The sequence below is a fragment of the Corynebacterium nasorum genome (assembly GCF_022347325.1).
Taxonomy (GTDB): domain Bacteria; phylum Actinomycetota; class Actinomycetes; order Mycobacteriales; family Mycobacteriaceae; genus Corynebacterium; species Corynebacterium kefirresidentii.
The window spans coordinates 1-57332 of the sequence record NZ_JAKRDU010000008.1; the positions used below are offsets into that span (position 1 = coordinate 1).

The 57332-nt window shown below is 58.8% G+C and carries 55 protein-coding genes, 1 tRNA gene and 1 other RNA gene (1 of these 57 running past the window's edge); 17 read left to right on the plus strand and 40 right to left on the minus strand.

Annotation, left to right across the window (positions count from 1 at the left end; all coding sequences use genetic code 11):
* Positions 1–408: 408 nt before the first annotated feature.
* The 5 genes from ssrA to ftsE all read right to left on the minus strand — a co-directional run bounded on the left by ssrA (position 409) and on the right by ftsE (position 3337).
* Positions 409–789: a transfer-messenger RNA gene (gene ssrA / locus MHK05_RS07610) on the minus strand.
* A gap of 62 nt (positions 790–851) precedes the next feature.
* Positions 852–1208, minus strand: a complete 357-nt coding sequence (locus tag MHK05_RS07615) for a DUF488 domain-containing protein (protein WP_023020832.1) — start codon at positions 1206–1208, stop codon at positions 852–854.
* Positions 1201–1704, minus strand: a complete 504-nt coding sequence (gene smpB / locus MHK05_RS07620) for an SsrA-binding protein SmpB (RefSeq protein WP_005322310.1) — start codon at positions 1702–1704, stop codon at positions 1201–1203. The genes MHK05_RS07615 and smpB overlap by 8 nt, the downstream gene beginning before the upstream one ends.
* 44 nt (positions 1705–1748) lie before the next feature.
* Positions 1749–2651, minus strand: a complete 903-nt coding sequence (gene ftsX / locus MHK05_RS07625) for a permease-like cell division protein FtsX (RefSeq protein WP_239205872.1) — start codon at positions 2649–2651, stop codon at positions 1749–1751.
* Entirely contained in the window at positions 2648–3337 is a 690-nt protein-coding gene (gene ftsE, locus MHK05_RS07630; RefSeq protein ID WP_239205874.1) for a cell division ATP-binding protein FtsE, read from the minus strand. Before ftsE ends, ftsX begins: the two co-directional genes overlap by 4 nt.
* A 109-nt stretch (positions 3338–3446) precedes the next feature.
* On the opposite strand from ftsE, the gene MHK05_RS07635 reads away from it, so the two are divergent.
* Entirely contained in the window at positions 3447–5066 is a 1620-nt protein-coding gene (locus MHK05_RS07635; protein WP_239205876.1) for an AbgT family transporter, read from the plus strand.
* Between the two features lie 76 nt (positions 5067–5142).
* Here MHK05_RS07635 and prfB read toward each other — a convergent pair whose 3' ends face one another.
* Positions 5143–6240, minus strand: a complete 1098-nt coding sequence (gene prfB / locus MHK05_RS07640; RefSeq protein ID WP_239205878.1) for a peptide chain release factor 2 — start codon at positions 6238–6240, stop codon at positions 5143–5145.
* Between the two features lie 60 nt (positions 6241–6300).
* On the opposite strand from prfB, the gene MHK05_RS07645 reads away from it, so the two are divergent.
* Positions 6301–7137: an inositol monophosphatase family protein gene (locus tag MHK05_RS07645; protein WP_239205880.1), complete on the plus strand. Its 837-nt coding sequence runs from the start codon at positions 6301–6303 to the stop codon at positions 7135–7137.
* The gene (gene hisN, locus MHK05_RS07650; RefSeq protein ID WP_239205882.1) at positions 7130–7912 is read left to right on the plus strand and encodes a histidinol-phosphatase; all 783 of its coding nucleotides are present in this window, start codon (positions 7130–7132) and stop codon (positions 7910–7912) included. The genes MHK05_RS07645 and hisN overlap by 8 nt, the downstream gene beginning before the upstream one ends.
* Here the strand turns inward: hisN and MHK05_RS07655 are convergent.
* The 4 genes from MHK05_RS07655 to MHK05_RS07670 all read right to left on the minus strand — a co-directional run bounded on the left by MHK05_RS07655 (position 7909) and on the right by MHK05_RS07670 (position 11672).
* Positions 7909–8169, minus strand: a complete 261-nt coding sequence (locus MHK05_RS07655; RefSeq protein ID WP_086588881.1) for a MarR family transcriptional regulator — start codon at positions 8167–8169, stop codon at positions 7909–7911. The genes hisN and MHK05_RS07655 overlap by 4 nt on opposite strands.
* Positions 8166–10088: a ferrous iron transport protein B gene (gene feoB / locus MHK05_RS07660; protein ID WP_239205884.1), complete on the minus strand. Its 1923-nt coding sequence runs from the start codon at positions 10086–10088 to the stop codon at positions 8166–8168. Before feoB ends, MHK05_RS07655 begins: the two co-directional genes overlap by 4 nt.
* The gene (locus tag MHK05_RS07665) at positions 10088–10333 is read right to left on the minus strand and encodes a FeoA domain-containing protein (protein WP_239205886.1); all 246 of its coding nucleotides are present in this window, start codon (positions 10331–10333) and stop codon (positions 10088–10090) included. The genes feoB and MHK05_RS07665 overlap by 1 nt, the downstream gene beginning before the upstream one ends.
* Positions 10334–10592: 259 nt before the next feature.
* Complete coding sequence (locus tag MHK05_RS07670) at positions 10593–11672, minus strand: S1 family peptidase (protein WP_239205888.1); 1080 nt, start codon at positions 11670–11672, stop codon at positions 10593–10595.
* Between the two features lie 149 nt (positions 11673–11821).
* Here MHK05_RS07670 and MHK05_RS07675 point away from each other — a divergent pair, with 149 nt between their 5' ends.
* Complete coding sequence (locus tag MHK05_RS07675; protein WP_239205890.1) at positions 11822–12265, plus strand: DUF1990 domain-containing protein; 444 nt, start codon at positions 11822–11824, stop codon at positions 12263–12265.
* A 66-nt stretch (positions 12266–12331) separates the two neighbouring features.
* Here the strand turns inward: MHK05_RS07675 and MHK05_RS07680 are convergent, their stop codons facing one another.
* From MHK05_RS07680 to MHK05_RS07690, 3 genes are all read right to left on the minus strand, one after another.
* A complete protein-coding gene (locus MHK05_RS07680; protein WP_239205892.1) occupies positions 12332–13171 on the minus strand; it encodes a kinesin in 840 nt (279 codons plus the stop codon).
* Positions 13172–13422: 251 nt separating this feature from the next.
* Positions 13423–13499 (minus strand) — tRNA-Met (locus MHK05_RS07685).
* 154 nt (positions 13500–13653) lie between these two features.
* On the minus strand, positions 13654–16611 hold the full coding sequence (locus tag MHK05_RS07690) for a UPF0182 family protein (RefSeq protein WP_239205968.1): 2958 nt from the start codon (positions 16609–16611) through the stop codon (positions 13654–13656).
* A gap of 123 nt (positions 16612–16734) precedes the next feature.
* Between MHK05_RS07690 and MHK05_RS07695 the strand changes: the two genes are divergently transcribed.
* Both MHK05_RS07695 and MHK05_RS07700 read left to right on the plus strand, forming a co-directional pair.
* Positions 16735–17271, plus strand: a complete 537-nt coding sequence (locus MHK05_RS07695; protein WP_023020808.1) for a PPA1309 family protein — start codon at positions 16735–16737, stop codon at positions 17269–17271.
* A 46-nt stretch (positions 17272–17317) separates the two neighbouring features.
* Positions 17318–17980, plus strand: coding sequence for a beta-N-acetylglucosaminidase (locus MHK05_RS07700; RefSeq protein ID WP_239205894.1), 663 nt, complete (start codon positions 17318–17320; stop codon positions 17978–17980).
* 5 nt (positions 17981–17985) lie between these two features.
* On the opposite strand, the gene MHK05_RS07705 is transcribed toward MHK05_RS07700, so the two are convergent.
* Positions 17986–19050, minus strand: coding sequence for a YlbL family protein (locus MHK05_RS07705; RefSeq protein WP_023020806.1), 1065 nt, complete (start codon positions 19048–19050; stop codon positions 17986–17988).
* 93 nt (positions 19051–19143) lie between these two features.
* On the opposite strand from MHK05_RS07705, the gene MHK05_RS07710 reads away from it, so the two are divergent.
* A complete protein-coding gene (locus MHK05_RS07710) occupies positions 19144–20556 on the plus strand; it encodes a zinc-dependent metalloprotease (protein WP_239205896.1) in 1413 nt (470 codons plus the stop codon).
* Here MHK05_RS07710 and MHK05_RS07715 read toward each other — a convergent pair.
* Positions 20553–21074 (minus strand): M48 metallopeptidase family protein, encoded by a 522-nt coding sequence (locus MHK05_RS07715; RefSeq protein ID WP_239205898.1) that lies wholly within the window; start codon positions 21072–21074, stop codon positions 20553–20555. The two genes, MHK05_RS07710 and MHK05_RS07715, sit on opposite strands and share 4 nt — an antisense overlap.
* 127 nt (positions 21075–21201) lie before the next feature.
* Here MHK05_RS07715 and MHK05_RS07720 point away from each other — a divergent pair, with 127 nt between their 5' ends.
* The gene (locus MHK05_RS07720; RefSeq protein WP_239205900.1) at positions 21202–22023 is read left to right on the plus strand and encodes a bacteriocin biosynthesis cyclodehydratase domain-containing protein; all 822 of its coding nucleotides are present in this window, start codon (positions 21202–21204) and stop codon (positions 22021–22023) included.
* On the opposite strand, the gene MHK05_RS07725 is transcribed toward MHK05_RS07720, so the two are convergent.
* The 8 genes from MHK05_RS07725 to MHK05_RS07760 all read right to left on the minus strand — a co-directional run bounded on the left by MHK05_RS07725 (position 22001) and on the right by MHK05_RS07760 (position 34302).
* A complete protein-coding gene (locus MHK05_RS07725; RefSeq protein WP_239205902.1) occupies positions 22001–24058 on the minus strand; it encodes an ATP-dependent DNA helicase UvrD2 in 2058 nt (685 codons plus the stop codon). The genes MHK05_RS07720 and MHK05_RS07725 overlap by 23 nt on opposite strands.
* Complete coding sequence (locus tag MHK05_RS07730) at positions 24051–24782, minus strand: NAD(+) diphosphatase (RefSeq protein WP_239205904.1); 732 nt, start codon at positions 24780–24782, stop codon at positions 24051–24053. Before MHK05_RS07730 ends, MHK05_RS07725 begins: the two co-directional genes overlap by 8 nt.
* Positions 24783–25877 (minus strand): potassium channel family protein, encoded by a 1095-nt coding sequence (locus MHK05_RS07735; protein ID WP_034655803.1) that lies wholly within the window; start codon positions 25875–25877, stop codon positions 24783–24785.
* 93 nt (positions 25878–25970) lie between these two features.
* Complete coding sequence (locus tag MHK05_RS07740; RefSeq protein ID WP_239205906.1) at positions 25971–29150, minus strand: ATP-dependent helicase; 3180 nt, start codon at positions 29148–29150, stop codon at positions 25971–25973.
* The gene (locus tag MHK05_RS07745; RefSeq protein WP_239205970.1) at positions 29143–32250 is read right to left on the minus strand and encodes an ATP-dependent helicase; all 3108 of its coding nucleotides are present in this window, start codon (positions 32248–32250) and stop codon (positions 29143–29145) included. Before MHK05_RS07745 ends, MHK05_RS07740 begins: the two co-directional genes overlap by 8 nt.
* Positions 32251–32282: 32 nt before the next feature.
* A complete protein-coding gene (locus MHK05_RS07750) occupies positions 32283–33068 on the minus strand; it encodes a hypothetical protein (protein WP_239205908.1) in 786 nt (261 codons plus the stop codon).
* 9 nt (positions 33069–33077) lie between these two features.
* Positions 33078–34016: a DUF3152 domain-containing protein gene (locus MHK05_RS07755; protein WP_023020796.1), complete on the minus strand. Its 939-nt coding sequence runs from the start codon at positions 34014–34016 to the stop codon at positions 33078–33080.
* A gap of 61 nt (positions 34017–34077) precedes the next feature.
* The gene (locus MHK05_RS07760; RefSeq protein ID WP_005322370.1) at positions 34078–34302 is read right to left on the minus strand and encodes a DUF3107 domain-containing protein; all 225 of its coding nucleotides are present in this window, start codon (positions 34300–34302) and stop codon (positions 34078–34080) included.
* Positions 34303–34373: 71 nt separating this feature from the next.
* On the opposite strand from MHK05_RS07760, the gene MHK05_RS07765 reads away from it, so the two are divergent.
* Together MHK05_RS07765 and MHK05_RS07770 are read left to right on the plus strand one after the other, a co-directional pair.
* The gene (locus MHK05_RS07765; RefSeq protein ID WP_023020794.1) at positions 34374–35699 is read left to right on the plus strand and encodes a DEAD/DEAH box helicase; all 1326 of its coding nucleotides are present in this window, start codon (positions 34374–34376) and stop codon (positions 35697–35699) included.
* Positions 35696–36934 carry an Rv3212 family protein gene (locus MHK05_RS07770; RefSeq protein WP_239205910.1) on the plus strand — a complete coding sequence of 413 codons (1239 nt, stop codon included), beginning with the start codon at positions 35696–35698 and terminating at the stop codon, positions 36932–36934. The genes MHK05_RS07765 and MHK05_RS07770 overlap by 4 nt, the downstream gene beginning before the upstream one ends.
* Before the next feature lie 74 nt (positions 36935–37008).
* On the opposite strand, the gene MHK05_RS07775 is transcribed toward MHK05_RS07770, so the two are convergent.
* Positions 37009–37497 carry a hypothetical protein gene (locus MHK05_RS07775; protein ID WP_239205912.1) on the minus strand — a complete coding sequence of 163 codons (489 nt, stop codon included), beginning with the start codon at positions 37495–37497 and terminating at the stop codon, positions 37009–37011.
* Between the two features lie 496 nt (positions 37498–37993).
* Between MHK05_RS07775 and MHK05_RS07780 the strand changes: the two genes are divergently transcribed.
* Both MHK05_RS07780 and MHK05_RS11965 read left to right on the plus strand, forming a co-directional pair.
* A complete protein-coding gene (locus tag MHK05_RS07780; protein WP_239205914.1) occupies positions 37994–38254 on the plus strand; it encodes a WhiB family transcriptional regulator in 261 nt (86 codons plus the stop codon).
* Between the two features lie 83 nt (positions 38255–38337).
* Entirely contained in the window at positions 38338–38412 is a 75-nt protein-coding gene (locus MHK05_RS11965) for a 50S ribosomal protein bL37 (protein WP_100067784.1), read from the plus strand.
* Between the two features lie 107 nt (positions 38413–38519).
* On the opposite strand, the gene MHK05_RS07785 is transcribed toward MHK05_RS11965, so the two are convergent.
* Together MHK05_RS07785 and MHK05_RS07790 are read right to left on the minus strand one after the other, a co-directional pair.
* Positions 38520–38792 (minus strand): mycothiol system anti-sigma-R factor, encoded by a 273-nt coding sequence (locus MHK05_RS07785; protein ID WP_023020791.1) that lies wholly within the window; start codon positions 38790–38792, stop codon positions 38520–38522.
* Positions 38792–39403 carry a sigma-70 family RNA polymerase sigma factor gene (locus tag MHK05_RS07790; protein ID WP_023020790.1) on the minus strand — a complete coding sequence of 204 codons (612 nt, stop codon included), beginning with the start codon at positions 39401–39403 and terminating at the stop codon, positions 38792–38794. Before MHK05_RS07790 ends, MHK05_RS07785 begins: the two co-directional genes overlap by 1 nt.
* 28 nt (positions 39404–39431) lie before the next feature.
* Between MHK05_RS07790 and ybaK the strand changes: the two genes are divergently transcribed.
* The gene (ybaK, locus tag MHK05_RS07795) at positions 39432–39935 is read left to right on the plus strand and encodes a Cys-tRNA(Pro) deacylase (protein WP_239205916.1); all 504 of its coding nucleotides are present in this window, start codon (positions 39432–39434) and stop codon (positions 39933–39935) included.
* On the opposite strand, the gene MHK05_RS07800 is transcribed toward ybaK, so the two are convergent.
* On the minus strand, positions 39921–40568 hold the full coding sequence (locus MHK05_RS07800) for an SOS response-associated peptidase (protein WP_239205918.1): 648 nt from the start codon (positions 40566–40568) through the stop codon (positions 39921–39923). The two genes, ybaK and MHK05_RS07800, sit on opposite strands and share 15 nt — an antisense overlap.
* On the opposite strand from MHK05_RS07800, the gene aroA reads away from it, so the two are divergent.
* Together aroA and rsgA are read left to right on the plus strand one after the other, a co-directional pair.
* The gene (gene aroA / locus MHK05_RS07805) at positions 40567–41868 is read left to right on the plus strand and encodes a 3-phosphoshikimate 1-carboxyvinyltransferase (protein ID WP_239205920.1); all 1302 of its coding nucleotides are present in this window, start codon (positions 40567–40569) and stop codon (positions 41866–41868) included. The genes MHK05_RS07800 and aroA overlap by 2 nt on opposite strands.
* Complete coding sequence (gene rsgA / locus MHK05_RS07810; protein ID WP_239205922.1) at positions 41861–42886, plus strand: ribosome small subunit-dependent GTPase A; 1026 nt, start codon at positions 41861–41863, stop codon at positions 42884–42886. Before aroA ends, rsgA begins: the two co-directional genes overlap by 8 nt.
* Here rsgA and MHK05_RS07815 read toward each other — a convergent pair.
* From MHK05_RS07815 to MHK05_RS07825, 3 genes are read right to left on the minus strand one after another with little or no spacing between them, the layout of a single operon-like run.
* Complete coding sequence (locus MHK05_RS07815; protein WP_049359376.1) at positions 42883–43134, minus strand: hypothetical protein; 252 nt, start codon at positions 43132–43134, stop codon at positions 42883–42885. The genes rsgA and MHK05_RS07815 overlap by 4 nt on opposite strands.
* Before the next feature lie 16 nt (positions 43135–43150).
* Positions 43151–43666 (minus strand): DUF6912 family protein, encoded by a 516-nt coding sequence (locus MHK05_RS07820; protein ID WP_023020784.1) that lies wholly within the window; start codon positions 43664–43666, stop codon positions 43151–43153.
* Positions 43666–44076 (minus strand): HAD-IA family hydrolase, encoded by a 411-nt coding sequence (locus MHK05_RS07825; protein ID WP_023020783.1) that lies wholly within the window; start codon positions 44074–44076, stop codon positions 43666–43668. The genes MHK05_RS07820 and MHK05_RS07825 overlap by 1 nt, the downstream gene beginning before the upstream one ends.
* Positions 44077–44254: 178 nt before the next feature.
* On the opposite strand from MHK05_RS07825, the gene MHK05_RS07830 reads away from it, so the two are divergent.
* Positions 44255–44638: a hypothetical protein gene (locus MHK05_RS07830; RefSeq protein ID WP_023020782.1), complete on the plus strand. Its 384-nt coding sequence runs from the start codon at positions 44255–44257 to the stop codon at positions 44636–44638.
* Between the two features lie 23 nt (positions 44639–44661).
* Here the strand turns inward: MHK05_RS07830 and MHK05_RS07835 are convergent, their stop codons facing one another.
* From MHK05_RS07835 to MHK05_RS07875, 9 genes are all read right to left on the minus strand, one after another.
* Positions 44662–45480: a hypothetical protein gene (locus MHK05_RS07835; RefSeq protein ID WP_239205924.1), complete on the minus strand. Its 819-nt coding sequence runs from the start codon at positions 45478–45480 to the stop codon at positions 44662–44664.
* Between the two features lie 140 nt (positions 45481–45620).
* Positions 45621–48206 (minus strand): preprotein translocase subunit SecA, encoded by a 2586-nt coding sequence (gene secA, locus MHK05_RS07840; protein WP_239205926.1) that lies wholly within the window; start codon positions 48204–48206, stop codon positions 45621–45623.
* Positions 48207–48451: 245 nt separating this feature from the next.
* Positions 48452–49096 (minus strand): ribosome hibernation-promoting factor, HPF/YfiA family, encoded by a 645-nt coding sequence (gene hpf, locus MHK05_RS07845; RefSeq protein ID WP_239205928.1) that lies wholly within the window; start codon positions 49094–49096, stop codon positions 48452–48454.
* Between the two features lie 145 nt (positions 49097–49241).
* Positions 49242–49730 carry a ComF family protein gene (locus MHK05_RS07850; RefSeq protein WP_232212580.1) on the minus strand — a complete coding sequence of 163 codons (489 nt, stop codon included), beginning with the start codon at positions 49728–49730 and terminating at the stop codon, positions 49242–49244.
* A 177-nt stretch (positions 49731–49907) separates the two neighbouring features.
* Positions 49908–51641: an MtrAB system accessory lipoprotein LpqB gene (lpqB, locus tag MHK05_RS07855; protein WP_239205930.1), complete on the minus strand. Its 1734-nt coding sequence runs from the start codon at positions 51639–51641 to the stop codon at positions 49908–49910.
* A 2-nt stretch (positions 51642–51643) separates the two neighbouring features.
* Positions 51644–53434 carry an MtrAB system histidine kinase MtrB gene (gene mtrB / locus MHK05_RS07860; RefSeq protein ID WP_275434412.1) on the minus strand — a complete coding sequence of 597 codons (1791 nt, stop codon included), beginning with the start codon at positions 53432–53434 and terminating at the stop codon, positions 51644–51646.
* A gap of 68 nt (positions 53435–53502) precedes the next feature.
* Complete coding sequence (gene mtrA / locus MHK05_RS07865) at positions 53503–54195, minus strand: MtrAB system response regulator MtrA (protein ID WP_023027822.1); 693 nt, start codon at positions 54193–54195, stop codon at positions 53503–53505.
* 3 nt (positions 54196–54198) lie between these two features.
* The gene (locus tag MHK05_RS07870) at positions 54199–54813 is read right to left on the minus strand and encodes a dTMP kinase (RefSeq protein WP_239205932.1); all 615 of its coding nucleotides are present in this window, start codon (positions 54811–54813) and stop codon (positions 54199–54201) included.
* Between the two features lie 67 nt (positions 54814–54880).
* Entirely contained in the window at positions 54881–55234 is a 354-nt protein-coding gene (locus MHK05_RS07875; protein ID WP_023020773.1) for a DUF4259 domain-containing protein, read from the minus strand.
* Positions 55235–55482: 248 nt separating this feature from the next.
* Here MHK05_RS07875 and MHK05_RS07880 point away from each other — a divergent pair, with 248 nt between their 5' ends.
* Positions 55483–56280 carry a hypothetical protein gene (locus tag MHK05_RS07880; protein WP_239205934.1) on the plus strand — a complete coding sequence of 266 codons (798 nt, stop codon included), beginning with the start codon at positions 55483–55485 and terminating at the stop codon, positions 56278–56280.
* Positions 56281–56534: 254 nt separating this feature from the next.
* On the opposite strand, the gene manA is transcribed toward MHK05_RS07880, so the two are convergent.
* A protein-coding gene (gene manA, locus MHK05_RS07885) for a mannose-6-phosphate isomerase, class I (protein WP_023020771.1) crosses the window boundary here: on the minus strand, positions 56535–57332 show its 3' portion. The gene runs 432 nt beyond the window's last position; 798 of the gene's 1230 nt are visible here — the last part of the coding sequence; its start codon lies beyond the right edge, outside the window; it ends in the stop codon at positions 56535–56537.

The window sequence follows — 57332 nt, forward strand, 5'->3', positions numbered from 1 at the left end:
TAACTTCCCGTTAACCTCTCATCGGCAGCCCGTACAAACTTACTCAACTCAAAGAACAAAGTCAAATCATCGAACCAAGTCCGTACAAAATGTCACCATCAAGTAACCTCCCGGCTACCTCCCAGCGACTTGAATTAATGTAGCCCACCACAACCAAACAACACAAATCCCCAGGACAACGGGCATTATGGCAGAGTCTTACCTGGCTAAGTGGCCCCATAGCTACTAATGCCTCAAGGAAACCTGCAATCGAGATGCTTTCTCCCATGTTTGAAAGGCCTCCCTGGTGGACCGCTCCCCTTTAGGTGGGCGATCCCAAAAATGGATTGGGGACGGCGGACAATTAACAGCAAGATGACCACCGGGCTCCTTGCATGGAAATAGGCCCCCGATTTCTCGGGGGCCTATCGGTGGAGCTGCCGGGAATTGAACCCGGGTCCTTCGTCACCTTGCCAGGGCTTCTCCGTGCGCAGTTCGCACAGGATCTCTCCTCGGCCCTCCGGATCGGGCGAACACGTCCGGATGATGGGCCCAGTCACCAGTAAGAGTCCCGACTGGTCCTGATGACCCGGCCAGCCGGCTAGTTCCTTAGTCGATGCCAGGTTCTAGGTCAGGAACGAAACCTAGGCTGACAGACACGCGTCGCTGTAATTAGGCAGCGAGGGCGTAGTCACGCTGAGAGTTCTTCTCTGCGTTTATTGGTTGCTACGACGCTTATACGGTGGTCGTTAGCCTGCACCGGCACGCTTCCCCTGGCTCAGTGCACGAAGTCGAAACCAAATCAACCCCATGCGGTAGGGACGGGATAGTGCATCTTCCCTACGGTTCGTATAACACTACCCCACCCACTTTTATTTCCTCAAGTGCTCCTTCAGCCACTCTTTGAGGACCACTGCGTGGTTGACCTTGCGGTTGGCGGCGGCAAAGAGAAGGGTGGCGTCGGCAAGCGCAAGCAGCTGGGTAAGCTCTTCGGAGTCATTGTCATCCAGCTCAGCCTTGTAGCGGCGGGCAAACTCGTCGAAACGATCCTCGTCGTGGTTCCACCATTTGCGCAGCTCCGGACTCGGCGCGACTTCCTTGAACCATTTCTCGTAGTCCACATCGCTCTTGGCGACGCCCCGGGGCCACATCCGATCCACCAGCACCCCGACGCCTTCGATGGTGTCCTCACCCTTGATGACGTCGTGGACTTTCGCTGTCTTAAACATTGATTCCCTTCACGCGGCGACCGAGCTCGCGGGAGATTTCGCGGTCCTGGTCGCGGCGCTTAATATCCTCTCGCTTGTCATAGTCCTGCTTGCCTTGGGCCAGCGCAAGCGAAAGCTTGGCGTAACCATTTTTGAGATAAACCTTGAGCGGAACCAGGGTCTTATTGCCATTGCGCACTTGGCCATAAAGTTTGTCGATCTCGCGGCGGTGCAATAAAAGCTTGCGGGTGCGCCGCGGGCTGTGGTTCGTCCACGAGCCCATGGAGTACTCCGGAATGTGGAGGTTCCGCAAGTACACTTCGCCATCGTCAATGGTGGCGAAGGCATCATTGAGCGAGATTTTGCCCTCCCGCAGGGATTTAATCTCGGTGCCGAGCAGGACGATGCCACACTCGTACTCCTCGAGAATTTTGTAGTCGTGCCGGGCCCGGCGGTTGGTCGCAAGCGTAGCCTCGCCGGATGCCGCCTTCTTGTTTTTCTTGCCCTTCTTAGCCATAGTTATGCCAGTGTAGTGCCCTTTTGACTGGACCGGCAAACAGACTATTTGCGCACATATGACCGCAGGGTGATATGGGCCGTAACGGCGGTAACCACCAGCGCTAGCAGGCCAACGAGCGGGAGGGCAATCCAGAGATCGCCGGATTTCATAGGAGCAAGCAGCTGTGATTCATAAAGTCCCTGCAGGGACGGGTCTACCACTTGGGACTTGCCCAAGAAGATGCCGGCCCCGCCGAGGAGTACACCGATGAGGGAAGCCAAGACTGCTTCCATGACGAATGGCGCCTGCGTCATCCACCGGCTTGCGCCCACCATGCGCATGATCTCCGTTTCGCGAGTGCGGTGGAATGCAGCAATTTGCACCATATTAGCCACCAAGAAGATGGCCGCCACAGACATCACTATGGCCAGGATGAAGGTGGCATTGCGGATGGAGTCGAGGTTGCTGGCGGCATTGCGCACCTCTTGCTGCTGGTCGACGACGTCCTCTAACGCTGGGTTATCCCGAATCGCATCGATTGCGGAGGCGTCTTCTGGGTCTACAAGCCGCACGTGGAATGCAGCCGGCAGCGCATCAGGGGAAGTTTGCTCCACCATCACAGGGTCGGTGTCTTGGAAAAGTTCTTTGAACCGCTCATAAGAATCTGCGCGGTTGCGGTATTCCACGGACTCGACGGAATCATCCGCCTCCAACTGTTCCTTGATATCCGCACAGGCCGGACTCGTGCAGTCTGGATCCCCGGCAGAAATATCCTCATTGAGCTGAACCATGACCTCGACGCGGTCGAGGTAGATATCCTTGGTGTCCTTGGTCAGGTTGGTCACCATAATGCCGGCGACAACGAGCCCGACCGCAATCGCGGTGGTGATAATCATGGCAATGGTCATAGTCAGGTTGCGGCCAAGCCCCTTTGTGGCTTCGCGGAAAATAAATCCTAGCTTCATGCTTCCCCCTCGTATTGTGCGTCATGCTCATCGCGCACGAGTACTCCATTGCGCAGCTCCAGCACGCGCTTGCGCGCCCTATTGACGGCGCGGGCATTGTGAGTGGACATGACCACGGTGGTGCCGCGGCGGTTGATGCCCAGCAGTAAGTCCATAATCTCGTCAGCGGTGGAGGGATCGAGGTTGCCCGTGGGTTCGTCGGCAAGCAGAAGCTTCGGCCGATTAACCACCGCGCGGGCGATGGCCACACGCTGCTGCTCACCACCGGAGAGCTCATGCGGATAGGCGTTGTGGCGATCGTGGAGTCCCACCAGCTCCAATACCTGCGGGACCGCAGTGGAAATGCGGTACTTGCTCTTGCCAATAACCTCCAGCGCAAAGGCCACGTTTTGATACACCGTCAGCTTTGGAAGCAGGCGGAAATCCTGGAAGACGTAACCGATGGACTGACGCAGAGCGTTGATCTGCTTGCCGGAAAGCTCATTGACGTGGAAATCATCAAAGTAAATATCGCCTTCAGTTACGTTGCTATAGCGCACCATCAGCTCCAAGAAGGTGGACTTACCGGAACCGGATGGACCGATCAGGAAAGCGAATTCACCATCCGCAATCTCGAAAGACACCCCATCGAGCGCTGGGCGGGACTCGGCGGAGTAGGCCTTAGTCACGTTGTCGAATCTAATCACGCGAATCACTGTAGCAACCAAAGTTGACACCGCGCTGTGAACTATATTTAAGTAATGTGGTCTAAGACACTAATTTGTTCCGACCCAATCGACAGAAAGTGCCGATACTATGGCCGAACCCGAAACTAAAGAAAAACCACGTTCTGCAAGCGGCTTCCTGGGCACTGTAGAAAAGATTGGCAATAAGCTGCCGGATCCGTTCTGGCTCTTCGTCATCCTCGCGGCAATCGTTGCTGTGACATCCTGGCTGGGGCACCTCATTGGCATGACCGCCGAGGATCCCAAAACCGGCGAGACCATTGAGGTGCAATCGCTGCTGACCACCGAGAATATCTCGCGCATGGTTACGGACGCGGTGGAAAACTTCACCAGTTTCCCACCGCTCGGCGTCATCCTTGCAGTGATGCTCGGCGTGGCCGTAGCGGAGCAGTCCGGCCTGCTTTCCGCCTTGGTGCGCGGCATGGTCACCAAGGTCAGTGCCAAGATGCTTACCTTCGTCGTGGCGTTGGCCGGTGTGACCGGCTCTGTGGCCTCCGATGCCATCTACGTCATCCTCATTCCGCTGGGAGCCATGGCCTTCCACGCGGTGGGCCGCTCCCCCATCGTGGGTGCAATGGTGGCCTTTGCCGCCTCGTCAGCCGGATTTAATGCCTCGCTGATTCTCAATATCACCGACCTCCTGCTGGCTGGTATTTCTACTCCAGCCGCGCAGTTCGTCGATGCCGAGTATGAGGTCAGCCCGCTGGCGAATATCTTCTTCGTCATCCCTTCCGCCGTGGTGCTTTCGCTCATCATTACCGCGGTCACGGAATTCCTCATGGTGAAAAAGGCCCGCGAATTGGTAGACCACGACCACATCAATTACGAGGAAGTCTCCTTTTCCAAAGCCGCTGGCAGCTCTTCCACCAAGGAAGGGGAAGAGGAAGAATACGACTTCACGGATGATGAAGAGGCCATGCGCATCAAACCCAATGAACAGCGTGGTTTGATAGCTTCCGGCGTCACCCTGGTGATCTTCCTCGCCGCCTTCTTCGCCCTGCTGTTTATCCCTGGTTCCCCGCTGGCGAGCCAAGAAGACAGCTTTATGGAGTCGCCGCTCATCAGCGCCATCGCGGTGCCCATTGCCTTGGCCTTCTTGGTGTGCGGCATTGCCTATGGCTTGGCGGCTGGCACCGTGAAGTCCTTTGCTGACGTGCCGACGTTTATGGCCAAGGGTATCGAGACTCTCGTTCCCATGCTGGTCCTCTTTTTCGCCGTCGCCCAGTTCCTCGCTTGGTTCGAGTGGTCCAACCTCGGCGTATGGACCGCTATTAAGGGCTCCGAGCTACTCCAGCACTGGTCGCTGCCGCCGTTGCTCATGTTCGCCGCGCTGGTCGCCATGGTGGCACTGCTCAACCTATTCATTACCTCCGGCTCTGCCCAATGGGCGCTTATGGCCCCGGTCATCGTACCGATGATGATGTATGTTGGCGTCTCACCCGAGGTCTCCCAGATGCTCTTCCGTATCGGTGACTCACCGACGAATATCATCACCCCAATGTCGCCCTATTTCGCCTTGGCGTTGACCTTCCTGCAGCGATACTACAAGCACGCGGGTGTGGGTACCTTGATGTCGCTCGCCCTGCCCTACTCGCTGTGCATGCTGGTGGGCTGGTTCATCTTCTTCGTTATCTGGTACCTCATCGGCATCCCGCTGGGACCAGGTGCACCGATGCACTTCCCCGCATAAGATTTCGCCGCGAGCTCAAGGTAAAGGCCGAACTGCAGAGACAATCCTCTCAGTTCGGCCTTCGTTGTTTTCCTAACTAGTCCTGCTCTTGCTGCATGCGCCAGCGGATGCCGGATTCAAGGAAGCCATCGATATCGCCATCGAGCACCTTGGAGGGATCACCCACCTCAAAGTTGGTGCGCAGGTCTTTGACCATCTGGTACGGGTGCAACACGTAGGAGCGCATCTGATTGCCCCAGGAGGCGTTACCACCAGCGCCCAGCGCGTCAAGCTCGGCCTGCTCCTCTTGGCGCTTGCGCTCCAAGAGCTTTGCCTGCAGCACGCGCATAGCCGAGGCCTTATTTTGAATCTGCGACTTTTCGTTCTGGCAGGTGACCACGATTCCGGTGGGAATGTGGGTCAGGCGCACCGCGGAGTCGGTGGTGTTGACGGACTGTCCGCCAGGGCCCGAAGAACGATAAACATCGACGCGCACTTCGCTATCTGGGATATCGATGTGGTCCGTTTGTTCCACCACCGGCAGGACTTCTACCTCGGCGAAGGAGGTCTGGCGCCGGCCTTGATTATCAAAGGGCGAGATGCGCACTAGGCGGTGTGCTCCCTGCTCCACGGAAAGCTGGCCATACATGTATTCACCATGGACCACAAAGGTCGCGGACTTGATGCCCGCTTCTTCCGCGTAAGAGATGTCATATACATCCACCTTGTGGCCGTGCTTTTCTGCCCAGCGGGTATACATGCGCATAAGCATTTCAGCCCAGTCCGCCGCATCCACACCGCCGGCACCAGAACGAATATTGATAACCGCCTCACGCGGGTCATACTCACCGGAAAGCATGGTGGTCACCTCTAGGGATTCGATGGCAGATTCCAGGGAATCGAGCTCCTCGTCTGCTAGGGAAGAATCCCCTTCCTCTTCCGCAAGTTCGTACATGACGGGCATGTCCTCGAGACGCCCGCGCAGCGCTTCTAGCTTGCGAACCTTCGCCTGCGCTGCGGAAAGCTCAGAGGTGACCTTTTGGGCATGTACGGGGTCGTCCCACAGGGATGGATCCCCGGCCTGGGCCTCTAGTTCCCGAATGCGGGCAGCCAAAGCCTCTGGGTCCATGACCTTCTCAATGGTGGTCAGGGTGGATTCTAGTTGCTTGAGCCGTGCTGTTACTTCGGGACGCATAGGCCCCAATCCTACCCACCCGGCCATCACAATTAGCCATCGGCCGCGTTTAGGGTGACAATGGTGGGCATGGATCAAAAGCCGAGCTTGCAGGAGATGATCGACGCGGTCATCAAGACCTTTATTGTCGCGCATGCGAATGACGGGGATGCGCACCTTGCGCAAGCCCTCGTCTATAACGCCGGACGCCTAGCGTGGCGCCTGCGTGAGATGGGCGTGGACGTGGAGCAAAAGACTTCCATCTCGGACGTTGTCACGGATGCAGACCGCGCGGCCGAGCGCTTCGTCGCGGGCGTGCTCGAGGCCGTGCGCCCGGAGGACGGCATCCTGGGTGAGGAGGGCGCCGCCCGCGAGTCCCAATCCGGCCGCACCTGGGTCATTGACCCAGTCGATGGCACCTACAATTTCTCTTCCGGCTCCGATTATTGGTGCTCTGCCCTCGCGCTTGCCGACGCCACCGGGATCACCCTTGGTGCTGTCCACCGCCCCGCCATGGGTTATACGTGGTTCGGTGGCCGTGACTACCCCACTTCCCTGGACGGTAAGGAAGTTTCCCGCCTTGCGGCTCAGCCGGCCAAGCAGATTTCGCTATCTACCTATTTGCACCCGACCTCGCTGATGGATGGGGATATCCGCGGGGCATGGCAGCGCGTGGCGGAAAACTTTGCTACAGTCCGTATGCTCGGTGCCGGTTCTGTTGACCTGTCCTCCGTAGCCGATGGCACGTGGGGCGCATGGATGCAGCATTCGGTCGCGGATTGGGATTGGTTCCCCGGCAAAGCTCTCGTTGAAGCAGCCGGTGGTGCCGCCCGCAAGGTAGAAGCCGGCGGTGTCGAATGGTGCCTCGCCGGCAATAAATTGGTAGTGGATCAGATGGAGGATTGGCTCCGTGGGTAAGTTCAAAGAAGACTTGGGCCTCGCGCTCGAGCTGGCGGGCCATGCCGATGTAGTAACCATGCATCGTTTCGAGGCCTCGGATCTTTCCGTTAAGGAAAAGCCGGATATGTCTCCCGTATCGGATGCGGACCTCACCTGTGAGAAGCACATCCGCGAATCCCTCAAGCGCTCCCGCCCGCGCGATGAGGTGCTGGGCGAGGAATACGGCGGCGAGGCCTGTTATAAGGGCCGCCAGTGGGTCATCGATCCCATCGACGGCACCAAGAACTTCGTGCGTGGCGTGCCCGTATGGGCCACGCTCATTTCCCTCTTGGAAGACGGCGAACCGGTGGTATCTGTCGTCTCCGCTCCCGCCCTGCGCCGCCGCTGGTACGCGGCCAAAGGCGCTGGTGCCTTCCGCGTTTTTGGCGGCGAGCCGAAACGCCTGAGCGTTTCCCACGTAGAAAATCTCTCCGATTCTTCGCTGGCGATGAGCTCGCTTACCGGATGGGCTGAGCGCGGCCTGCGCGATAAATTCCTCGCGCTAACGGATAAAACGTGGCGCCTGCGCGGCTACGGAGACTTCTGGTCCTATTGCCTCGTCGCCGAAGGCGCAGTAGATATCGCCGCCGAACCGGAGGTTTCCCTGTGGGACCTCGCTGCGCCCTCGCTCATCGTGACCGAGGCCGGCGGTACCTTCACTGACCTTGAAGGAAACCCCGGCCCGCATGGCGGATCCGGCGTAGCCTCCAACGGACTGCTGCATAAGCACGCCCTCGCCGCGCTACAGGGCTAGGGTCTTCTCCGCAGCTGGAGCACTACCGGGCCGCGGTGCTCGGTAGCTGCACCGGAACAACCACCCGCCTGCGCGCAACTGCCGCAGCCGCCGGTGGGGCACGAGTTGAGCGATTCTCGCACCAGCTCCGCCGTGCGTTCGAGGTGGGCGAGGATGATTTCCACGGTCCCCTGCCCTAACCCAGTAGCTTTTGCAATGTCAGCCAGGTTGGATTTGCCCTGTTTAATGGCCTCTTTGACCTGCTCCGTGGGGCTCATAGGAAACCCTTGAGGACTTGGAAAACTCCCACCGCGAGGATCCAGGCGGAGCCGAGTTGTAGGGCGAAGCCGATGAGTGTCCACTTCCAACCTATTTCTCGCCGCTGCGCGGCTACCGTGGCTACGCACGGGGTGTAGGCCAGCAGGAATACCATGTACGCCCATACTGCCGCGAGTCCGTGCCCGCCAGAGGCCGCATCAAAATCAGCGCGGATATGGCTGGCCAGTGGGGATTCTGCTTGCTCTTCCGGTGCATCGTCAGTGACGTCTTCGACCGCGTAGGTCTGTGCCCACGTAGAAATGAGGGTTTCCTTCGCCACGAATCCAGTGACCAAGGGGCCGGTCAGCGACCAAGAATCAAAGCCTGCCGGGGCAAAGACGGGAGACATTGCCTGAGCAACAGCCCCATAGGCGGAATCCTGTGGCGGCACTGCCTCTTCGTTAAAGGAGTGCCCGCCGGTGACCGGGATGGACATGAGCAGCCAGATGACTACCACCGTGGCCACGATGATGCCGCCGGCGGTATGCAAGAAGCCCTTGAGGCGCACCCACATTACTGAGATGGTGAGTCTAAACGTGGGCAGCTGATAGGCCGGAAGGTCGATAACGAGGGCTTCGGCCGGCATGGCCCGCCACACCGTGCGGCGCAGCGCCAGGCCTACCAACACCACCAAAGCGATGGACAGCACGTACATGGCAAATACCGCGGAACCGGCATGAGCAGGGAAAAATACCTGTGCCAGCATCATAAATACGATCAGACGCGCAGAGCATGAAGTAAAGGGAATAAGCAGGCAGGTGAGGATGCGGTGGCGGACGTCGCCAAGCACGCGCGTGGCTGAGATAGCCGGTACATTGCAGCCATAGCCCACCACGATGGGGATAAAAGCCTTACCCGGCAGGCCGATGGCACGCATCACGCGGTCAGTGACCACGGCCGCGCGCGCCATATAGCCGGAATCCTCCAGCACCGCCAAGCACAAAAACATCAGCGCGAGAAGCGGCGCGAAGGTGAGCACCATGCCTACGCCACCGATGAGACCATCAACCAACAAGCCTGTGAGCAGCCAGTTATCCGGGAGGATACTGCGCGCAGCGGCGGAAACGGGGCCGGTGATGAATGCTTCTAATCCGTCCTGTAGTGGACCCGCGACAGTAGTGGTGATGAAGAAGACCGCCCACATCACCGCCAGAAACAGAATCGGCCCCACCACTGGGTGCAAGACTAGGCGGTCCACGCGGTGGCTGAGCGGTTCGCCAGTATCCGTCCGTGAAACGGCAACCTTTTCCGCCGCGTCCAGATCCACAAAGCGCTGGTCTAAGTCGGCATTGGGCCGGATGGTCCGCGGCTCAGTGTGCATTGCACGGGCAACCTCGCGCTCGAGCGCGTCCAAGTTTTCGCGCCGCCGGCCGTTAACGCTGACTACCGGTATGCCCACCTCGTGTGAAAGCGCGAACGTATCGATGCTTATGCCCTGCTGCTTAGCGATGTCCTCCTTGGTCACCCCAATCACTACCCGATACGGGTGCTCCGCAATCTGGAAAGCGAGGTTCAGTCCGCGCGCCGGCGCAGTGGCATCCACGAGCACCACAACCACATCGGGGCGCTCACACGGCGGAGCCTCCACGAGCATATCGCGGGTAAATTCCTCGTCTGGGCTCATGGGATCCAATGAATAAGCACCAGGAAGATCAATGATGTCAAAGACCTCTGGCTGCGCATTCCACAAGCCACGGCTTATCTCAACGGAGGTACCCGGCCAGTTTCCGGTCTGCACCTTCGCTCCGGTTAGCGCATTGAACAAGGTAGATTTGCCGGAATTTGGAGCCCCTACCAATGCGAGGACCGGCGTTCCCTCCTTCGCAATGCGCATGGCGGAGGTGGAATGGCAGCTCGGCGCGGCGGTTTTTCGTGCCATTATGCTGCCACCGGGATGACTTCGAGCTGGCGAAGGGTAGCCACATCCACCGCATAGTGGGCGGTGCCCACGGTAACTAGGCGCGCACCGCCGGCTACCTTGCGGCCAATCTGTACGCGCACACCTGGGCGGAAACCTAATTCCCGCAAGCGCAGCGCCAACGCCGGCTGCTCGTCGATGGCGTGCTGCAAGCAGCACTCAGGAAGTTCCACCAAAGCGTCCACCGGCGCCTGATCGGCGCGCATACACTCGGATTTTTCGCACCCCGGTTGGCGCCGGGTGCGGGACAATAGGGACAGCTGCAACATCGCGCGGTTACCTCGGTTCTCTCTGACCGGACCATGCCGGTGATATTAGCCACACCCAAGTAGCTACTAGATAAGGCTAACCTTAGTCCGCTTAAGCTTTTCACACAAGAGCTGATTAGTTGTGATTATCAGCACCGGGCAGGGACGTAAAAAGCCCGCTCCCCGAGCTGGGGAGCGGGCGAATGGCTCAGTACAACTAGTCTTCAGGCAGCGTGAAACCAGCGCCTACGCCGCCGCGGCGGTTCATATCCGCCAAGACCGCATCCATATTGGTGGCAGCAGTCGGGTTATGAACCGGCCCCTGCAATGGAGTACGGCACGGGAAATTCACCGGCAGGAATCCACCGGAAATGGAACCAATGAGGCGGCCATTGACTAGCAACGGCGCACCAGAATCACCCATCATGGCGCAAACTTGGTTTACCTGAATCTTCTTTGCCTGCTGATAGGTAATGCCACAGGTCTTGCCGGTGGCAACGCCCTGCTTGCACACCTGCTGCCCTGGTTTGACGCCACCGCCTAGTTCATTGACGGTTACGCCATTGTAGGAACGGGACACCTTAGCCTTGGAACCAAACTCAATAACGGCATAGTCCAGATCCTCATTCTTGGACACCACGGTGCCCGTCGGTCCGATTTGCTCCGAATCAGCGGAGGTAACTGAATCGCCCACATTGCCGCAGTGGCCAGCGGTCAGCCCCACCTTGCGGCCACCATTATCGTTGCCTGCCGCGGTCAGAGTGCACATCGTCTTGTCATTGACGTAGAGCGGGGTGCCTGGACCATAGAGGGACTCACCCTGATTCATGGCTGCAACAGACTCTTCTGGAATGCGTGGGGCATCAAACATGGAACCCGGCACCCGGTGCAGGACGTAATCAGCCTGTGGCTTGCCCGCGGCTACCTTGGAAAAGCCATCGTTTTTCCACTTATAGTTCGGATCGGTGCCCTGCGGTTTAAACTCCGGCTGGGTAGCCTGCTCCGCTAGGCCGATGGGATTCGGGTTGGTCAGCGGTTCCGCGTACTGCGCATGCTGCTGTGCCACGTCCTGCGCATTGCGTACAGAAGCATCTACTGCATCGGTGACGTTCTTATCCACCTGCGGGGTCTGGATACCAACCTCCGCCAGGCCATCGCGGACCTGGTTAATAATCCCTGCGGAGTCGAAATCCGGTTGGGGCAATTCCTGGGCGCCTGCGGCCGGGGAACCCAGAAAAAACGCACCAGCGAAAGCCGAGCCCACCAGAACTTTCTTAAGGTGCGGAATGCGAAGCATCAAGGTACCTACTTTCAGTTGTCAACATCGTGCAAGCTCGATAGTGGCACGAAAGAATTGTGGAAACAGCAAACTCTTGTGACTGTGTCCAAGCCGTTATATTTCTTCCAGACTTCGGGGGTGATCACCCCTCCCCTATCATGGAGAACATGCCCACACCGCTGTCCTATTCTGATGTCTCCGACTTTCCACAGCTGCATATGTCGCGGGTTATCGATGCTGACTTTGACGCCGCCGCACACCGACTTTTCCGCTGGTCAGTACAACGCAGCGGTCTTTTCCGTGTCCGCCCGACCCATGAGGTAGTGGAGCTGGGCGCGGAGGTCACCCTCGGCTTGGGTCCATGGGATTTTCACTGCCGCGTAGTCGATGTCTTCCATGAGGATGGCCGCTGCGGATTCACCTATGGCACCCTCCCTGGACACCTCGAGCGCGGCGAAGAGACCTTCACCCTAGAGCGCCTGCGCGATGGTCGCACGGTGTTGCTTATCGACGCCGCCTCAGAGCCCTTCCTCCCCTTCCTGCGCCCCCTTGTGGACGTGCCGAGGCGCCTGCTTATCAGCAGGCTTTATCTCCACGCCTTGGACGAATAGCAGGATTGTATATACGACTAAAGCCGCCTCCCCAGCCCGGGGAAAGCGGCTTAAACTCGGCGCTGGTTAATTCTTGCGCTTGTCCTCAATGGACTCGCGTGCATCGCGCACAGCGCCCTTAACGCGGTCAAAGAAGCCACCCTTCTTCGTGGACTCCTCCTGGTACTCATGCGCCTTGTCCTCCACGAAGCCTTTAGCACGCTGGAAGGCATCACCTACGGCGCTACCTGCCTCGGACGCCTTATCCTTTAGCTGATCTAGGCGCTCAGAGGACTGCTGACCGTTGACGTTGTCTTGGTTCGGTGCAGTTGCAATGCGCTCTTCGTGTGCTTCGCCCACGATGTGCTGGCTGGGCGCGTAGTCCGAATTGTCCTCATCCAGCTTTTCCTGCAGGTCCGGCTGCTGCGGGGCGGAACCAATGTGCTCTTCCTTCGCACCGCCTACGATGTGCTGGCTGGGCGCGTAGTCCGAGTTATCCTCATCCAGCTTCTCCTGCAGATCCGGCTGCTGCGGAGCGGAACCAATATGCTCTTCCTTCGCCCCACCTACGATGTGCTGGCTCGGCACGTAGTCAGAGTTATCCTCATCCAGCTTCTCCTGCAGATCTGGCTGCTCAGCAGCCTTACCCACATGTTCTTCCTCCGCACCAGCAACGACGTGGCTCTGCGGCTCATACTTGCTTGCGGCGGACTCATTGTTGTCCACAGATGGGTTTCCGACCGGCTTGGACAGACCGGCAGCACCCGCGGCGCCTGCCGCTGCAACGCCGGCACCCGCAGCGGCAGCTCCAGCGCCGGAATGCGCGGACTTATTAGCCTTAGCCGACGAAGACGCGGTGTCTTCAGACGCTAGGTACTTATAGTCATTGCGATCCAAGTCAACCTCGTGGCCTAGGTTATTCGCCATTACTACGTACTCCTTTAAATAGATCTATCTTCTCCCCTCTAGGGTTCCAGAAAGTTGGGAAGCATGCACGATAAACTTTGTCGGGGGCATCCCATTCCAGCGGCGGAAGCGAAACGTGCATTGCAGCCACGTTCTGACGAGAATTGCGGCAGGCATAGACAAAACGGGCTTGCACTAGACAAATGCGCCTGCTGGTGGAGATCAGAAAACAAAAACGACCCTCACCGGCGAACCGATGAGGGCCTAGAAGTTGGTAGCGGGGGCAGGATTCGAACCTACGACCTCTGGGTTATGAGCCCAGCGAGCTACCGAGCTGCTCCACCCCGCGTCGAGATGACTTCCATCATCTGCGCTTGAACAGTACGTTAACACTAAGTGTATTCGCTCTGTCCTGGCGACTCATGTAACTATACATAGGGAAAGGCACCTACCCAAATCCGCTGGGCAGGTGCCTTAATCGCCGCTTTTAAAGAGTGAAAGAACTACTTTTCCGTCTTCTGATAAGACTCAACTGCCTTATCGAGTTCATCCAGGGCGCGGCCGTATTCCTCGAAGGAACCATCGCGAGCATCCTCTAGGCCCTTCAAAGCCTTGTTGATGTCATCGATGGCGCCTGCCTGGTCGGAAGAGGAAGGAGCGGAGGCTGGGGCCGACTGCTTATCTTCCTTGGCATCCTTCTTATTCTTGTCGTCCTTGGTGTCGGTCTTTTCGCCAGAATCGCCGTCGACTTCCTCAATATTCTGAGCGGCCTTGGCATCGATTCCAACTTGCTCAAGGGCATCACCGATAGTGGGGGCGTAGCCTACGCGGCCCTTATAGGACACGAGTACGCGCAGCAGCTTCGGGAAGGCAGAGGCCTGGTCCTTGCGCTGCGAGTAAATCGGCTCAAGGTACAGGATTTCGCCATCACCTACTGGCAGGGCCAGCAGGTTACCGTTGTGCAAGTCGTTAGTGCCTTCCCACAGGGTGCGGTCTCGGGCGACCTGGTCAGAAGACATCATCGCATCCTGCGCCTGCTTCGGGCCCTGAGTCTGCGTATTGGTCGGCAGCACCCGCACGGTGATATCGCCATAAGTTTCCGGATCGGAGGAGACAGCCATGTGTGCGGACAGGAACTCGCGGTTCAAGCCGCGATAAGAGGTCGTCAGCTGGAAGCTGGGCTTGCCGGTCTCTGGATCTGCGGCCATCACGTAGTAAGGCGGCTGGTTGAGCTGACGGGATTCCTCCGCAGTGGGGTCATTCGGCACGGACCAGAAGGCATCGTTGTTGAAGAATACATTCGGGTCATCCACGTGGTAGCGCGCCAGCAGGTCACGCTGCACCTTGAACATATCTTCCGGATAGCGGAAGTGCTGACGTAGCTCATCGGAGATTTCCGCCTCTGGCTTGACGACGTCCGGGAAGACTCCCTCCCAAGCCTTGAGCACTGGGTCATTCTTATCGAACTCGTAGAGATCCACGCTGCCGTCATAGGCATCGACGGTGGCCTTTACCGAGTTACGGATATAGCCCACTTTGTCATTGACAAGGCGTTGGGTCGTGCCATCAGGATTGAGGGTGTCCTGGGTGGCGTCGGAAAGCGAAGCGCGCTGGGAATAAGGCAAGGACTCCAAAGTGGTATAGCCATCGACGATCCACTTCAGGCGGCCATCCACCACGGCCGGGTAGGTAGCAGAATCGGTGGTCAGCCACGGAGCAACCTTTTCCACGCGCTCGCGCGGGTCGCGGTCGTAGAGGAGCTTTGACTCGCTGCCGACGCGGTCAGAAAGCAAGAAGTTCAGCTCGCGGTACTTGGCGGCGTACATAGTGCGGTCGAAGATATTGCCAATGCCGACGCCGCCCTTGCCGTCATAGGTATAGGTGGAGCTATCGGTGTCATATTCCACCGGGTTATCGCCAGTCTTGCCGGTAATGGCGTAATCCATGCCATCGGCAGCGCCAGCAATAACCGGGCCATAGTAGATGCGCGGCTGGTCTACCTTGATGCCCAGAGACTTCTCGGCGTCCTGGGTTTCGCCTTCGCCCTCCGACTCACCGGCCTGGGTCTGCAGATCAGAAACGGTAAAGATGGGGAAGCCTCCGCGGGCAGAGCCCGCATCGCGGGCTACCTCATCGACCTTATTGGCCTGCGCTGCCACAAAGCCATTGCCGTGGGTGTAGACGGTATGACGGTTAATCCAGTCGGACTGATTCTCCCGCAACTCATTTGGATCCAGCTCGCGCGCAGCAACGACGAAGTCACGCTTCTTACCATCGATCTCATAGCGGTCCATCGATAGCGTCTCTGGGAAGCCGTAGAAATTCTTCAGCTGCTGCATCTGGGTGAAGGTAGGAGAAAGAATCTCCGGATCCAGCAGGCGGAGGTTATTGATGGTGGCGTTATCAGAAGCCACCTTGTCATCAGAGACCTCGTCCCCACCCCAGTTGTCTTCATAGGTGACGTGGTCATCGGTAAGCCCATAGGCATAGCGCGTGGCCTCAATATTGCGGGCGATGGATTCTTCTTCCTTTGCCTGACGGTTTGGCTGCACGGAAAAACGTTCCATCAGCAGCGGCCATGCCTGGCCGATAACCAGCGAGGACAGCAGCATCAACACCACGGCCAGACCCGGGATGCGCAGGTCCTTAATGACGATGGCCATAAACAATGCCACCGCCACAAAGACGCCGATGATCATCAAGATGATTTTCGCCGGTAGGTAGGCATGAATATCGGTATAGGAACCACCGGTAAAGAGATCGTGCTGGGCATATAGGAGCTCGTAGCGATCCAACCAGTAGCCGATGACCTGAACAACCATCCACAGGCCGGCAGTAATCGCCAGCTGCAGGCGAGCCGAGTGGGAAATGGAGCCGCGAACTCCTGCGGCCTTATTGCCAATGCGGATGCCACCCAGCACATAGTGACCGAAAAGCGCGATGAGGAACGCCAAAATCAACAGGATAGATAGGGTGCTGACCACCATCTTCAAAACCGGCAACGTGAAGGCATAGAAACCTAGGTCGTGGTGGAACTGGGCGTCCTGTTGGCCGAATTCCTGGCCGTTTAAAAATAGCAGGACCGTGCGCCAATTAGCCTGGCCGATGAAACCGGCAATGATGCCCACGATGGCGGGGATGACCTTGAAGAAGACGCCCATAGACTTTTCAATGGACTTGCGGTACTGATACACCGGCGAGTTCAAGTCCCCAAGGTCGAGCGAATCCGGACGCCCGCGCCAGGCAAAGAGGCCCGCGGCCCACACCACGGCAGCGGCGATGAAGCCGAAGATGATAAAGAGCACTATCCGCGCAATAATCGCGGTGGTGAAGACGTTCCGGTATTCAATCGCACCAAACCACCTCCAATCCGTGTACAGGCCCACAAACATGGAGCCGATGAACAAAAGGAGGGCAATGATGGCCGCAATGATTGTCGCGACCCGCGGGGGCCGCTTCAACGGGGCGGCTGGTGTGGATGATCCTAAGGACAACGCCAGCTCCAATCAAATAGTGCGAATTTAAAACCTGTAGACTTCTTCCAGCTTAAGGAAGCAATACACAGATAACGAATAAGGATGTTTATGAGTTCCCCCGAATTATCACAGCCAGCTTTAAACCGCGCGATGACCGAAGCCGTGGAATTCGTCCATGCAGAGGGCTGGGACGCCCGCCCCACTATCTTCGCGCTCGTTCCTACCCACTTAGTAGCAGACCAGCTTGCCGCCCTCGATGAGGAAGATGCGGCGCCGCTTACCCTTATCGTGCAGGATAATGTGCCTGAAAACATTGAGCCCGGTTCTGAGCAGTTGGCCGACTATGTCTCCCGCTTGGCTTGGCCGCGGGAGGTGGCCGGCGTCATCCTGGCCCAAGAGATTAGGTTCCGCGATACCTCCAGCGAGGACCCCTCCCCTCGCCCGGCGCGCCTGTTTTCCGGTGCGCTGCGTGAGGAAGGGATTGAAACCACATTGCTGCAGCTGCGCCCCACCGAAGAGGAGTTGGAAGCAGCCGGGCCATTCGCGGAGGATGACATCCAGCTGCGCGGCGGCCCCCAGGTAGCACCCGGGATTATCGCGGCCCTGCGCTATGGGCTGAGCCAGGACCCGGATGAACTAGATTAGACTGGAAAGACAATTCTCGCTTGCGACTAAGGAGCAGTTTCCTACCGTGCGACGCTTTACTCTCACTCGCCTGACCGCTACCCGCGCTACCGCAGCAGCACTCCTGCTGGGGGTAGGCGTGAGCGCTGCCGGCTGTTCCTCGGATGATGCCGCGCCTGCCGACGCCCCCGTAGATACCACCACTGCCAGCGCCGAGTCCGCTCCCACTGCGGCGGATGCCACTGAGGAAACCAGCACCGCATCCAGCTCTAAGTCCACCGCCGAGTCCAGCGTCGAGTCGAGTGCGGCGGCGAGCTCGGAGGCGGCGTCGGAAAGCACAGAGCCTGGGAGCGAAAAATTGGAAAAGTCTGTGTCCAAGGCCTATGACATCTTCGCGCCCGTGGCACCGCAAGAGCTTTTCGCGCACTTCGATCGCTGCGATTCCACGGGCGGGGATGACTCGTATAACTGCTCTGGGCCGAAGGTAGGCCAGTTCCAGTTCTTCCGCTCACACTCCAAGGCAAAGCAGACCACGCAGGTGCTTACTGAGCTGCGCAGCTCGCAGGTCATTGAGGATAGCGGCGACCGCGTTGTGGGCTGGTCCACGCTGGGCACCACGGCGGTTATTACCGTGGTGGACAATAAAGAAGGCATGGTCATGCAGCAGATGATCTCCTCAGACCAGGAAGATCCGGAAGAGAAGATCAAGGAACTGGGCCTAGCTAAGTAGGCCGCTTATTGGCAGGTTTTAATTTCCTTGCCGTCCGCGAAGTCTTTCATCGTGGATACCGCTTCATCCAGGTTGGACACTTCCGCGATGGGCATGTCCCCGTGGTCGCTCGCGGCGGCTTCGGAGCAATTATCTTGTGGCGCCAGGAAGAGTTCCGCGCCGGCTGCGTGGGCGGCGGCGATTTTATGTTGGATGCCGCCGATGGGGCCCACCTTGCCATCTTCTTGAATGGTGCCGGTGCCGGCCACAAATTTGCCGCCCGTGAGGTCTTCTTCGCTGAGCTTATCGATGACCGCCAGGGTAAACATCATGCCAGCGGATGGACCACCGATATCCTGCAGGTTGTATGTGACCTCTATATCGTCTTTAGGGACCGAGAGCATGGCGATGCCCAGCATCGCCTGCCCCTTCTGGTGGGGGTTTTCCCCTAGCTCTATTTCTTCTTCGTGCTTTTTGCCGCCACGCTCCACGGTCATCGTGACCTTATCGCCGGGGCTCTTTTCCTTGATGATGTCTTGAACTTCACCCGGCTCCGAGACTTCCTTGCCCGCCACGGCGGTAATGACATCATCTTTTTTCAGTTTGCCCTGCGCAGCACCCTTATCCAGCACCTCTGCGATGGAGATCTTTACCGGCAAATGCAGGTAGTCCATGGCTGCCAGAGTCGCTGCGGACTCGGACTGAGTAAAGGCCTGCTTATTGGACTCTTCTACTTCTTTATCGCTCATGTTCTGTGGGATGACGGTATCGATGGGCACGATGGTGTCATCGGTCATCATCCAGCGTCCCAGCGCCTGGGCCAAGGTCATATTGGTACGCACGGAGACCGTAGTCATGTTGAGGTGACCATCCGTGTCATAGGTTTTCGGGGCTTGAACGTCAACGACCTGGGTGCCGTCTACCTCCCCCAATGTGTCTACCGTGGGGCCTGGGCCTTCGGCAGCATAGGGGACGGTCAAAGACACATCGGTGCCGGGAATATGGTCAAGCGATACCAACGCACCGGTTAAGACGACGGGGATAGCACCCCAGGCGATGGTGCGGACGCGACGGCTAGCAGGAGAATTCACGAATCACTACCCTACAACCTTTGCCGTCGTGTTCGCTGTCAGCGTAGCAGGGATCATGGAAACTAGCCGGATGGTGTCGGTAGATTAGGACGCATGAGCAACGGATTCGGTTTTTCTTTCCCCAATAATGATGACGACGATAATGACGGACGTCGTGACCAGAACCCGTTCGGCGCATTCGGCGGCGCTAATGGTGGCGGCCTCGGTGACATGCTGAACCAGTTCGGTCAGATGCTGTCCGGCATGGGCTCTTCTATGAACTCGCCGGAAAATTCCGGCCCTGTTAACTATGACATGGCCAAGCGCATCGCCCTGCAGCAAATCTCCCAGTCAAAGGGTGTGAGCGCGGACGATACCAAGGCAGTGGAGGAATCCGTCCGCCTAGCGGAGCTGTGGCTCGATGACGCCACCTACCTGCCCACCGCCTCCGGCACGGCCAAGGCGTGGGATTCCAAGCAGTGGTTGGAAGAAACCATGCCGGCCTGGCAGCGCATGGTCACTCCGGTGGCGGAGCATATGAATGATGCCCAGATGGAATCGATGCCGGAAGAAGCCCGCGAGATGATGGGCCCGATGACCAAGATGATGAGTCAGATGTCTGGCATGAACTTTGGCATGCAGCTCGGTCACGCCTTGGGTGATTTGGCTGCGCAGGCGTTGACCGGCTCTGATTTCGGTCTTCCCATCGCCCCGGCCAATACCGTGGCACTATTGCCACAGACCATTCAGAAGGTCGCCCGGGAGCTCAATATTCCTGGCCAAGAGGTGCTGGTCTATATTGCAGCGCGCGAGGCCGCGCGGCAGCGCCTGTTCAAGCACGTGCCGTGGTTGGTAGAGCGCATCGTCTCCTCTGTGGAGGAATATGCCATCGGTCTGGTCATTGACACCTCCCACTTGGAGGAAGTCACCCGCGAGCTCAACCTAGAGTCCGGCGATCCGCAAGCAATCCAGGATGCGATGAGCAAGCTGCAGGGCATGGACCTCTCCCCACGCATCACGTCCAAGAACACTGCGGCAGCCTCTCGCCTAGAAACCCTACTGGCATTGGTGGAAGGCTGGGCCGAGCACGTCGTCACAGAGGCACTGGGCGAGCGCATCCCATCCACCTCGAAGCTAACCCAGGCATGGGCGCACCGCCGTAGCACTGGTGGTTCTGCCGAAAACGCCTTCAGCAAGGTCGTTGGTATCGAGCTCAACGCCCCCAAGGTTTCTGAGGCCGCTGAGTTGTGGCGCCGCGCCACCGTTGCCGTGGGTGCGGAAAAGCGCGATAAGGCGTGGGACCACCCGGACTTCCTGCCAACTGCAGAGCACCTAGATAACCCTGCCGCCTTTATCGACTCCCTATTGGATGACGGCCCTGATGAGGGCTTTGAGGAAGAGTTTGCCAAGCTGGAGGAAATGCTCAAAAACGGTGAGGATTCCTCTGCTGCTCAGGACGATGAAACCGGCGAGGCCGATGGCCAAGATGAGCAGAAAGAAAAGGGCAACGAGGACGACGAGAACTAACAGCCCCAGCGCTGGTAGGCCTCAAGATAGCCCTTCGCCCGCTCAGCGTGGGGCGCCCTGTCCGCCCAGTGCCAAAAATCCCGCCCATGGCGCGGGATGAAGGTGTGGGTGAGCTCGTGAATGATCACCGAATCCAGCACATAGTCCGGCACGTGTTGTAGCCGGTCGCTCAGCCGAATATCCGCGGTGGAGGTAGTACAGCTACCCCACCGCGTATTTTGATTGCTTACCCAACGAACAGAGCCGATGGTAGCGCGGCTGTCTAAGAAAGCCGCGTTAAGCCGCCGAGCACGCTCTTCTAATTGCGCGTCCGAGCGGCGGCTACTGCCCTGTTTCTTTTCTACCCGCGCCAACATATCCGCCACTGCCTCGCGCTCATCGCGAGCGGACATCCAGGCGGGGATGCGTACCTCGAGCACCCCGGAGACCATGCGAGCCTGCACGGTTTTCTTCCGCTTGGCGGAACGAATGACTTTGACCTCTGGGGTTTGTGGTGCGGGGGGCTGCGTGCTCGACATGACAGGTGATTGTACCTGTGGTGCAATGGAATCCACATGCATCGGGGAAAGGGGTATAGGCGTGGGGGCTTGTGTCACCCAGGTAGTTTTGGCGCCGGGCAGCGCAGTGTTTTGCCGCGAGGAAACGGTGGTTCAATTTGGCATGGATGCCACCCGCGTTGGAGTGGCAGAAACGGGCAGCGCGCTTTCCGTCGCGGCGGCCTTCAATACCGCTCGCGAGCCAGTGAGGCCAGAAGATTTGTCTGGGAGACTATGCGCCGCAGGTCTAGATGAGGCCGCAGCGCTTAGCCTTATCGAGGACGCACTGGACTATGGCATCCTTTGGCCTTATAAAGAGGCCGTAGAGAAATCGGACACTCTTGTCTTGATGGGAGAATCCGCACTGGCGCAAGGCTTACGCGCACGCCTGGAGGCAGATGGATTCCAAGTTCGCATCCCGTTAGAGGATGACAATATCTTTTCCTATATCCACGACCTCGACGGCATGTATCCGGTCCTGGCCGTAGACCAGCTGCACTGCCCGCTGGATTGCGCCAATGCGCTGGCGGGAACGGAGACCACGTGGCTTCCGGTGTCTTTACTGGACAATCGTGGCGTCATAGGCCCGGTACGCGTGCAGGGCCGAGGCCCATGCCCACTGTGTGCGCACCTATCCCGCGTGGATACGGACCCGCGCTGGAATATCATCAGCACCCAATTACCCCGCGTGCGCCGCACGCCAGAAGCTGTGGTGCTCGATGCGGTCGCGGCGCATACGCAGGTGATCATTCGCCGGCTTATGGGGCGGCCACTGCCGCCGGGAGCGCCGACCGCGAAGCCGCGCCCTGGACAGCAGTGGGAAGTCGATGTCTACGGTCACCACCAGCAGCGCACCATCATTGCGCATCCGCGATGCCCAGTATGTTTTGGCGGAAAAACCAACTTGGCTAGCTGCGCACCGAACGAATGACCTCTAGTACTTGGGCGCCATAGCGCTCCAGGTTGCTGGGGCCTACACCAGAGATGGACAGCATTTCTGCCTCATCGGCAGGAAGCTCCTCCGACATGGACTGCAGGGTGGCATCGGAAAAAATAACATAGGCCGGCACCTTTTCCTCGCGCGCAACCTGGGAACGCCACGAGCGCAAGGCAGAAAAGACCTCTTCATCTCCGCCTCCCTCGCAGTCTTCGTGGCGGCCGATAACCTTTTCGGCCGGTGTTCCCAGCAGACCTGAACATACGCGGCAGCGTTTCGGGCGGCGCGAGCGAGTCCCCTTGCCAGAGGCGTCTTCGGCCGCCGGTACGATTCCATCGAGGAAGCGGGTACGCTCGCGCGAGGCTCGCGAACCAGTGGTCTTCGCCAACGCCCACGACAGTGCGAGGTGCTCGCGGGCGCGGGTAATGCCGACATAGAACAAACGACGTTCTTCCTCAATCTGCTCATCGCCCGCCTTGATAGCGTGGTTGATAGGCATGAGCTTTTCTGTCAGCCCCACGAGAAACACCGCATCCCATTCCAAGCCCTTGGCAGCGTGCACAGTAGCTAGCGTGACGCCTTCCATAGCTGGGGCCTGTTTATCGGTGGAGCGCCGGCGCAGTTCCCCCAACACCCCGTTGAGATCTATGCCAGGAGCCGATTCCACAATCTTCTCGATGAGCCCTACCAATGCGTTGAGGGATTGCCAGCGCTCGCGGGCCTGCGCGCCCTGCGGCTCGGTGGCGCTTAGCCCCAACTCGACAAAGGCTGCGCGAGCAATTGCCACCGGATCATCCGGCAAGTCCTCACGACGGGTCGCGGCGATGAGAACGCGAATGGCCTCTAGGATCTCCGGGCGGCGGAAGAAGCCCTCGCCGCCACGGACTTGGTAGACCACTCCGGCGTCAGCAAGCGCCTGCTCAAACTGCTCCGATTGAGCGTTAATGCGGTAGAGGATGGCAATCTCAGAGGCCGGCACGCCCTGATCCAGCAGTGTGAGAACCTGGCCGGCAACCTCCTGGGCCTCAGTCTCTTCAGACTCATAGGCCTTAAAGGTGGGCTCCGGACCAGGCTCGCGCATGCCCTGCAGCTCCAAGCGTGTGCCAGCCGCACGCCCTGTGGCCTTGCCAATGACCCGATTGGCCAAGTCCGTTACCTGCGGCGTCGAGCGGTAGTCACGCTGCAACTTGACCACGGTCCCATCCGGGTACGTGCGCGAGAAATTGAGCAGATAGTCCGGAGAGGCGCCGTTGAAGGAATAGATGGTCTGATTTGCATCACCCACCACGGTGAGATCGTCGCGCTCACCCAACCAGGCATTGAGCACCCGCTGCTGCAGTGGGGTTACGTCCTGATACTCGTCTACCACGAAGGTGCGATACTGCTCCCGGAAGGTTTCTGCAATCGCCGGCACATTTTCAATGGCACCCGCGATGTGCATGAGCAGGTCATCGAAATCCAGGTGCATCATGTCCGGCGTGGCCTTGGATTGTTCGTAGCGGCGAAAGGCCTCTGCCACCTTGGCGGGATCAGCCGGAGCGCTGCGGTCCGTAGTGGCGATCACAGACTCATAATCCTCGGCGCTCACCAGCGCGGACTTAGCCCACTCGATCTCCGCTAGGACGTCACGGATCATATCCTTGGAATTATCCAACCCCACCGAACGCACCGCGCGAGCGACCAGCGGGAATTTATTATCCAGCAGCTGCCATGGAAGGTCCCCCGCTACCTGGGGCCAGAAATACTTCAGCTGGCGACGCGCCGCGGCGTGGAAGGTCTGCGCTTGTACGCCGGCCACGCCCATGGTGCGCAGGCGATCGCGCATTTCCCCGGCTGCGCGCGCCGTGAAGGTCACCGCTAACACGCGTTGCGGGCTCACAAAACCCTGGTCTACCAGGTTGGCGATGCGATAGGTAATAGTGCGGGTCTTCCCCGTACCCGCGCCAGCCAAGATGCACACGGGCCCGCGCGGCGCCGTGGCCGCGCGCAGCTGATCTTCATCCAGCAGGGACAAATCCGGCTTAGTCACCGTGATACCACTCCATAATCATCGTGTGTGCAATTGAACCCGGACGAGGAAGCGAAAGCTCAGGCAGCTCGGCGCGCTCCACCCACCGGATTTCTTCCAGTTCCCCATCAGTATGGCAGGTGGGATGGACATCAGCCGTTTGTGCACAAAAGCCCAGCATAAGCGAGCCGCTCGGCGGCCACGCCTGCGAGCCCCAATAACGAATATGGTCCACCCTACGCCCGGTTTCTTCGAGCGCTTCGCGTGCAAAGGCTGCCTCCGCAGTCTCGCCGGGTTCAACGTAACCAGCGATCAAAGAGAAGAAGCTATTGCGGCGGCGATTACGCGCCAGCAAAATCCGGTCTGTACCGCTGAGGCGAATGAGCCCAATGACGGCGGGATCCAAGCGCGGGAAGACCAGCCGTTTCTCGTCGTGCGGATCGCGCCCAACGATTCCCGGCGCCGGGTAGTCCAGCTGGCGTCCGGTCCGGGGATCAAAGCGCTGTTCGCGTCGGTTGCGAATAAGCGCGATGGCTTGCAGGATAACCGGCTGGTCTGCAAAAAAGGTTGCACTTTCCAAACGGCCTAGCTTCCCGGCGCTATCCTCCGAGACCAAGCATGCCTGCAAGGTGCCTAGGTCCACCACGACCTGCTTGCCGACGCCCCCGGGAACCTCTTTCACCAGCACCGGCTCCCCCACCCCCGTAACCGGTACGAGGCCACTAGGAGTTACTGGGAGGAACATTTAGTCCTCGTCATCATCGTCCATGACCTCAATGGGCTGTTCCATCTCGTGCTTGATATACAGCAATCGGTCTCCCGGCTTCAACGCGGAGGCGTCCGCGGTATCCACTCGGTGCAGTTCGTTATTGCGCAAGACTGCAAGCACGATATCTGCCAGGTGGCGTGGGTTAGAACCAACCTCAAACTCGCGCACGGCACGCTCGGCCACGGAGAAGCCCTCATTAGGTGAAAGCAGGTCTTCCATCATCTCCACCACCGTCGGGGTCACGGTAGCTAGGCCCAATAGTCGGCCGGCAGTCTCAGCAGAGGTGACCACAGAATCCGCACCAGATTGGAGCAGCAGGTGGCGATTCTCAGACTCGCGAACCGACGCCACAATCTTGGCCTTGGGTGCAAGCTCTCGCACGGATAGACAGCACAGCACCGCTGTATCGTCCGTAGATGGGGTTACAACAATAGAGCTTGCGTGCTCTACCCCAGCGATCTTCAATACGTCTTGCTTTGTACCGGAACCAAAAATGGTGACTAGTCCGTGGTGCTCTGCGTGAGCTAGGGAGGCACGGTTGGTATCAATGACCACGATCTGGGAGGACGGAACATCATCGGCCAGCAGCGCGGCCACCGCTCCGGCGCCCTTGGTGCCATACCCGATAACGACGGTGTGGTTACGCAATTGCTTTCTCCAGTTCTGGATTTGGAAAGTACGTCGGGCCTTATCCGTTAGCACGGACAAGGTCGCGCCAACCAATAAAACAAGGAAGATCAGGCGGGCAGGTGTAATAAGCGTTAAGTTAATGAACCTGGCCTGCGGGGACACAGGAACGATATCGCCGTAGCCCACTGTAGTTAGCGACACCGCAGCATAGTAGGCGGAATCCAAAAGCGACATGTCCTCGCTATATCCACCGCCGTCCAAATAGACCACGACTGTCACGAAGACAACAATGCCTAAAGCCCACAGCACACGCTTGCCCAACTGACGCCACGGGCTGGAATTTTCATCCCTCGGCACCGTAATGACGTCAATGAGCGCGTGGTCCGGCTGCGAGGACAGCTCAACCTGCGGCAAGAAGCGACTCTTAAAGTGCGACTTCATAGCTCGCGCACGATTTTTGCCCACTAGCCCCGCCTTTTCTGGTCTCGAATGATTGCTCAAGAGATTGCGTGCTTACGCAACCGCTCACATACCTTAGCCCTTTTGGTGCTCAACTGACGATTCAAGGAGTTTCTTTAGCTCTTCCCCACGTGGAAGGCAGGCTGGCTCAAAGGTATAACCATCGTGCACATAGTAGAAAGCAGCGCGAATCTTCTCTCCGCCATGGATACGCCGCCATGCCTCTGCATAAACCGCAAGCTGTATCTTGGCGGCGTCCATAGCCTCCCCTTGGGGTGGGCGGCCTGTCTTCCAGTCCACCACCATCCACGTGCCGTCGTCCAAGCGGAATACCGCGTCCATGCGCCCGCGCACCACGGCCTCACCGATGGTGATTTCAAAGGGCGCTTCTACGTATTCCGGTTGACGTTGCGCCCACTCCGAGCTCAAGAAAGCTTTTTTCAGCTCTTCCAAGTCATAGTCCGCCGCCTCATCAGTACCCGGCAGCTCTTCCTCGCTCAATAGTGCAGGGCTGCCAAAGCGGTCCTCCAACCACGCGTGGAAGGCGGTACCGCGCTTGGCATAAGCATTCGGCTTAAACGGCACTGGACGGCGTTGCCTGCGTGCGAACTGGAGTGGATCTGCCCGCAGCGCAACCATGTCAGAAGCAGTCAGCTCGCTGGGTAGCTCAACGTCTACCACCGGCTGTTGCAGAGCCCTGTATTCTTCAATAAGAGCGCCAGCTTCCTGCTCCCACAACTCAAAGGTTTCACCGTGGCTGAGGTCTGGAAGTTCATCCATCGCCTCAAGCACCGCATCGGCACCGGCAACTGCCTCCGGGTTAGCCATCAGCGCTGGGAACTGTGCGCTCTCACCAAAGTCCTCCTCAGACGGTTCATCTGGCACGGACCACTCCACCACGTACTGCGGGAACTTCTCCTTCAAATGCTCTAGGTATTCATAGGGCCCCTTCTTGTTTCTTGAAGAAAGGTTATTAGTCCCCGAACCAGTAACGGTCAGCGTGGATTCGGTACGGGTCAATGCAACATAAAAAAGGCGCGCAGATTCTTCCGCCTTTAGGGCACTATCTGCTTTCTTAAATTCTTCGCAGGCGTTTTGGAACTGCGAGCGCTTTTCGGCATCCTCTGGGACCTCAATATAGTCGTCCTCCCCCGGGACCTTTTCGATCCTGCTAAGGAAGGTCTCCGCTTGCGCGTTATAGCTAGAAGAATCAGCATGCACCACGCAGACATGCTCCCATTCCAGGCCCTTGGCCTTATGCGCAGTCATAATTTGCACACGGTCCGTTGCGGCAGGCACCTCGCCCATGTCCAAACCGTCTTCCTTTTCGAGTGCAAGCGCAAAATAGTCCAAGAGTGCGTACAAAGAATCACCGTGGAAGCTAGCGACGATATCGGCAAATTTATCCAAGTGGGCCGTTCCCCCCGCGCTTCCGCGCGCCAAGACTTCGGTACGGATATTAAACAATGCCTCAATATCAGCGAAGATGTCCACCAGCGGCTTGGATAGCGAATAGGTGCGCAAGTGCCGCAGTTTGGCAGATACCTCTTCCATGCGGGCAAGGCCCTGTGGGGTATAGCGGTCCCTCTCCCCCAAGTCAGCCAGGGCGTCGGCAAGGCCAACGCGCTGATCCGGTTCTTCTGCGGTGACATCTTCCAACTGCGCTCGCAGGTAATCTTCCGGGTCCATTCCTGGTTCCCAACGCAAGCGCTCCTCCCTTGCTCCGGCGAGGTTTCGTTGACGCGAAGCGAGGGCTTGAATATCGCTAATCCCCAATCCACACATAGGGCCAGCCAGTACCCGCACTGATGCAGACAGATCTTCTGGGCGTACGAGCATCGTGGCAATGGCCACGAGATCCTGGATTTCTGGCTGCCACAACAAACCACCGAGACCGATGATTTCATTAGGTACGCCCGCCTTGTCTAAAGCCGCAGCGATAGGTGCGGACTGCCTATTTTTACGCACCAGAACCGCTGCGCTGAAGGTGTCTCCTTCGCGTTTGTCCCACTGCTTTTTCAAATGCTCGGCGATAAATTCGCGCTCGCGATTTTCGCTTTCAAAGTAGGCCAGCTGGATTTCACCCTCGCCTTTATGTGGGGCGGCAGAAAGTTCATCCACGGGACGCTCAACGCCTTCAAATACCCTCTCCGCCACTGAGTTAGCCAAATCCAGCGCACCCGAAGGGTTGCGCCACGAGGTAGTCAATTGGTCCTTCGGAGCAGGTGTGCCCGACTCGACTGGAAAATCCTCCACGAAGGCGGTGAGGTTTTCAGAGGTCGCGCCGCGCCAGCCGTAGATGGCCTGCATTGGATCGCCTACAGCCGTAACAGACAGTTCATCTTTCTCGCCGCCGAAAAGGCTTCGAAGTAGAACGCGCTGGGCATAGGAGGTGTCTTGGTACTCATCCAACATGACAACCTTGTAGCGCTGGGATTGTTGCCTGCCCACAACAGGATAATCACGCGCTACTCGGGCGGCGACAGACATTTGCTCGCCAAAGGTGATGACTTGTCGCTCGGATTGTTCCTTTTTCAGGGCCTCCAGCAGCGGTACGTACTGCACACGGCGTTCCTGTGTCTGGATATAGCCCAGCAGCTTTTGAGAGTATTCGGGGCCATTCTTCTTCGATTTGTCAAGGTTATCGATATCTGCGCGAAAATCGCGCGCATGCTCAGCGATATGGCTCGTGTCTTTGAGACCGTTATCAATATCCTGGCTGAGGCTCAGCAGGGTCTCGGTGATTGTGGCTAGGGTGCGATCGTCTTCTAGTTGGCCGGTGTAATTGCGCACCACATCGTAGGCTAAGGAATAGCGCTCGGCCTCAGTAATGATGCGCGCGGTGGGCTCAACCGGAACTAATAGGCCGTATTCACGAACGAGTTCTCCGGCGTAGGAGTCATAGGTGGATACCTTCGGCGCAATGTTTTCTAATGCTTCTGCCACATCGCTGCCTGGTGGGATGAGACCGGAATCGCGCAGTTGAATCAGCTGCCTGCGAATGCGTTGCTCCAGTTGTTGCGCGGCTTTGCGGGTAAAGGTCAGGCCAAGAACCTGTTCAGGTCGCACATAACCATTGGCCACCAAATACACCACGCGCGAGGCCATGGTTTCTGTCTTGCCAGCACCAGCGCCGGCAACCACGAGTTTGGGGCTAAATGGGCCTTCAATGACATGAGCTTGTTCGTCGGTAGGCGGGAAATCCTTGCCCAAGGCCGCAGCGATTTGCTGTGGGGAAAAGTTGCTCTTAGGCATCGGTGGTCATCCTTCCTTCTTCCTGCACGGGGCAGATGGAGCGAATTGGGCATTTATCGCAGTCTTTATTGGTACGCGCAGTAATGCGCGGACCACGCATTTCCTCCACCAGCGGGGGCAGAAGTGCGGCGAATTCTTCGAGTGCTTCCGGAGATTTATCGCTTTGCCAAATCTCGCCAATCTTCTTAGTGGTTGCGCCCGGGTAAACCAGCACCCCTCCCTGGCGCGGCATTCCTTCACCGTCGTGGACCTGATGGCCGTCGAATGCACCATAGGCAAGCGCGAGCTGATAGGTCATTAACTGCACATGGTCTTCGGCTTCTTTTTTGGCCGGTTGGGTTTTCCCGGTCTTGAGGTCCACGACCAAGTAGTTTCCTTCTTCATCGCGAAGGAGACGGTCCATATAGCCGCCGATGCGCACGCCTTCACCGACATGTACGCCCACAGGAATTTCCACGCCCACTAGTTCTTGATTTACTTCAGATTGGCGCGCCCATTCGCGGGCGCGGTCCAATAGAGTGGAAAACTCGTCGAGTTTGAATCGCAATTGCCACTGCGGCACGTCCTGGATGCGCTCGAAAGCCTCCATCACCAAAAGCTTGGCCTTTTCCGCATCCATACCGCGGCCAATGGCTTCAAAGAAGGCGTGGGCCAACGTACCGCGGAGCAGGTGCTCCTCAGCGCTCGGGTCCTCAGCCACATTGCCCAGCACAGCCTTGAGTGGGCAGTTGAGCAACGCTTCTACCCGGGAGGGCGACAAACTGCCGCTGGTATGCAACGGCAGTTCAGCCGCAACGGAACGCGCCGACCACCACTGCTCCGGGTGGGCGCCGGGGATTTCGGCCGCCGCTAACCGCGCGAGCTGGCGGGCAGCTTGCTTGCGTTCAACCTCACCAGATTCCGGATTGCTAACTACGCGGCGCAGCTGTGCGACAAAGGCCGGTACGGACAACACCGCAACATCGAGTGGATCAATCTCCAGACCATCGCGCAAAGAAACGGGTGCGGGTTCGGGCACATCGAGGCCCAATTCGCGCGGGAGTTGGGCGCGGCGCAGCGCCCGCTTTGCTTGGCGACGCGCAGCTTGACCGGGAACATCGACACCACGTCCGGCGAATTCGTCGATGAACCGAGAAGGCTCGGAGACCGTATCGCCCTCTGGATTCTCCACGGCAGTAATGAGCAAGCGCTTTCGGTGGCGGGTGGTAGCGACGTGGAAGAGACGACGCTCCTCTGCCAAGCGGGAGGCGATGTGGCTGACGGGAGTATCGGGATCAATATCGTGGTCGAGGAGATCGATAAGATCTTCTTGCCCGAAGATGGAGCCAGTCTCTCCTAGCGAAGGCCAGCTGCCTTCCTGGGCGCCGGCCACGATGACGGTATCCCATTCGCGGCCCACTGCACCGTGCGCGGTCAGGATTTCTACGGCCTGCGGAATGGCGGTACGGCGGTCACGCACGCTGGTGGGAAGTTCTTGTTCAGTGATATGGGTCAAAAACGCGCTCAGTGAAGAATCCGGGCGGCGTTCTACGTAGTCTCCAGCAGCGTCAAAAAGCGCCATCATTGCATCTAGGTCGCGGTCGGCCTGCGAGCCCGTTGCACCACCACGCAAGGCCGAGGCCTGTAGACGGTTGTCCAGGTCGGTAGCACTCCACACAACCCACAGAATCTCTTCCACCGAAGCGCCGGAAGTGAGCGCTTCCCGGCCGGCACTGAGCACTGCACGAACGCGTTCGAGGATCGAATATTCCCGTTCAGTGAGCTGTCCGTTGAAGTCTGGGAGCTCGCCGTAGAGAAGGCCCCGGAGGCTATCGATGCCCCGAGTGGTGGAATCCCAGCGGCGCAAGCCACGGATCAGTCGGCGCAGGGTGACAGGATCGGCGCCACCCACAGGTCCGGTGAGTAGTTCTTCCAACTCAGAGTTAGATAGTTCCTCCTCCAAGGCGCGCAGCGCAAGCAACACAGCGGAGACCAAACGCTGTTCGGCCAAGACAACGTCGGTGGGATTGATATGTACGGGCACACCGGCGGCTAGGAGGGTGCGGCGCATTTGGCCAATGTCACTAGTAGAGCGCACAATGACAGCGATGTCGCGCCAGGGCACGGCATCTTCCAAGTGGCGGCGGCGCACGGTATTAGCTACGACGTCGCGCAGCCGACCGTCCGAATCCACGATAGAGATGCACGCCGGTGTGGGCCTGCGGTAGGACTCGGTGAGCTCAATGTCATGCTCGGCTGGAAAGTCCTGCAAAAAGCGCGAGCTAGCACCACGGAAGGCAAAGACGGATTGGGCTGTATCGCCACCCACAACTACGAGATTGGCCTGCGCAGCCAGCTCACGAATGAGTTTTCCTGCGGTGGGGTCGAGCAGTTGCGCATCATCGACGACAATGGTGTGGAAGGGATGATCGCGCAGTAATTCAGGGCGTTGGAGAACCGCGGTAACCAACTCTGCAGCAGAGTATGAATGGGAACGGGAGAGGAGCTGCACGCGCTCATACTCGCGCAGAAATTCGCCCGCGGCGGACCACATAGGGCGGCCATATTCGTGGCCTAGGCGCTCCAGGTCTCCTGGGCCCAGACCTCGTTCAATGGAGCGCAAAAGGAAATCGCGCAACTGCCGCGCAAAGCCCACATATTCCAGCGCGGGGCGCATCTCTTCTGGCCAGGAACCGTGGCCGTCCTCTGCTTGACCGATAAGTAGCTCCCGAATGACGGCATCTTGTTCCGCACCGGTAATGAGCCGTAACTCCTCCTCGGCCGCCGTGCGCAGTAACGCAAAAGCCAAGGAGTGCACAGACCGCACCATTGAGGTCTGTGCGGCGTAATTCTCGAGGCGTTCAGAAAGTTCGCGGCGCAATCGGGCACCGGATTCCTTCGAGGGAGCGATAACCAGGATGCCGGAGGGATCCGCGCCGGTCTGCCGGGCTTTATCCAAGGCATGAATGACGGTATCAATAAGGAAGCTGGACACACCGGTGCCGGCGGCACCGGTTACCTTCCAGGTACCGGATTCTGGCAGGTCAACAGGCCAACTGCGGGTCGTGGCGGACTGGGTACGGGGAACGAGGCGCACCTGCGGGGACGGTGGAAGGACCACTCCCGCACGCGCGGTGGAATGGGGATCGTAACTCACCGCTCCAGTATGGCAGATGCCCGCGACACCAGATGCTGCTCCACCCGCTCAATGTGCGAACGCGTGTTTGAACGCGACGCGGAGTGCAGGTCATTGACATGACGGCGATACGACACAGCGCGCAACAGCAATTCCGGCATACCGGGTACATGACTAAAGCGCTGACAGATCCCATCATCGACTGCTTGGCCAATGAGCCCATCCACAATAACCAAAGCGGCCGTCCAGCCGGCCGGGCGCGGGGATTCGCTCGGCACAATGTCCACAATGCCCGGCGGGTTGGAGCCGTGGTAAACGGTAGTGGTGAGAAGAGCGGTGTGGGCGGGGATAAGGGGGACGTCGGCAAGCAGAGCCGGGCGATAAGCCTCCCCGGTTTCTCCCCACGCGGCGCGCTCCGCGCGAGCAAAGACATCGTCACGCTGCCCGGTGGGAAGTGCCACCTCGGCCATAGCCGTATCAAGGCGCAGCGCCATCTGTGCGGTTTCATCAATGCGCCCCCGGACCTGCCCCGGAATAAACTGCGTGGCCTTCCAGCCAGCGGCCGTATGACGGCCATCGCTAGATAAAATTGGCCGGGAAACCCGGGCGCCTTGCACACTTAGGCGCTCGCGCGTCTTGGCGGACCATGCAGCAAAAGGACCGGCCTGCGAATAGACCACGTCCCCCACCTTGATGCCGTTATCCCACACCGGGCCTAATTGATCGCCCTGAGCGCGGCGAGTACCGGTAGCACCAGTTTCCGCGTGAAAGGCGCTTAAAACATGCTCTGGGGGAAGCGGCATCCTTAACTCCTATTCGGGTTGGTGGGGATCCTTATTATCCGGGTTGGGGAAAGGCCACGGGTTAGCTGCACAGGTCACGTCCTCATCAGGATAGACCTCGCTGGGCTTGCGATCGTGCAATGCCTTGTTATTGAGATCCAAGGTCTGCTGCATCATGATCGGAGCTAACTTGCCCTGCCCACCACACGGCTGGTGGGCCGCATAGCCAATGGCGTGGCCCAGCTCGTGGTTAATAACGTACTGGCGGTAGTTACCCATATCGCCTTCAAACGGCGTCGCACCGCGCACCCAGCGAGCCTCATTAATAACCGTGGTGGACTCGCCAGTAATGGTGGTATGGCAGGAGGTTTCCGTTTCAATTTTCTCCCCGCACCGCTCCGCGGCGGTACCCAAGGAGGTCAGCTGGATACGGGTATCTGGATCCGCATCAGAGGCCACGTGCTCGAACTCGAAGTCCTTGTGCGCGGTCCAGCCGCGCGGATCAGAAAGGGTGGCCTCCACCATGGCTGCAAAAGAATCATCGCCGCCATACGGTGCGGTATTGAGGCCATCTTCCACCTCGATGGAATAGCGCACCTTCTGCGCGCCACCCTTACCGGCTACGGCGCCGGGCTCGCCCACCTCATGGAAAGTGCCCTTTCCCTGCTTGGTAAACGCCCCACCGGGCGGCATCTCACTAATTTCCCGTTTGACCGCTTCCGCATCAGCCGGATCAGGCCCGATTTTCTCGGCACTCGTCGGGGCAGCTGTGGTAGTTTCTTCCGCCCCTTCTTCAGAGGAGGAAGCGGTGGCGATATCGACAATGAACCAGATGGTCAAGGCGATCATCAAAGGGATAGCCACCACGCGCCACCAGCCATATTGACGCGCAAACCGGACCACCGCATTAGGGTGGTCCGGCGAATGGCCCTGGCTCCGGTGAGCGTGGCGAGTCTCCCTGTCTTCCATGGGGCCTTAGGTTACCCGTTTATTTTTAAAAATCTGAATCAGCAGACCGGTGCGCTCGTCTTTAGGCGCCGGCGAATCCCACGGCGTGCTTCTTCGCAATGCCCACCTCAACGTAGACCACGCGGTCAGTGCGCACGAGGTACTTGCGGCCCTTGTCATCTTCCAGTTCCAAGGTGGAGTTATCCGCCAGGGCGCTATTGATCTTCTGCGTCAGCTCAGCCTGGTCACCTGCAGCGCTAATGACCAGCTCGCGAGCGGTGTCTGCGAAGCCAAACTTGATATCCATGAGGGTTCCTCCTCTAACTAGAGTTTTATTGTCAATGGCCCCACTATAACCATCCCGGCTACTATCAAGGTGTGTCTGACATAAAATCCCAGCCACCGAGCTTCGCGGAACTCGGCGTTGCGGCCGAAATCTGCGATGGACTCGCCACCCGTGGCATCACGCGTACTTTTGCAATCCAGGAATTAACCCTGCCCATCGCTTTGTCCGGTCAGGATTTGATTGGCCAAGCGCGCACCGGCATGGGCAAAACCTACGGCTTTGGCGTGCCGCTTTTGGATCGTGTCTTTGATGATGCCGATATCGAAGAGCTCGATGGCACCCCGCGCGCCCTCGTGGTGGTCCCCACCCGTGAGCTTGCTCAGCAGGTCACCAAAGACCTGCAGGTAGCCGCCGCTGACATACCGGTGCGTTTGGTTTCCATCTACGGAGGCCGGCCCTACGAGGAACAGATCACAAAGCTCAATAAGGGCGCCGATGTCATCATCGGTACACCTGGCCGCCTGATCGATCTCCACGAGCGCGGCAATCTGCAACTAGACCGGGTGGCCATCTTGGTACTCGATGAAGCCGACGAGATGCTAGATTTGGGCTTTTTACCCTCGGTGGAGGCCATCCTGCAGGCTCTGGATGGCAATGCGCACCAGACCATGCTCTTTTCCGCTACGATGCCGGGCGCGATTTTAACGCTGGCCCGCCGTTTTATGGATAAGCCCATCCATATCCGCGCCGAATCGGGCGAGCAGGATTTCACTCATTCCTCCACCCGCAAGGTCACCTTCCAAGCTCACCGCATGGATAAGGTTGCCATCGTCGCGCACGCCCTGCAGGCTGCCGACCGCGGGCGCACCATCATCTTCGCCCGCACCAAGCGAGCGGCCGCCCATTTGGCCGATGATCTCGCCCGGCGCGGCTTCCGCGTGGGAGCCGTCCACGGCGACCTTGGGCAAAAGTCCCGCGAGAAATCCCTGCAGGCCTTCCGCTCCGGCCAGGTAGACATCCTGGTCGCCACCGATATTGCTGCCCGCGGTATCGACGTCGATGATGTCACTCACGTCATCAACTACCAGGTACCAGATGATCCAATGACCTTTGTCCACCGTATTGGTCGCACGGGTCGCGCCGGGCATACCGGTACCGCCATCACCTTGGTGGGCTACGATGAGCTGGGCAAATGGCAAGTCATTAACGATGAGCTGGATTTGGGAGAGCCGGAGCCGCCACAATGGTTTTCTACTTCCCCAGAGCTGGCCCAAGCGCTAGACATCCCCGCGGATGCAGAGGAGACCGTAGGCCCCGAGACCAAGGTTGTAGGCCAGGTTTCAGTCCGCGAGAAATCCCCCACCCGTACCACTGCGCGCCGCGGCAGCTCCCGGCGCCGACGAGGAGGCCGCCGATGACTAAGGCTCCCATTTTGCGTTCCACGCTCTCTGATTGGAAGGCCACCGGCATCATTGCCGTGGTCTGCGCCATCGCGGTAGGCGGTGCAGCCGTCACTGCCAATATCAATCAGGCACATTTGAGCCAGGCGGCCGTTCCTGGGGAAAAGGATGCACCCGCACTTTCCACAGTCCCGACTAACCTCCACGAGTCCTTCAGCCTCCCCAATGAACCGGTGCCTGGCCAATACCGAGCGGTTTCGGCGCACGGCCTGACCATCACACATGCGGATCACACGCTCACGGCTACCAATCCGGACGGTTCCGAAGCGTGGACCTATGAGCGCACTGATGCCGAACTATGCTCACTGTCTGCTGCATGGGGCAAGATAGTAGCTACTTATAAGACCGGTGTGGGCTGCGGAGATACCGTGGCGATTGATGCCGCGACTGGTGAGTATGACAGCACCCGTAGTGCCATAAATTCGGACGAGGTGGTACCCATATCCTCCAATGACCGGATAGGAACGGTCTCCACCGACCGCATCGATCTGTGGCGCTCCGATATGGTACGTACCGTGGAATACGGTGACGTGGAGGCAAAACAAGAACCGGACAAGCAACCGCATGAGGATTGCACGCTCACCTCGGCCCTTACCCGTACCGAGAACTTAGCCCTGACAGAGTCCTGCCCCGATAAGCCGAATACCACCTGGTTGCGCTTCCAAGACACCACCCCCGATGATTCCCGTCAACCGGACATCGCCGCCGATGTGGACATTGCCACCGATGGCGCCCGCCTTGTCGCCGTGGGCCAAAAGGCCGCCGCCGTATACCGGCCAGGACCACACCCCTCCATCGAGTCATATAACAATGAAGGTAAAAAGCTCGACTCTTCCCCAGCAGAGCCTTCTCCGGCTATAGACACCGGCGACTCCCCCTTCGCGCCGACAACTGCGGACTTGCCGCACCATATGACCTGGTTTGATGGCTCCCGGCTTTACCTCTTTAAGCCGAGCGACCTCTCGGTTGATCGCATCGTGGAAGAGGCCATCGGCACCCCCATCGCTGTCAACGAGCAGATGCTGGTGCCTACCAAAGAAGGAATTGCAGTCATGGACTGGTCCACTGGCAAGACTCTGCGGACCGTCCCGGTTGACCGCGGCGCCTACCGCGGTGCCGTTTATCTCACCTTAGCGGGTGACACCATTGTGGAAGCCCGCGGCGATAAGGTAGTGGGCCTTAGCGCCGATTAGTACCCCACCATCGCATAAAAAGGCCGCGCATTCCGGGTTTTACCGGGCGCGGCCTTTTACACGTGAAGACGACTTTAGAAGTTTGCTGCCGCCCACTCAGTGGAGGCGCGTACGAACATCAGCAAGAAGATGACCACTGCGGCGCTCAGCAATGTCACCGCGCCCAGTAGCGGCGATCCACCGCTAAACATTTGGAAGGAGCTAGCCGCCAAGATTAGCTCCACCAAAATAATGGCTCCCCTACCCCAGCGCTTTCCCTTGACCATGGCCCAAGCGCCAATGATGACAAAACCAAACACAATAAAGATAAAGAGTGCGGTGCCTAGCCCCACAAAGCTTCCAGAGCCCGAATCCGACACCATGGAGCCGTTTTCCGCACCGGTCAGTTCGCGCACGATCAGGAAGATGCCAAAACAGATTACGGCGATGGACTGAATCACGGCGAGTGCTGCGGCCACGAGGACTGGTTGCGGCGCCCCGTGCTGGGTCTTTTCTTCCCCACTAATCGACCGCGTGGAGGCAGCATTTTGCTTTGTGTTTACCTTCTTGTTTTGTTTGGACACAAGCCCACAGTCTACTCACGGGCAACGCCATTTTCTTGTGCGCCACTCAGGTTTCGCGGGGGCAAGGGCTAACCGGACAGATTTGACGCTTCTCTAGTCACCACACTCAAGTAGTTTCAGTCAATGCGCCAGTTCAGCGCGTTTCTCACAGGCTTCTTTCAACTCCAGCGTCTATCTAAATGACCCCCACACCACTTTCCATTCAGTGATGTTTAACACATTTTCGCCTCTACCCCTAGCGGAGCCTGAGTAAACATGTCATGATTCTGGGGTAGCAAAAAGAAAGAGGACGTAAACCTCTTCTTAACTTGAAGGAAACTTCAAGTAACCACAATGTGGACCATTGGCGGCGGCGACGCTGGCCCGACCTCGAGACCGGGCCCCACTGCGCGCAGACCAGTTCACACAACCACCCACCCATGGCATTGGTTGCTTTTCATTTTATGAAAAGTGCTTGTGCTTTCTGCTGTCGAATTTTTGTTAGGAGATATCAATCATGGATTGGCGCCACGAAGCTATTTGCCGCGACGAAGACCCCGAGCTGTTCTTCCCAGTAGGCAATTCTGGTCCTGCACTTACCCAAATCGCTAAGGCCAAGTTGGTCTGCAACCGTTGCCCCGTTGCCTCTTCCTGCCTGAAGTGGGCACTGGAGTCCGGCTTGGACGCCGGCGTCTGGGGCGGTTTGTCTGAAGAGGAGCGCCGCGCCCTCAAGCGCCGCCGCAACCGCGGCCGTGGACGCGCCCGCGTTTCCGCTTAATCATTGGCCCCCAATTTTCGTTTCGGCGCCCTTAGCCGCTAAAGTTGAATAAAGTTCAGATACCCTCAACGAAGGAGTGCGCAATGAGCAAGCGTGGTCGCAAGCGCAAGGATCGCCGCAAGAAGTCCGCTAATCACGGCAAGCGTCCTGGCGCATAACGCACAGCACATAAGCCCGGCCCTCGGTCATCACAGACCGTAGGAGCCGGGCTTTTGCTTTGCCGAATCGGCGCAGGCCGCTTAGCAGCCCGTGCCGTATGTCCGCACTACCAGGTGGTCTCGATGCGAGTGATTTCAACCGAGATGCGGCGGCGTAACGCCTGCGGCGCCTTGGCCTGCCCGTTACAACAGTTGCGCACCAGCGAACGAATAATCTCCTCGCTCTCGAGGCGCTTTTGACAAAAATCACACTGGGCGATGTGCTCGCGGATGGCGAGCGCGCGGGCATAGGTGGTGGATTCATCGAGAAGCTCGCACAGGAGGGCCTGTACCTCTGGGGAGCTACACGCACCACAGTTGTGTTCCGTTGCGCGTTCCATTACTTCTCCTCCATGTCTGGGTGTTCTAATCCAATACCTTGTTCTCGTGCCACGTCTTTCAACGCTTTTCGGAGTAGTTTTCTTCCCCGGTGCAACCGAGACATCACTGTGCCCAAAGGAGTGTCCATGATTTCCGCAATTTCTTTATATGCCAGGCCCTCCACATCCGCGTAGTAAACCACCATGCGGTAATCATCGGGAAGGTCATTCATGGCCTCTGAAATGGTGGAATCTGGCATGTCCTTGAGCGCGGCTACCTCGGCGGATTCCAGGCCGGTGGAATCATGTCCGGCGGTGGTATAGAGCTGAAAATCACTCAGGTCATCAGCCGAGGACTCCGTTGGCCGGCGCTTCGCCTTGCGGTAGGAGTTGATGTAGTTATTGGTCATGATGCGATAAAGCCAAGCCTTGAGATTCGTACCCGGAGTAAAGGAATGGAAGGACTTATAGGCCTTGAGGTAGGTCTCCTGCACTAGGTCTTCAGCGTCTTGGGGATTGCGCGTCATGCGCAAGGCGCCACCGTAGAGCTGATCTAGCAGGGGCAGCGCTTCCGCTTCAAAGCGGCGCTGCAGCTCCTTTTCGCTGATTGTTTCTTTAGCCACAATTTCCATACTAACGCCTAGCGTTAGAATCCCAGTCATGTCTAAAAAGTCCCCGCATGCAGCCACCCCAGCGCTCAAAGTTGTAGAAGACGCCGGTATCGAGCACCACGTATACACCTTTGAGGCGGGCACCGATCACTTCGGTGATCACGCCGCCGCGGCTCTAGACGTAGAGCCGGAGCGCGTACTCAAAACCCTGGTCATCGATTTAACGGCGGGCAAGGGACCCAAGCGAAAATTAGCGGTGTGCGTTATCCCTACTACCCACCACCTGAGCTTGAAAAAAGCCGCAGCCGTACACCAGGTTTCCAAGGCCGCCATGGCGGAGCCGCACGATGCGACCAAGTCTTCCGGTTATATTCCCGGCGGCATCTCTCCCCTGGGTCAGAAGAATCCACTGCCCACCATCATCGAAGAAACCGCTGTGCTTTTCGATACCGTCTTCATCTCTGGCGGGCGCCGCGGGCTAGATATCGAGCTCAATGCGGAGGACCTCGCGCAGCTGTGTGACGCCAGCTTTGCCGATCTACTCGCCGAGTAGCTCTGGATAGTCGTTGGATACAGTGCCCACGGCTTTGTCGGCGGGGTGGGTGTGAAAGCCCCGCAGGGGCGTCGGCAAGAGCAGCTCGGCGGCCTCCTCGGGGCTGCCCTCTAGCCACGTACGCATTTCCTCGGCCGCCAAAAAGCGCGGCAGGCGATGGTGCAGCCACTCCATTTCTTCCGTGGCTGCAGTGGTAATGATCGTGGCGGACAGGCGGTCTAAGCCGGTGTCCCAGAGGCCTGCGGCCCACAACAAGCCTTCCTCCGCGCGCACGAAGTAGGGCTGTTTGCCGCCCTCTTCCTGGCGCCACTCGTAGTAACCATTCATCGGGATGAGGCAGCGCTGCCCCTTAAAAGCGTGCCGGAAAGAAGGCTTGGAGGCCACGGTCTCCGCCCGCGCATTAAACAGCGGCGGGCCCTCAAGATCTTTCTTCCAGTGCGGCAATAGCGCCCACCGCGCAGGATCGACTTGAGCAAGGCTTTCGCGCACGCGCACGATAGCCACCGGCTGGGTAGGCGCAACATTGTAGCGGGGCCCTGGGGTTCCTTGCGGGGCATGTACCTCGGTGACTCCGGGCAGCTCTCCCACCGCATCAAGGAGGGACTCGGTAAAAAGAACGAATCTTCCGCACATGCCCTCTATTATGGACGATATGTCTCAACCATGGTCCGCCCCGCAAGCGGCAGGCCCCATTACGTGGGCCCAGCACGTGCCGGGCTCAAAGTCTATTACCAACCGCGCCTTCATCTTGGCCGCGTTGGCCGATGGCCCCTCTACCCTGCGCGCTCCGCTGGTCTCGCGGGATTCGCAGCTGATGGAAAAGGCGTTGGAGTCTATGGGCGTGCGCTTCGAGCACGACGGCGAGGACATCCACGTCACCCCAGGCCCGCTCAAGGGCGCAACGGTAGATTGCGGCTTGGCCGGCACGGTCATGCGCTTTATCCCGCCGGTTGCGGCCTTGGCTGATGGCGCCGTGCTTGTCGACGGCGACGAGCAGGCCTACGCCCGTCCCATGTCCACCACCCTCGATGCGCTGCGCCAGCTTGGCGTAGAGGTGGACGGCGATAGCCTGCCCTTCACCGTGCACTCGCACGGGGTGCCAGAAGGCGGCAAGGTCACCATCGATGCCTCTGGGTCATCGCAGTTCGTCTCCGGACTACTGCTAGCCGGTGCACGCTTTAAAAAGGGCATCACCCTAACCCATGAGGGCGGCCCCTTGCCCTCTTTGCCGCACGTGGAAATGACCGTGGGCATGCTACGGCAAGCGGGCGTGCGCGTAGATTCCGGCGAGAATACGTGGACCGTGCACCCTGGCCCGATCGCCGGCCGGGAGTGGGCCATCGAGCCGGATTTGTCCAATGCCACGCCTTTCCTTGCCGCCGCTGCTGTCACCGGCGGCCGCGTGACCATAAAGCGCTGGCCCGCCAATACCACGCAGCCGGGTGACGCTATTCGCCATATCTTGGTGGATATGGGCGTTATGGTCACCCAAGAGCCGGGCTTTGTCACCGCAAAGGGCTCCAAAGACGGAGCGCTGCAGGGTATTGAGCGCAATATGGGTGATATTGGCGAGCTCACCCCTACCGTCGCTGCGTTGTGCGCCCTGGCAGACACCCCGTCTACCCTTACCGGCATAGCTCACCTGCGCGGCCACGAGACCGACCGCTTGAAGGCGCTGGCGGATAATATCAACGCCCTCGGTGGTAAGGTCACCGAACTTGCCGACGGCCTGCACATCGACCCCGTCCCTCTCCACGGTGGAGAATGGCCGTGCTACGCGGACCACCGCATGGCCACCGCGGGTGCCATCCTCGGTCTGAAGGTGCCGGGCATAGAGATCGAGGATATTTCTACCACCTCGAAGACCCTTCCTGGCTTCGACCGCATGTGGGAGACGATGCTGGACCCCGAACAACAGGAGAGCAATGGCTAGGCGTTTCGGTTCCTTTGATGAATCCGACGTGCGCGTGCGCCCTGGCAAGGGTTCGCGGCCGCGCACCAAGGATCGTCCCAAACATAAAAATGCCAAGTTCGGCATGGTCATCACCAAAGACCGTGGGCGCTGGGGCGTCGCGCTAGATGACGGCCCGCGGGTCACCGCCATGCGTGCCCGCGAGCTCGGCCGCACCGCCATCGAGGTGGGCGACCGCGTTGGTGTCGTGGGCGATACTTCCGGCAAGAAAGACACCTTAGCGCGCATAGTGAAGCTGGAAGAGCGCACCTCCGTTCTTCGGCGCACCGCCGATGACACCGACCCCTACGAGCGCATCGTGGTGGCGAATGCGGACCAGATGCTCATCGTCACCGCCGTGGCCGATCCACCACCGCGTTCCGGGTTTGTCGAGCGGGCCCTCATCGCCGCCTTCGTGGGCAATATCCACCCGATCTTGTGCCTGACTAAAACAGATCTCACGGATCCTGAGCCGTTCGCGGCCGAGTTTGCTGATCTTGATGTCACGGTGGTGAAAGCCGGCGTCGAAGACGGCCTCGAGTCCGTGCGCCAGCACATCGATGGCCACGTCACCGCGCTCATCGGCCACTCCGGCGTGGGCAAATCCACCCTGGTCAACCGCTTGGTTCCGGATGCGGATAGGGAGACGGGGGAAGTATCGGGAGTAGGCAAAGGCAGGCATACCTCTACCCAATCGGTAGCGCTTCCCCTCCCCGCCGATGATGCATACTCTGGCGGCTGGATTATCGATACCCCCGGCATTCGTTCCTTCGGCCTCGCACACGTGGATGCAGATGACGTGCTCGGTGTCTTTGAAGATCTTGCGGCCGCCGTCGAGGATTGCCCCCGTGGTTGTACGCATAAGGGCCCGCCTGCGGACCCAGAATGCGGGCTGGATGACCCTGCGCTTATCCCTCCGGATACCGCCAGTGCGCGGCGGCGCGACGCGGTGCGCGGCCTGCTCGAGGCCCTGCGCACCAACGTGGACTGGGAAAATTAAAGGTGGAAACCGGTATCGGCCATAACGCCTAGCAGGACATCTACGATGCCAAAGACCACATCCAGGATCTGGCCCCAGGTGCCCTGGGACGAGGTCTCTAGCAATGCTAGCCACGGGGTAGTGGGCACGACATCGGCAGCGGCATCTGCGGCCGGGGTGGTATCGGCCGCCAGCGCGGCTGGCGCGGAAATGAGGGCTACGCCTGCGGTAACGGTGGCTGCAGCCAGGTTCTTGAAACGCTGAGTCATGTTTTCTCCTTCAGTTTTAGAGCAATTCTACGAGGAAAGGCAGCTCGCTGGGGTGATAAAAGGCCATAAACTTATCCAGTGCATCTCCCACGGCCAGCTCCGCGTCCTCATCGCCAAGGTCTGCGGTGTCAATAGCCTCGATGGCCTTCGCGGTGGTTTCTTCGGATTCCGCAATATCCACGTGGATGGCCGCTAGATCGTCTTTGCTAAATTGCGCCGGCTGGAGTTCTACCACCGGCTCGCCCATATCCGGTCGCGGGGTGATGACAGAATCATCCAAGTCCACGGAGATGACCACGCGGCGATGCGGGAACTTTTCTTCATCGCCGATGGCCAGAAGGCGCATAGAGGCCATAGATGCCTCGAGGAATGCCGAGTAGGCAATCTCTTCTTCATCGCCCTCGGTATAGAAATCCTGCAGCGCTGGGGTCACCATGAAACCCCAGCCGGAGCGCGCAGAAAGGGAACCGGTTTCTTCCAATTCCGCCAGCATGGCGTAGGTTGCGGGAATGTAGACGCGGGCTTTAGCCACTAAAACTCACCTTCAATATCGAAGACAGCCTGAATTTCTACGGAAACGCGATCAAAGCTGGTGTACAAAAAGCCCACCATGCCGGTTTCCACGGCGGCGCGGACGTTGAGAATAGAATCATCAACCATGACGCAATCATTGAGCGGAAGCTCTAGGGCATCTGCGGCCGCCTGAAATGCAGCGACCTCTGGCTTTTCCGCCCCAACCTCACCAGAGAGAATAACTGCATCTACGTTTCCGCGGTACTCCCACTCGCGAATGTGCTCCGCGCCTGGACCGCCCGGGTCATTGGAGAGGATGGCGGTTGCCGCGCCATTTGCCTTGGCGGCGGCCAGCAGCGCCTTCCAGCGACGGTTATCTTCTTCGGTGCCGTCGAGGACGCCGACATAGTCAACGATCAGACCACGCATGTACTTAAATCCTTTGGTTACGATTTTCTCTTTAACTCCCCGAGAGTATAGCGAACCGCGCGCGCATTCGCGGCCACCCCTTTCAGGAAACCCTCAGAAATGGCGGCCGCGGGCCGGGCATGAGACAATTATCACGCGTCCGCCTCCTGCCCTTATTCAGGAGCACTACTTCCCCATCATGTACGAGCCCATCCCTGGCTACTCACACCTCAAACTCTTCCTCGCGCCTCATCGCGTGCGCTACGGCCGCTTGCCGACGTCCGCGGAGGTCGCCGCCCAACACCGCATCCAAGGCTGGGTAATCTTCGCACTCGAGGTTGCTGCCGGCTATCGGCCGCTAGCTCACCTCAATTCCGCGCGCTATTCGGACGCAATCCGGCTGCATATTGGCTCGTGGGTGCGCCAACGCTCCAGCCCCTACACCACGGACAGATTGCAATTGACAAGCCTGCACGCGCGCTCAAACGGAGAGTATTTCGGCTCTGTTTATATAGGTCAACAGCAGCATGCTTTTACAGGATCAGCCAGTCACACGGGATTAACCTCGTTCCGCTTGCTCTAAGCTATGCGAACGGACCTCACCGCCTAGGAAATGAACTGGCCGAGTTGAGAAAGAATATCGGACCAGTTCAGTGCGGACCATCCAATTCCGGCAGCGCTTGCTAGCGCCGCAATACCGGTAGTCAGCAGACCACCTTCCAGGACGGATAGCCCGGAATTGTCATCAGCAGTGCCATCCGCGAGTACGGTATTCACACCACGGTGGGTTGCTGCGGCCTTTTCCAAGGGAGCATTGACCTGCTTGGTGATAGTGACGATATCGCGCAGCGCTGACGCGTAATCCGGGAACTCATCCGGGAAGGCGGAGCCTGTATCCCCGGTGGCGGGCCTCTGTGGCCGCGGAGAAGACTCTGCATTGCCTGCAGTGGACTGCGGCAGATCCTTAGTGAATTCACCCAGCTCGGCGCGAATCACCGCCTGGGCATAGTTGGCACCCAGCACGTCAAGGTAATCCAGCACGGCAGCTTCGGTGAACTGCTTGCCTTCCCGCGATTGTGGACGCGCTTCGGGCTCCCACGGGAAATCGAGCGGTGTGGCATAGATATTGCCATCGGCGCGCGCAGTATTGAGCCGGGATGCGCCAAAATAATGGTCAAAGGCAGCATCCGCTTTCTCCTGCGACAAAATTCCATCTGCCACCAACGCTTCCTTACGCTGGGTAGCGATAGCCAAAATGGCCGCTGCCGCGTTGTCCTGTTCTAGTTTTTCGCCCGAGTCCAAGATGATGCGCAGAGAAGACGCAGAGTCGCGCTGCATCTCATACGCCACGGCTGGGGTGGCGCCACCAAGCAAGGTAGCAGACAGAAGCGTCGTAATTCCTAGACGCAAAGAACGGCGACGCATCGTCAGTGGAGTTCCTCACAGGAAAAAAGCAGATTGGACAAGATTCTTATATTCTACTCATTTTTCCCTAAAAAGAAACCCGCCCCGCTCCCACTTTTAAGAGTGGGTGCGGGGCGGAGTTTGAGAAAGAACACCGGGTTTTAGGCCTCTACGGTATCCCCACCGTTGTTGTTCGCAGCGGTCGAAGACTCACCGGCCTGTTCCTCTTCCTGCTGCTTGAACTGCTTGCGCAGCATAAAGAGCTGGCGGACGGTCTCTTCCTTGACGCCTTCGTTCATCGCATTGAACATCTCGCCGCCCTCCTTCTGGTACTCCACCAGCGGATCGCGCTGCGCCATCGCGCGCAGGCCAATGCCCTCCTTGAGGTAGTCCATCTCATAGAGGTGCTCACGCCACTTTTGGTCAATAATCGGCAGGATGACCATGCGCTCGGTATTGCGCATCTGCTGCTCGCCGCCAATTGCGGTTACAGATTCCTCGAGCTTGTCATATTCGTTATTGGCGTCTTCTACCAAAGCGTCGCGAAGCTGCTCAGCGGAAAGCTCGCCTGGGGAACCATACTCGGAGCCTTCGACCAGTTCCTCGTGGGAAATGGTGGGACCGTACAGGGAATCCAATGCGTTCCACAGCGCATCTAGGTCCCAATCCTCCACGTAGCCGGTGGCTGTAGCGCCGGCGACATAAGCGGAAACGGTGTCATCAATCATGCCGCGGATATTGTCCTGAATATCGCCGGCATCGAGGATATCGTGGCGGGTAGCGTAGACCACCTTGCGCTGCTCGTTAAGCACCTCGTCGTACTTGAGAACGTTCTTACGCATCTCAAAGTTCTGGTTCTCCACCTGCGCCTGGGCGCCCTTAATGGAGTTGGAGACCATCTTGGCTTCGATTGGAACATCGTCCGGTACATTGAGGCGATTCATCATGTTCTCCATGGACTGTCCCACGAAGCGCACCATCAACTCATCGCGCATGGACAGGTAGAAGCGGGTCTCACCCGGGTCACCCTGGCGGCCAGTACGACCACGCAGCTGGTTATCAATGCGGCGCGACTCGTGGCGCTCAGTACCCAGCACGTAGAGTCCACCGGCCTCGCGGACCTGGTCACCCAACTTCTTGGAGTGTTCCTTTTCGGCATCGATCTCTGCCTCCCAGGCCTCCTGGTACTTTTCCTCATCCTCGAATGGATCTAGGCCGCGCTCACGCAGCTTCTCATCGAGGATGACCTCGGGGTTACCACCAAGCACGATATCCGTACCACGGCCGGCCATGTTGGTAGCCACGGTTACGGTGCCAGGACGGCCGGCACGGGCGATGATCTGGCCCTCTTCCTCGTGGTGCTTAGCGTTGAGCACGTTGTGCTTGATTCCCCGCTTAGATAGCAGCTGGGACAGGTACTCGGAGCGCTCCACAGAGGTGGTACCTACCAGTACTGGCTGACCGGCCTCGACGTGTTCAGCAATATCGTCCACCACGGCGGCGAACTTGGCTTCCTGCGTCTTGTAAATGCGGTCAGAGTGGTCCGCACGCTGATTTGGCTTATTGGTAGGAATCGGCACTACGTCCAGGCCATAGATGGAATGCAGCTCGGCGGCTTCGGTCTCTGCCGTACCGGTCATGCCGGAGATCTTCTCATAGAGGCGGAAGTAGTTTTGCAGGGTAACGGTAGCCAGCGTCTGGTTCTCGTTCTTGATCTCTACCTGCTCCTTGGCCTCGATGGCCTGGTGCATGCCTTCGTTGTAGCGGCGGCCGGCCAGCACGCGGCCGGTGAAGCTGTCGACGATCATGACTTCACCATTGCGGACGATATAGTCCTTATCGCGGGTGAAAAGCTCCTTGGCCTTCAAGGCGTTGTTCAGGTAGGACACCAGCTGGGAGTGCTCCGGGGCGTAGAGGTTATCAATGCCGAGCTGATCCTCTACGTATTCCACGCCCTCTTCCAGCACACCGATGGTGCGCTTTTTGTGGTCTACCTCGTAGTGGATGCCTTCGCGCATGCGCGGTGCCAGCTGGGCGAAGACACTGTAGAACTGGGAGGAACCGTCTACTGGGCCGGAGATGATAAGCGGGGTTCGGGCTTCATCGATAAGAATCGAGTCAACCTCATCCACGATGCAGAAGTTGTGACCGCGCTGCACCACTTCATTGAGGGAGCGCACCATGTTATCGCGCAGGTAGTCAAAACCTAGCTCGTTATTGGTGCCGTAAGTAATGTCGCAATCGTAGGCAGCCTTGCGCTCTGGTGGGCGCATCTCAGACAGGATGACGCCTACGGACAGGCCGAGCCAGCGGTGGACACGGCCCATCATCTCCGCGTCGCGCTTTGCCAAGTAATCATTGACGGTCACGATGTGGACGCCCTTGCCCTCAAGCGCATTAAGGTAGGCAGGCAGGAGTGAGGTCAGGGTCTTGCCCTCACCGGTGCGCATCTCGGCAACGTTGCCGAAGTGCAGGGCCGCGCCACCCATGATCTGCACGCGGTAGTGCTTTTGATCGAGGACGCGCCAGGCAGCCTCGCGGACGGTGGCAAATGCCTCGAGCAAGATGTCATTCATCTCTTCGCCGTCTTTAAGACGAGTCTTGAACTCATCGGTCTTTGCCTTAAGTTCTTCGTCCGAAAGCTCCGCGTACTTATCCTCAAGGGCAATTACGTCGTCTGCCATTTTGCCCAGGCGCTTGACCGTACGGCCCTCGCCCGCGCGCAGCAGCTTGGAAAGTCCAAACACGGTTAGTTAGTCCTTCTAGTCGCGACAATAAAGTTAACTCGTCGCTATTGTACTCACTCGCATTCACAAAGCACCTTCCGCCTAGCGCATAGGGCATGCGCGCAACCTTCATCTGGCATATCTAAGCCTTTAAAGCCGCTTGCCGACGTCGAACCTCCCCCACCAAGACACCATTTCCCTTGATACGAATTCGACCCCGCTGCAGTTATGCAGCGGGGTCATTACCTCAGGAAAGTGCGAGCGCTTTAGGCCTCCGCGTCTTCAGCCAGGGAGATAAGGCCATAGTCGAAGGCGTGGCGGCGATAAACCACGGAGGGCTTACTATTCTCCTCGTTAACGAAGAGGAAGAAGTCGTGGCCAACCAGCTCCATCTCGCTCAAGGCATCATCCACGCTCATCGGGGTAGCCGGGTGCTCCTTGGTGCGCACAATCTGGCCGGGACGAACATCCTCGACGGTCTCAGCATAAGGGTCAACGTAGCGCTCTTCCTTGGCGCGCTGTGCCTCAGCCTGTGCCACCATCTCAGCGGCAATCTCTCCGGTGCCCTTTTGCGCGCGGTGACCGCTCTTGACGTTTTCGCGGCGCACCTTCACCTTGCGCAGGGAGCGCTCCATCTTGCCCAAGGCGGTCTCGAGCGCAGCGTAGAAAGAATCTTCCTTTGCTTCGGCACGGGCGATGTGTCCCTTACCCGTAGCGGTGATCTGGATGCGATCCGCTTCAGAATCGCGGCGCGGGTTCGGCTCGTGCTGCAGCTCCACGTGGAAGAAGGTCAGGGTGGGGTCAAGGCGTTCAATCTTGGCCAGCTTGTCATTGACTCGCTCTTGAAAGTGATCAGGGACCTCGACATTACGGCCCGTAATCGTTACCTGAGCTTTGTTTGGCTGGGACATTGAAATGCCTCCCTTGAGTAGTGGGGACTGGATTCAATCACAGTAGCTATCTCTCTGTGACACTCCTCATGGTATCACTGGTTATGACCTGACAGGGCGAAATTTTTTCCCGCTCCCCTACCTCGAGGGTAGATCCCGCCTTTATCTAGGCATCCGCAAAGACCAATGCTCCACATACTTCTACGCCCGCGGCCTGCAGGGCAGCAATGCTCGCGGCTAGGGTGGCGCCGGTGGTAACGACGTCGTCGGCAAGCAGCGCAGGGGCGCGAGCAATGGGAGCATGAACGCGGACTCGCCCCTGCAGGTTAGCCCACCTATCCTGCGCGTTAAGCTCGGACTGATCCGCGGTGGACTGCCCCATCGAAAGAGCCGCGCACACGCCCACGCGCTGCAGCTGCGCCGCTGTATGGCACACAGCGGCCACAGGGTCTCCCCCGCGCGCCCGCGCCGAGCGCGGACGGGTAGGCGCAGGAACAAGGGTGAACTCGCGCGGGATATCACCACGGGCACTCAGATAGGCCAGCCCAGCTGCAAAGACGGCCCCGACATACTCGCGAACCGGCTGGTTGCCGCGCTCTTTCATACCAATGATGATGCGGCGGCGAATATCGGAATAAGAGCCAAGGGCATACACGGGCGCCCCCAGCAGCCGGGGCCGTGCTACCAAGTAGGGCGGGTGCCGCAAGTGCTCGCGGCAGTGTTCACACAACACCTCGCCCGGCGCGCCGCATCCAGCACACGCGCGCGGAAAAATAAGCTCCCCCAAGCTCATCGTGTTGCCTCCCCCCTAGCCGCACAAGCCTTCCGACGGCTAGTTAGAAACGATAGGGGAAGAACGCCGGCCCTGCAGCCCAGAGACCTCACGCCAGTTGGTCTCATCCATCACGGTGGAAGGTAGCTCAAGCATGGCGTGAGAATCAGTGATGAAAAGCTTGGTGGGCGAGGAAGCTACAGCCACCACGGGGGCGGTGATATTACCGGTAGGCATGGTCGAAGCCGAGGAACCATCCTGCTCGATGCGCCAGACGGGTGACTGGCTCGAGGAGGTACCAACGATGAGCGAGCCATCCATATTCCAGTCCAACGATAGCGCCGAACCGGAAACTTCTGGGCCGACCTCGCGGGCGTTGACGATGCGCTTATCCCCACTGCTGGATTGGGCAACCGCCGCGATATACACGTGCCCATCGATAACCATGGCCACGCGGGCACCGCTATGGGACAAGCGGATGACGGAGATTTCGCCCTCAATATCGTCAATGCTGCGGGCATCCACCTCGGATTTGGAGATGCGGCCCGTGGTCTTGGAGCGCACCACGCGCACGATGCGATCTCCGTCAACCACAGTCCACGCGGCTTGCCCGTTGTATTCAAAGGTCGGCCGTGCCAGCGTGGGACCATCCACCGCATCCTGCAGCTGGCCATCGAGCTCGCCTATCTGCAGGGAGAAATCATTATTGGATTTGCGGCGCACGGCCGCAACGAGGCCGCTATCGGCCACATCCACGGACTGCACGTCTCCGCTACTGCCCAAGGTGGATTGAACGGGCTCGGCCACGCCATCGTCTACCTCCAGCAGGTTGCCCTCATTAAGGGCGTAGAGCTTAGACAACGCGGTGCTGCTTTCTTCCGGGTTATAGTCCGCAAAGTCATCCACGCTCAAGCTATCCATACCTTCCACCAGGTCACCGCCATCGGCCTTGACCTTAAAGGGACCGGTATGGCCGGCTTTGCTAAGCGTCCACACCAGTTGGGCGGCAAAGAGAGTGCGGTCGTGGGCGTCCAAGTCCACTAGGCCTTCGAATTGGTAGCCTTGCTCGCGGTCATAGCCGGCATAGGTAACATTCTCCCCCGCCGCACGGCGGGTGGCAGGGGCAATGCTGGCCGAAGGCCCCTCCATCAACAACGTGATAAGCGTCGACTCCGATTCTTCGCCACCCTTATACAACCAGCGACGATCCGGAACCAGCACATCGTTACTCTGCTTATAGAAGTACAGCGATTGCGGGGCGTAGTGGTTGCGCATTTCATTGCGCTCCATCACCACTCCGGCCGGCAGGCCATCGACGCGCCACCTATCGTCTTGCATCTTCATGTAGATGACTGCCTCATAGCCCTCATTTTCCGGGACATACGCGCCACCGGATTTCAGGCGGCCGATAATAGTGCCACGTACTGTAAAGGCGCGTTCATTATCTTTCGAGCTTTGTTTATTGGCGGGCGCGGTAACGATATCCAGGCTATCGACCACCATCACATCGCCGCTGGCGTCCCATGCACCACGGGCAGTATCCGTAAGAAAACCACGGGCGACTTCGTGATCATTTCCGGGCACGGCCGAAGCCTGATAGAAATCTCGCAACGTCAGATCCGGGTCATCGCCCGGTTGCGGTGCAATAACTTCCCCAGGACTGTCTTCCTGTCGCTGGTAGGTCCCTACCACCTGCGGCCCGGTGTCACTCGGCAGAGTGGAACAACCGCTGACAAAAAGCACGACCGCTGCGGTACTAAAGACCGCGGTTTTGCAATAGTTGCTGCTGAACACGCTCACTTCCTCCTCCCCTCAAAGTCCGGGGCCTTATAGGCGCGCCTATCTGGGGCGGCCGCACCACGGTTGAGCTCTCGTTCCGAGGGCCATAGGATGCCATCCCCCTCCGCCTGGCCAGTGGTAGTCTTATCGCTCTTTTCGACGCGCGGTGAGCTCATCCCGGATGCAATGGCAGGCGTAGCAGAGGCGGGTTCGACACCCGGATTATCGGTGCTAGAGTCCTGCGCTTCTGGAAGTTCAACTCCGGCATCTGGGGTCGATTCCGGCAACGAGCCGCCTTCCGCAGGGTTGTTTACGGGTGCGCCAGGGATCTCCACAGAGATGGGTTCTTCTCCCACCTCGGCATTCGGGGTGCGCGGGATAATGAGGCGGAAGCGCGAGCCAAAGCCCTCGTAGCCGGTGGCATCCAGCGTGCCGCCGTGCAGGACGGCGTCCTCGCGGGCGATAGCCAGCCCCAGGCCGGTGCCACCGGAGTGGCGCTTGCGGGAGGAATCTGCGCGCCAAAAGCGGTTAAATACCAGCTCTTCCTGGCCCGGTTTCAAGCCCACGCCATGGTCTGTAACGGTAACGCCCACCGCGGTTTCCGTGGTGGCGACATCCACCGCTACCGGATTGCCTTCCGAATGGTCGATGGCATTGGCCAAAAGATTGCGCAAGATGCGCTCAAGGCGGCGTGAATCGGCTTCGACGGCGATGCGCTCATCCGGCAGGTTGAGCTGGACCTCTACGTTGAGCTCGCGAGCCAAATGTTCGACTTGCTCATAGGCGGACTCCACGCAGGAGCGCAGATCAATGGCGGCGGTAGACAGGTCCGCCACGCCGGCATCGTGGCGAGAAATCTCTAGCAGGTCCGCGAGCAATTCCTCGAAACGATCGAGCTCGCTTGACATCAGGCGGGAAGCTCGCTGGGCGCCGTGCGGCAAGCTATCGCTTTCGGCCTCAATCATGTCCGCGGCCATGCGCACGGTGGTCAATGGGGTACGCAGCTCATGGGAGACGTCGGAAGTAAACTGCCGCTGCAAATCGCCGTATTCCTCCAGCTGCGCAATCTGGGAAGAAAGCTTATCGGCCATGTTATTGAAGGACGCGGCCAGGCGGCCCATCTCATCGTCACTATCGACGGCCATGCGTTCCTTCAAATGACCAGCCGCCAAGCGCTGTGCAATGCGCGAAGCCGAACGAATCGGCGTAATAACCTGCTGGGTGGCCAGCCAGGCAATGCCCACCAACAGCACCACGACGACCACACCGGCCGCCGAAAGCAGGCCTCGCATCAATGCCATGGTGGATTCTTCCGACTCCATGGACAGTGCCAAGTAGACCTGAGTATGCGGGATATCGGTATCGGTAGGTGTTCCTACCAGCAGGGCGTTGTAATACTCACCGTTTTCCCGCGGAGCCGGGAAATACTGCTGCGCAATCTGACCTTGATCCACCATCTCCCGCAACTGATCCGGCACGGGGAAACCTTCTGGCGAGGTAATAACCGAGCCATCCTGGTTTTCCACCACGATGACCGGTTCATAAACCGCCTGGGCATCGCCCTGCTGGGCAGAGAGCTGGCCCAGTGCCGCACGTGCAGAATTGATGCGTACCTGCACCGAATTGGCGGAACTGGTGGCATCAATCTGCTGTTCCACGGCCGTGCGGGCACGCTCCAGCTCCTGCTGCGCCACGTCTTCCTTTTGGCTAACCAAGCGCTGAGTCAGCACAGAAACCAACGCGTAGGCCAAGATGATCATGACCACCGAGGAGGCGACCAAAATCATGCCAATGACGCGCGCCTGCAAAGAGGTACGCCACGTTGTAATGAAGGCGTCTCGAATACGCCTTAAACGTTCAATGATGCCGATGGTTCTTACTCCCCGGCGCCGGGCTTACCGGTCTTATACCCCACGCCACGCACGGTCAGCACAATCTGCGGATCCTCCGGATCATGCTCGATCTTGGCGCGTAGGCGCTGCACGTGGACATTAACCAAGCGCGTATCAGAGGCATTGCGGTAGCCCCATACGGACTCCAGCAGCGACTCACGCGTATGCACTTGGCCGGGGCGGCGCGCCATCTCCAGCAGCAGGTCAAATTCCAAAGGAGTCAAGTTCAGTTCGGTACCATCCGTGCGGCGCACGGTATGCTCCGGCACGTCAATGATGAGGTCCGCCACCTCCAAGATTTCAGACTCCGCGGAATCGGTGCGGCGCAAGCGCGCGCGAATGCGGGCGATGAGTTCCTTGGGTTTAAATGGCTTGGTGATGTAATCATCCGCGCCGGATTCAAGGCCTAGTACCACATCGACCGTATCCGTCTTGGCGGTCAGCATAACGATGGGTACGGAGGATTCACGGCGAATGGCGCGGCAGATATCCACGCCGTTCATGCCCGGCAGCATAAGGTCCAGCAGAATGAGGTCCGGCTCGTGTTGCTCAAAGGCGGGCACGGCGTCATTGCCGTCCATGACCGGAATGGGCTTAAGTCCCTCAGACTCGAGCACAATGGTCAGCATCTCCGAGATAGCCGGATCGTCATCGACTACCAAAATCTTGGGCGCCACGTTTTATTCTCCTACAAGGTCTTTTATCGCTGAAATTATAGTATCCGCATCGGCGGTGACAATCCAGCGTCCACCCCAGCCCGCATCTGCTAGGCGCTGGTAGGCCGCGGCGGTGCGTTCCTGCAATCCGCCATCGCGCTCGTAGCGGTCACGCGCCCGGTTGGCATCTGCTTGGGCTCTTGCCTGCGCTCTTTCCGACGCCACTTCTACCGCAGTATCCAGATAAACCTGCAGATCCGCTTGCGGCAGGCCTAAAGTGCCAAATTCCAGATCATGCACCCAGTCCATGACGGCATCGTCTTCGAGTCGCGCCGCCGAATATGCCGCATTGGAAGCCACATACCGATCCAATAGCACCACGGCGTCCGTACCCTTAGCTCGCTGCAATTGGTCTTTTACGCCGTAACGATCCAAGGCAAAAAGAGTTGCCATGGCATATGCCGAATCTGTCAGGTCACCCATTTTTCCGTAGAGCGCCTTTTGGGCGAGCTGGGCGTGAATCGATTCTGCATAGCGCGGGAAGGCGATGACCTCCACGGGTCGATCCAACGACTCCCTGATTGTGGAGACCAGCGTATTCTTACCGGCACCGTCGATGCCTTCGATGCTGATAAGCATAGGTGTGGGGTACCTTCCCTTCTATTTTGTCTGGCATGAGGCCACTGCTGCGGGCAGTAGGTATGGCTTAGGACAGGGCCTCTATAAACGCTTCGAGGTCATATTCTTCCTCGACATTTTCTAGTACCTCGAGGGCATTTTCCGTCAAGGTTTCGCTGCCAGACCCCACCAGCTCCCTAATATAGGGGTAGTCTTCAACAACCTCGCCCGCACTGAAGGGCGCGCCAGCCCAAATGGCAGCGATGGTGGCTGCTGCTTGCGCGTTCTGTTCCTCTTCTTCACTGAGCTGCGGCTTGCTATGTGCTACTTCGCAGGCATCCTCAACGGCGCGAATTACCCCTTCTTCATCGAGGTTTGCCATTTCTTCCAAGAAATCGACGTTGAGGTCCGTGCTGAAAATATCTTCGTCCCAAGTACTCACTTTTTGACTCCTTCGGTGCTTTCAGCGCCATTTATACACGCTTTCCCAGCTAAAGAAAGCACGCAATGAAAAGGTTTGCAGGGCATCCTACATCCGCGAACTGGCGTTTTGTTGGCATATCACAGAATTGCAACGCCGTAGCAATGTTTCCTAAACATGATAGTCTCGTTACCAACTTGTTACCGGGGTGCTATACCGCCACCTCCTATGGGATTAAATCAGCCCACCTCACAGAAAGGACAGCCACGATGAAGCCAGATTCGCGCCGCGTCTACGTGTTCATTGTGGCCGGACTGATAGCCGCGGCCGTCGTCGGATTCACAGTCTGGCGCATGAGCTCGCCGAGCGCTAACTATTCCAATGCCGCGGATCAGTCCGGGACCACCTCCGTCTCCCCGACGCACACTGCGGCCGAGGAGACCACCACTTCTCCCACGGACCATTCGCCTTCAAAGAAGCGCTCTGCACATGCGACAAGCTCTACAGCTTCGTCCGGCGATTCGAAGCACCACCAGCCGCATAACAGTGATCCGTATCTAGCCCCCAATGCGGTCATGCACCCGCAGGCGGCTACCCAGCCCACCAAGGTTTATCGTCCGGAGAATATTTCCCCACAAGGAGCCTCCTCGCAGGGTATGGGCAGCATCCAGGGTGGACAAGACACCGGCCAAGGCGTTCTGCGCCCGACGCCTGATTACCCAAGCAATCAAAACGGCTCGCAGGCTACCGGTTCCCCACAGGGCAACCAGGGCAACAACGGCGGCAATGGCGGCACCGCTCCGCAAACCACCACTGCCCCGTCCGCTCCGCAGCCTTCCCCGACGCAGCCTTCGGAGCAAAATGGGACGGGCACAACCACTGGTGAGAACAAGCCCAACCCGGACCGGGGACAACTAACCGAAAACAAGCAGCAAGAGGTCGCAGAGGCAGAAGTACCACGCGACGATCAAGCCGCCGCAGAGCAGCCTTCTGCCGAGCAGAACCAAGAGCCGACCGATTTCGTGCCGACCAAGCAGGCGCCGCGCAAGGCAGCCCCTTCACGCTAATCCACAGCCCACTGCTCTATTAGCTGAATACAAAAAGCACGTTTCCTCGATTCTGAACGCGAATTTCGAGGAAACGTGCTTTTGTATACGCCGGACCATTAGAGCTGTAAAAGAAACAGCCATGTGAGGCACTCGCGCAGCGACGAAAGCTGCGGCAGCGCGCCTGAAATGAAGCTCCACGCCTCGCCTGAGCCCCGGCGGAGAGGGGGTTCGGCAAAGCGCGCTGGTGCGCAGGCGAGCCAAGCGCAGGCGGGCTAAGCGCGGGCGACGAAGAGGTCGGCGGCGTCGGATGCCGCAGTGGCGGTGACTCGCCCCTCAGAGGCAGGCAACCAGACGGCTTGGCCGGGGGTCACGGTGAGGGTCTTGCCGGCGGCATCAGTAAAGGTAACGGAGCCTGCGGTACACAGGGCGATGGTCGGGCCATCGTAATCAAAATCCACAGAAGATGCTCCGCTAAGCTCTACACGGTCTAGCAGGAATTCTTCAATCGGGACCGGGTAAGACCATGCGGCGGCATCGTGCACATTATTCTGAGCGGACTTATCCTGCTGTTGAACACGCGGTTCATCGGCAGCCGCGTAGGTGAGAACCTTGACTAGTTCGGGAACGTCAACGAACTTGGGGGTAAGGCCGCCGCGCAAAACGTTATCGGAGTTGGCCATAATCTCTACGCCAAGGCCGGAGACATAGGCGTGCAGCTGGCCCGCATCTAGGTAGACGGCCTCGCCGGGAGAAAGTTCGATGTGGTTAAGCAACAGTGCACCCAATACACCGATATCGCCCGGGTAACGCTGGTTGAGTTCCAGCACCGTGGACATTACACGGGACTTCCAATCGGCCGGGTCCGCGGCAATAAGGCGCTCACCAGCGGAGACTATGGCGGCGATGAGTTCCTTGCGCTTGGCGGACGGGATGGTAATCCACGTGGTAAAGAGAACGCGAAGGTTGGCGGACTCGGTGGTTACCGAGGGGTCCTCGTCCAGCATGGCAACGTAATGATCCAGCTCGGGGCACTCCAAGGCAGCAAAAAGCTCGCGAGTGCGCGCCAGCGG

Coding starts and splice junctions, on each gene's coding strand:
- MHK05_RS07615 (WP_023020832.1), bottom strand. CDS start 1,208: ATGTTTAAGACAGCGAAAGTCCACGACGTCATCAAGGGTGAGGACACC.
- smpB (WP_005322310.1), bottom strand. CDS start 1,704: ATGGCTAAGAAGGGCAAGAAAAACAAGAAGGCGGCATCCGGCGAGGCT.
- ftsX (WP_239205872.1), bottom strand. CDS start 2,651: ATGAAGCTAGGATTTATTTTCCGCGAAGCCACAAAGGGGCTTGGCCGC.
- MHK05_RS07635 (WP_239205876.1), top strand. CDS start 3,447: ATGGCCGAACCCGAAACTAAAGAAAAACCACGTTCTGCAAGCGGCTTC.
- prfB (WP_239205878.1), bottom strand. CDS start 6,240: ATGCGTCCCGAAGTAACAGCACGGCTCAAGCAACTAGAATCCACCCTG.
- MHK05_RS07645 (WP_239205880.1), top strand. CDS start 6,301: ATGGTGGGCATGGATCAAAAGCCGAGCTTGCAGGAGATGATCGACGCG.
- MHK05_RS07655 (WP_086588881.1), bottom strand. CDS start 8,169: ATGAGCCCCACGGAGCAGGTCAAAGAGGCCATTAAACAGGGCAAATCC.
- feoB (WP_239205884.1), bottom strand. CDS start 10,088: ATGGCACGAAAAACCGCCGCGCCGAGCTGCCATTCCACCTCCGCCATG.
- MHK05_RS07665 (WP_239205886.1), bottom strand. CDS start 10,333: ATGCGCGCCGATCAGGCGCCGGTGGACGCTTTGGTGGAACTTCCTGAG.
- MHK05_RS07670 (WP_239205888.1), bottom strand. CDS start 11,672: ATGCTTCGCATTCCGCACCTTAAGAAAGTTCTGGTGGGCTCGGCTTTC.
- MHK05_RS07675 (WP_239205890.1), top strand. CDS start 11,822: ATGCCCACACCGCTGTCCTATTCTGATGTCTCCGACTTTCCACAGCTG.
- MHK05_RS07680 (WP_239205892.1), bottom strand. CDS start 13,171: ATGGCGAATAACCTAGGCCACGAGGTTGACTTGGATCGCAATGACTAT.
- MHK05_RS07695 (WP_023020808.1), top strand. CDS start 16,735: ATGAGTTCCCCCGAATTATCACAGCCAGCTTTAAACCGCGCGATGACC.
- MHK05_RS07710 (WP_239205896.1), top strand. CDS start 19,144: ATGAGCAACGGATTCGGTTTTTCTTTCCCCAATAATGATGACGACGAT.
- MHK05_RS07715 (WP_239205898.1), bottom strand. CDS start 21,074: ATGTCGAGCACGCAGCCCCCCGCACCACAAACCCCAGAGGTCAAAGTC.
- MHK05_RS07730 (WP_239205904.1), bottom strand. CDS start 24,782: ATGTTCCTCCCAGTAACTCCTAGTGGCCTCGTACCGGTTACGGGGGTG.
- MHK05_RS07735 (WP_034655803.1), bottom strand. CDS start 25,877: ATGAAGTCGCACTTTAAGAGTCGCTTCTTGCCGCAGGTTGAGCTGTCC.
- MHK05_RS07740 (WP_239205906.1), bottom strand. CDS start 29,150: ATGCCTAAGAGCAACTTTTCCCCACAGCAAATCGCTGCGGCCTTGGGC.
- MHK05_RS07750 (WP_239205908.1), bottom strand. CDS start 33,068: ATGCCGCTTCCCCCAGAGCATGTTTTAAGCGCCTTTCACGCGGAAACT.
- MHK05_RS07755 (WP_023020796.1), bottom strand. CDS start 34,016: ATGGAAGACAGGGAGACTCGCCACGCTCACCGGAGCCAGGGCCATTCG.
- MHK05_RS07760 (WP_005322370.1), bottom strand. CDS start 34,302: ATGGATATCAAGTTTGGCTTCGCAGACACCGCTCGCGAGCTGGTCATT.
- MHK05_RS07770 (WP_239205910.1), top strand. CDS start 35,696: ATGACTAAGGCTCCCATTTTGCGTTCCACGCTCTCTGATTGGAAGGCC.
- MHK05_RS07780 (WP_239205914.1), top strand. CDS start 37,994: ATGGATTGGCGCCACGAAGCTATTTGCCGCGACGAAGACCCCGAGCTG.
- MHK05_RS07785 (WP_023020791.1), bottom strand. CDS start 38,792: ATGGAACGCGCAACGGAACACAACTGTGGTGCGTGTAGCTCCCCAGAG.
- MHK05_RS07790 (WP_023020790.1), bottom strand. CDS start 39,403: ATGGAAATTGTGGCTAAAGAAACAATCAGCGAAAAGGAGCTGCAGCGC.
- ybaK (WP_239205916.1), top strand. CDS start 39,432: ATGTCTAAAAAGTCCCCGCATGCAGCCACCCCAGCGCTCAAAGTTGTA.
- aroA (WP_239205920.1), top strand. CDS start 40,567: ATGCCCTCTATTATGGACGATATGTCTCAACCATGGTCCGCCCCGCAA.
- MHK05_RS07800 (WP_239205918.1), bottom strand. CDS start 40,568: ATGTGCGGAAGATTCGTTCTTTTTACCGAGTCCCTCCTTGATGCGGTG.
- rsgA (WP_239205922.1), top strand. CDS start 41,861: ATGGCTAGGCGTTTCGGTTCCTTTGATGAATCCGACGTGCGCGTGCGC.
- MHK05_RS07815 (WP_049359376.1), bottom strand. CDS start 43,134: ATGACTCAGCGTTTCAAGAACCTGGCTGCAGCCACCGTTACCGCAGGC.
- MHK05_RS07825 (WP_023020783.1), bottom strand. CDS start 44,076: ATGCGTGGTCTGATCGTTGACTATGTCGGCGTCCTCGACGGCACCGAA.
- MHK05_RS07830 (WP_023020782.1), top strand. CDS start 44,255: ATGTACGAGCCCATCCCTGGCTACTCACACCTCAAACTCTTCCTCGCG.
- MHK05_RS07835 (WP_239205924.1), bottom strand. CDS start 45,480: ATGCGTCGCCGTTCTTTGCGTCTAGGAATTACGACGCTTCTGTCTGCT.
- hpf (WP_239205928.1), bottom strand. CDS start 49,096: ATGTCCCAGCCAAACAAAGCTCAGGTAACGATTACGGGCCGTAATGTC.
- MHK05_RS07870 (WP_239205932.1), bottom strand. CDS start 54,813: ATGCTTATCAGCATCGAAGGCATCGACGGTGCCGGTAAGAATACGCTG.
- MHK05_RS07880 (WP_239205934.1), top strand. CDS start 55,483: ATGAAGCCAGATTCGCGCCGCGTCTACGTGTTCATTGTGGCCGGACTG.